We start from the raw sequence: 48,932 nt of genomic DNA on the forward strand, positions 1-48,932 counted from the left end.
GGATCGCCATGCCGAGCCGGTGCCGAGGCCGACCGTTCTCGTCGACCGGTCGGTGCCGCCCGAAGCGGGGCACGGCGACGTCGGGCGACAGCGCTCTTCGGCAGGGGACGGCCCGGTGCGGCGTGGCGTGCGCCGGCCGGCTTGTCCATGCGGGACGGTCAGGCCCTTCGTTCTGCGACGCTGCTCGTGACGGCCACGTAGATGGTGTTGGTCGAGGTGCCGCCTCGCAGCGGGTTGGGGAACTCCACCACGTGGGCGGCGGCGTGCTGGAAGCCGTTGGCGAGGAGGGAGACGAAGCCGTCGTCCGGCGGGTCGTTGGACCACAGGGCGAAGACGCCTCCGGGGTGGAGGAGGCGCGAGAGGGCGCTCAGGCCCGCCGACCGGTAGAGAGCGGCGTGGCTCGGGTGCAGCACGTGGCGGGGGGAGTGGTCGACGTCCAGCAGGATGGCGTGGAAGAGGCGGCCCTCGGTCTGCGGGTCCAGCCCGTGGCCCGCCGCCACCATGGCGAAGAAGTCGCCGTGCACCAGCCGGCAGCGGTCGTCCGAGTCGAGTGTGGTGCCGAGCGGGACCAGGCCGCGTTGGTGCCAGTCGATGACCTCGCCGAGGGTGTCGACGACGATCAGGGAGCGAACGTTCCGCTCCTCCAGGGCGGCGTGTGCCGTGTACCCGAGGCCGAGGCCGCCGACGGCGACATCGAGGCCGGGGTGGTGCGCGACCGGGGCGAGGCCCAGTCGGGCGAGGGCGATCTCGCCCTCGGTGAAGAGGCTGGACATCAGGAACTCGTCCCCGAGCTTCACCTCGTACACGTCGTCTCCCGACAACGGGTCGCGCCGGCGCCGCAGGCTGATGTCGCCGATCGGTGTCGGCTTCCAGTCGAGTTCCTCGAAGCGGGTGGTCATGGTGGGGGTGCCTCCGGTCGGTGACGCTGTGTCAGGCGTCGATGACGACAGGGATGATCAGGGGCTTGCGCCGGTGGCTGCGGAAGGCCCAGGAGGCGACGGCACGGGCGATGCGCTGTTCGAGCTGGTGGTGGTCTCCGATGCCCTCTTGCGCCGCTGCGGCCAGGGTCTTCTCGATGAGCGGGACGACGGGCTCGAAGGTGGTGTCGTCGTGCTCGAATCCGCGGGCGAGGAAGTCGGGCGCCTCCGCGAGTGCTCCGGTGTCGGCGTCGACGATCGCCACGATGGTGACCACGCCCTCCTCCGCCAGGACGCGGCGGTCCTTCAGGGATGCCTCCGTCGCGCCTCCGACCGTCATGCCGTCGACGTACACGTAGCCGGCCGGGACCTTTCCGGTGATCGAGGCGCGCCCGTCGACGAGGTCGACGACGACGCCGTCCTCGGCGATGATCACACGGTCCGGTGCGACGCCGGTGCGGATGGCGAGGTCGGCGTTGGCCCGCATGTGCTTCCACTCGCCGTGGACGGGCATGACGTGGCGGGGCTTGACGATGTTGTAGCAGTAGACCAGTTCACCCGCGCTGGCGTGGCCGGAGACGTGGACCTTGGCGTTGCCCTTGTGGACGACGTTGGCGCCCCAGCGGGTCAGCCCGTTGATCACCCGGTAGATCGCGTTCTCGTTGCCCGGGATGAGGGAGCTGGCGAGCAGGACGGTGTCGCCCTGCCCGATGCGGATCGAATGATCGCGGTTGGCCATGCGGGAGAGGGCGGCCATCGGCTCGCCCTGGGAGCCCGTGCAGACCAGGGTGATCTTGTGGTCGGGCAGCTTCTCCAACTCCCTGGCGTCGACCACGAGGCCCGGCGGCGTCCTCAGATAGCCCAGTTCGCGGGCGATGCCCATGTTGCGGACCATGGACCGGCCCACGAAGGCGACCTTCCGCCCGTGCTGATGCGCGGCGTCGAGGACTTGCTGGATACGGTGGACGTGGCTGGCGAAGCTGGAGACGATGACCCGGCGCGGGGCGGTCCGCATGACGTGCTCGATGGCGGGGTTCAGCTCTCGCTCGGATGTGGTGAAACCCGGCACCTCGGCGTTGGTGGAGTCGGTGAGGAACAGGTCGACCCCTTCCTCGCCGAGCCGGGCGAAGGCCCGCAGGTCGGTGATGCGGTCGTCCAGCGGGAACTGGTCCATCTTGAAGTCACCGGTGTGCAGGACCATGCCCGCGCCGGTCCGGATCGCGACCGCGAGACCATCCGGGATGGAGTGGTTGACCGCCACGAACTCGCAGCCGAAAGGCCCGAAGTCGCGCTGTTCCCCTTCCTTCACCCGCACCGTCGTGGGCTTGATGTGGTGCTCCTTGAGCTTGGCCTCAAGGAAGGCGAGCGTCAGCTTCGAGCCGATGACCGGGATGTCCCGGCGTTCACGCAGCAGGTAGGGCACGCCGCCGATGTGATCCTCGTGCCCGTGGGTGAGGACCACACCGACGACGTCGTGCAGACGGTCCCGGATCGAGGTGAAGTCGGGCAGGATCACGTCGACGCCGGGCTGGGTCTCCTCGGGGAACAGCACACCGCAGTCGACGATCAGCAGCTTGCCGGCGTACTCGAAGACGGTCATGTTCCGGCCGATCTCTCCGAGACCGCCCAGGGCGACGACCCTCAGCCCTTCTGCGACGAGAGGAGGGGCGGGCTTCAGATCAGGATGTGGATGGCTCATACGCTGACGCTACCGGAGAGTTACGGGGTGATCCATTATCACGGGACTCCGGCACCCTCACGGCCCATGTGAACGGGGGCTCGGTGCCGTCCACGACTCCGTGCGACCGATGTCAGTCACTCGGAACCGGGAATCGAAGCAGAGAGACACGTAAAGCTGCCCTTACGAGAGGGTAGTGTGAGGTGCGGTGCAGACCTCCGCACTCCGCGGGCAGGGGTGCCGCGCGGTCGGCCCGATGGGGGCGGACTCCTATGTCGGCGATGTGGCCGCTGCACTCAAGGCGTGCGCGCGAGACCGCCCGGGCAGGCCGTGCGGAAAGCCGGTGCACCGGCCTCGGCGGATGGCCGGCCATGACCTTCCTCATCGTCATGGATGCCGGTCACCTGCTCGTAGCGGGGCGCCCCGGACAGAGGCTCCGGTCGGGAGGTGGGTCCTGCCCCGAGGGCCGCGCCGTCAGGACTTCTGGGCGTGGAGCCTGCGACGCAGGGTGGCGGCGAAGTCCTCTGCGGCCATGAGCTGAGCGCGTAGCGTCTCGCAGCGCGCGTCGGCCACCTTCCGGTACGAGTCCAGCCGCTCGTGCAGGCGTTCCCGCTCCCCGGCAGTGGACGCGTCGTCGGCTGCGATGCGGTCGACGATCTCCAAGAGGTCCCGCATCTCCTCCAGTGAGAAGTCCAGCGGTTTCATGCGGCGGATCACCATCAGGCGGCCGACGTCCGTCTCGGTGTACAGACGGAAGCCGCCCTTGCTGCGGGCGGAGGGGATGACCAGGCCGACTTCCTCGTAGTGCCGGATCGTGCGGAGCGACAGGCCGGTCCGCTCGGCCACCTCACCGATCTGCATCTGCCGCTCTGTCATCTCCGCGCCTGCCTCCTCGATAAACCGGCTTCTCTTCGAACGTTCGAAGAGAACCAGCATACGTGTCCAGGATCACATGATCCTCAGACGTATTTACCTGCATTTCACAAGCCGCAACTCGCACTCTGCCCTCACGTCAGGGTACGATTTTGCAGTGGGCCGAACCCGCTGGGCAGACCTCGCTGACGTTTGACTCCCGGCCGGGGCCTCACAGGCTTATCGGGCAATGATGCCCGACTGTCAGCCGCGAAGGCTGCCACTCGATCCGGCAGGGCCCCATCGGCACCGGGTCGGCGGGATTCCACCCGCGTGGGGAGTCGAGAACGATGCGTGCGTGTCCGCACAGGTGGATGTGTGCGCCCGAACAGAGACGGTTGCATGTCTACACCGCTGTCCGCGGCTCCCAGGCTGCGTATGTCCAAGCCGGACTGGCTCGCCTCCCCGAAGGTCTTCCGTACCGAGGTGCTGGCCGGCCTTGTGGTGGCTCTGGCGCTGATTCCCGAGGCGATCTCCTTCTCGATCATCGCGGGTGTCGACCCGGCGATCGGCCTGTTCGCCTCGTTCACGATGGCCGTGGTGATCTCCATCGTGGGCGGCCGCAAGGCCATGATCTCCGCCGCCACCGGCGCCATAGCCCTGGTGATCGCGCCGCTCAACCATGAGTACGGCCTCGGCTACCTGATCGCCGCCGTGATCCTCGGCGGTCTGATGCAGATGGTGCTGGGCGCGCTCGGGGTGGCGAAGCTGATGCGGTTCGTGCCGCGCTCGGTGATGGTCGGCTTCGTCAACGCCCTGGCGATCCTGATCTTCATGGCGCAGGTCCCGGAGATGCGGGACGTGCCGTGGGCCGTTTACCCGCTGATCGTCGGCGGCCTGGCGCTGATGGTGTTCTTCCCGAAGATCACCACGGTGATCCCCGCGCCGCTGGTGGCCATCGTCACGCTGACGGTGATCACCGTTGCTGCGGGCATCGCGGTGCCGAATGTCGGTGACAAGGGCGATCTGCCTTCGTCGCTGCCGGCGCCCGGTCTGCCCGATGTGCCGTTCACGATGGACACGCTGACGATCATCGCCCCCTATGCCTTCGCGTTCGCGCTGGTGGGGCTGATGGAGTCGCTGATGACCGCGAAGCTGGTCGACGACATCACCGACACCCACTCGAACAAGACCCGCGAGTCCATCGGCCAGGGCGTCGCCAACATCGTGACCGGGTTCTTCGGAGGTATGGGCGGCTGCGCCATGATCGGTCAGACCATGATCAACGTGAAGACGTCCGGAGCCCGCACCCGCCTGTCCACGTTCCTCGCCGGCGCCTTCCTGATGGTCCTGTGTATCGCGTTCGGCCCGGTTGTCTCGGACATTCCGATGGCCGCTCTGGTCGCGGTGATGATCCTGGTTTCCTTCGCCACCTTCGACTGGCACTCCATCCAGCCCAAGACGCTCAAGCGCATGCCGGTCGGCGAGACCACCGTCATGGTCGTGACCGTCGCCGCAGTGGTCGCCACGCACAACCTGGCCATTGGTGTCGTCCTCGGCTGCATCACCGCGATGGTGATCTTCGCGAAGCGGGTCGCCCACATCGCCGAGGTCTCCGGGGTCATCGATCCGGACGGCAACCAGGTCGTCTACGCGGTCACCGGCGAACTCTTCTTCGCCTCCTCCAACGACCTCGTCTACCAGTTCAACTACAAGGACGACCCCGACGACGTCGTCATCGATCTCACCGACGCCCACATCTGGGACGCCTCCTCCGTCGCCGCCCTGGACGCCATCGAGACCAAATACGCCCAGCACGGCAAGAAGGTCACCATCATCGGCCTGAACAAGGCCAGCGCCGAGATGCACGACAAGCTCGCCGGCCGGCTCACCGCCGGCCACTGAGAGACAGGCCGCCCGCTCGTCCACGTCCCGGCGGCGGGCTCGTGACCCCCACCGTGGCCGGCTCTCGGCGCGAGGCGCGAAACACGCGGTGTGCCGGTGCCTCGTGCGGCAGGTGCGGAGGCAGGGGCAGAGCATGGCGTGTCGGGCGAGGAGAACTCCAGGGCCGGCCTCGGGGAGCGTCGGGCGTCATAGCCGCGGCCTGCGGACGGATACGGGTGCGGGCGCAGGTCATCCGGCAACGCACTCGATCAGTGCCTTCTGATCAGGTGAAACGAGGTTCGGCGGCAGTTCGGGCACGGTGTGTCAGGGTCCGCTCGCGCACTCGGCAGACGAGGCTCTACGGGACCGTACACGGCCCTGTCCTCGCAGAACGTGCCCCGGCGGGCCCGGCAGCGTGAGCGCCGGGCCCGCGGACAGGCGGTCAGCCGTACGGGTAGAAGCCCGACCCCGTCTTGCGGCCGAGGCGGCCCGCGTCGACCATCCGCTGGAGCAGCGGGGGAGCGGCGTACAGGGGCTCCTTGTACTCCGCGTACATCGAGTCCGCGACCGAGGCCACGGTGTCCAGGCCGATCAGATCGGCCAGCTTGAGCGGGCCCATCGGGTGGGCGCAGCCCATCTCCATGCCGTTGTCGATGTCCTCGCGGCTGGCGATGCCCGACTCGAACATCCGGATCGCGGAGAGGAGGTACGGGATCAGCAGCGCGTTCACGACGAAGCCGGACCGGTCCTGGGCGCGGATCGGGTGCTTGCCGAGAACGTCCTGTACGACGGCCTCGGCGCGGGCGATCGTCTCGTCCGAGGTGGTCAGCGCCGGGATCAGCTCGACGAGCTTCTGCACCGGGGCCGGGTTGAAGAAGTGGATGCCGATGACCCGGTCCGGCCGCGAGGTGGCGACGGCCAGCTTCACCAGCGGGATCGAGGAGGTGTTGGAGGCCAGAATCGCGTCCTGCCGGGTCACCACCTGGTCGAGCACCTGGAAGATCTCGGTCTTGACCTGCTCGTTCTCCACGACGGCCTCGATGACGAGATCGCGGTCGGCGAACTCCCCGAGGTCGGTGGTGAAGCTCAGTCGGCCGAGGGTCTCGTCCCGCTCCTCCGCGCTGATCTTGCCGCGCTCGGCGGCCTTCGAGAGGGAGTTGTACAGCCGGGTGCGGCCGATCTCCAGCGCTTCGCCGGTGGTCTCGGCGACCTTCACTTCGAGGCCGCTGCGCGCGCACACCTCCGCGATACCTGCGCCCATCTGGCCACAGCCCACCACTCCGACGCGTGCAATGTCGGCCATAGAGTCCGTCACCTCGTGCCTTTCGCTGTTCCCGTATCGCAGGGCCCCGTGTGATTCCGGTGCCCGCCTCGACCCCACGACGTTACTCCGAATGCCGATGCGGACGCCCCGCGGGTCATGGCGGCCACGGATGGGAAGGATGCGGTTACGTAGAGCTATCGGAGTTCGGGTGGGACATGGTGGAGAGAGGTGGGCCAGGATGCGGCGAACCGGAGTGGCGAGAAGGGCGTTCGTGCTGGGTGCGGCCGGACTGCTGGCGGCGATGACGTCGGCCGGTGACGCGGTCGCCTTTCCGGCGGGGAGGGCAAGGGGCGGCGGACGGTTCGCGGCGCCGGGCCAGGTGCGCGGTATGTGGATCGCGACGGTCGCGAACATCGACTGGCCGTCCAAGCCGGGGCTCACAGCGGCGCGACAGGAGACCGAGCTGTTCGCGTATCTGGACCGGGCGGTCGAGCTGCGGCTCAACGCGGTGGTGCTCCAGGTCCGGCCGACCGCCGACGCCCTGTGGCCCTCGCCGCACGAGCCGTGGGCCGCCTGCCTCACCGGGACCCAGGGGAAGGACCCGGGCTGGGACCCGCTCGGCACGGCGGTGCGCGCGGCGCACGACCGAAGCCTGGAGTTGCACGCCTGGTTCAACCCCTACCGGGTGGCGAACCACACCGACCCCACCCGCCTCGTCGCCTCCCACCCGGCCCGGCGGAACCCGAGCTGGGTCGTGCCGTACGGCGGGAAGCTCTACTACAACCCCGGGCTGCCGGAGGTCCGCCGCTTCGTCCAGGACGCGATGCTGGACGCCGTGCGGCGCTACGACATCGACGCGGTGCACTGGGACGACTACTTCTACCCGTATCCGGTGGCCGGTCAGACCTTCGACGACGACGCGGAGTTCGAGCGGTACGGCGGCGGCTTCGCCGACCGGGCGGCCTGGCGGCGCGACAACATCGACCGGCTCGTGCGCGAGACGGGGGAGCGGATCCGGCAGATCAAGCCCCACGTCCGCTTCGGCATCAGTCCGTTCGCGGTCTGGCGCAACGCGGCGACCGACCCGCTGGGTTCGGACACCCGGGCAGGCGTGCAGACCTACGACGACCTCTACGCCGACACCCGCAAGTGGGTCAAGGAAGGGTGGATCGACTACATCTGCCCGCAGATCTACTGGCACGTCGGCCAGGCCGCCGCCGACTACGCCAAGGTCCTCGCCTGGTGGAGCCGGACCGTCCGGGGCACGGGCGTCGATCTGTACGTGGGCGAGGCGCTGTACAAGGCGGGGGATCCCGCCCAGGCGGACGCCTGGCAGGACCCGGCGGAACTCTCCCGCCACCTCACCCTCGCCCGGGACCACGCGGAGGTGGGCGGCCATGTCTTCTTCTCGGGGAAGAGTGTGATGGCGGACCGGATCGGTGCCATGCGGCGCGTCGTGGCCGACCACTACACGGACCGGGTCCGGCTCTATCCGGACCGGGGCCGCACGTATCCGCACCGCGGCCGCCCTTCGTCGAGGTGATCCCGGGTCCCAGCGTCCCGGGGTCCCAGTGTCCCGGGGTCCCAGCGTCCCGGGTCCGGTCTCCAGACCCGGGTCCCCGGTCCGGTCTACGGTGCGCGCGGTGGCCGGGCCGGCCGGGGCAGCGCACGGCTGAGGGCAGGGCATGGGCGCATGGGCGCATGGCCGGCGAGCGTGCGGTGGCCGGGGCCCGGGGTGCGAGCCCCGGCCACGCGCCTCCTGCCGCTACTGCCCGTCCTCCGGCGCCTCCCTGTGCTGGACGACGCTGTCGGGGCCCGGTGACATCAGGTGTTCGTGGCCGTCGTCGAAGCGGAGCCGGTACGGGGGAGCGCCCCCGTCGCCGAGCACCTCGATGATCTCGGCGACCCGGTCGCGCTGTCCCACGGTCCTGCCGTGCATCAGCAGCCGGTCGCCCGTGTGTGCCTCCATCGGGAGCGACCTCCTCACAGGGGGAGACGGTGTTCGTGTCGACAAGTCTATGACCGTACGCGCCGGGATTCCCCCGCTGCGCCGCGGCCGGCCCGCTGGGTGGCGGCGATGCAGACGAGCACGGCCACCGCCGCGACCGGAGCCGCGGCGGACATCTCCTCGCCGAGCAGGAGGAAGGACCATACGAGCGTCAGCAGCGGCTGGGCGAGCTGGAGCTGACTGGCCCGGGCGACACCGATCGCCGCCATGCCCCGGTACCAGACGTACAGTCCGAGGAAGGTCGACCCGGCGGCGACCCACACCAGTCCGAGGACGCCGTGGGCGTTCAGGTGCACGGGTTCGAGGGGCAGGGCCACCAGGGAGCCCGCCACCGCGAGCGGCAGGCACAGGACCAGGGCCCAGCCGATCACGTGCCATCCCGGCATCAGCCGGGCCAGCCGGCCGCCCTCGGTGTACCCGGCCGCGCACACGAGCAGCGCGCCGAACAGGTACAGGTCGCCCGCGGCGAGAGCCCCTCCGCTCTGCTGCACGGTGAAGGCGATCACCACGGCGGCCCCGGCGAGAGCCGCGGTCCAGAACGTGCGCGAAGGGCGCTCACCGGTGCGCAGGGAGCCCAGCACCGCCGTGGTCAGGGGGAGCAGGCCCACGACCACGGCCGCGTGCGAGGTGGTGGAGGTTTGCAGCGCCAGCGTCGTTAGCAGCGGGAAGCCCACCACCACCCCGCCCCCGACGACCGCGAGGCCTGCCCAGTGCCGGCGTTCGGGCGGCGGGACGCGCGCGGCCAGCAGCACACTGCCCGCGATCAGGGCGGCGAGCACGCTGCGCAGAGCGACCAGGGACCAGGGGCCGAAACTCTCCAGACCCCAGGCCGTCGCCGGGAAGGTGAGTGAGAACGCCACCACGCCGAGCCCGGCGAGCACGGTGCCGCTCCGGCCGCCCGAGGACCCCGGCGCGGGCCTGCTTCCCGACCTGTCCGCCGCCGAAGTCGAAGACGTGGCCGCTGCCGGCGGGATCGCCCGAGCGGTCCGAGGGGTGCCTACCGGCTCGGCAACCGCTATCGATGAAGGATGGATAGCGCTATTATCTGCTCTCATGCAAGAGCGTAGCAGCGTCACCGAACTGGTCACTTCCCTGCGGGCCGACCTCAACCGCTACTCTCCCGGTGGAAAGCTGCCGTCCAGTCGTGCACTCGTCGAGCGGTTCCGGGTCAGCCCCGTCACTGTCTCCCGCGCCATCGCCCAGCTCGCCGCCGAAGGGCTCGTCGTCACCCGCCCCGGCTCCGGCGCCTTCCGGGCGCATCCCCGCGTGGCCCCGCCCGCGCCGGGCGACACGTCCTGGCAGGAGGTGTCGCTGAGCGGCGACGGCGGGCCCGAGGTGGTGCCGCGCACCGTGGACGCCTCCGGCGTGCTGATCACCCTCGCCGCACCGCCACCCGGCGTCATCGAGTTCAACGGCGGCTACCTCCACGCCTCCCTCCAGCCCGAGCGGGCGCTCTCCGCGGCCCTCGCCCGCGCGGGCCGCAGGCCCGGCGCCTGGGGCCGCCCCCCGACGGACGGACTGCCCGAACTGCGTTCCTGGTTCGCGCGCGAGATCGGCCCCGCCGTCTCCGGCGCCGACGTCCTGATCACCGCGGGTGGCCAGAGCGCCCTGGCCACCGCGCTGCGCGCGCTCGCCCCGCCCGGTGCCCCGGTCCTCGTGGAGTCGCCCACCTACCCCGGGATGCTCGCCGCCGCCCGCGCCACCGGGCTGCGCCCCGTCCCCGTGCCGATGGACGCCGACGGGGTACGCCCCGAACTGCTCGCCGACGCCTTCCGGGCCACCGGCGCCCGGGTCTTCGTCACCCAGCCGCTCTTCCAGAACCCCACCGGGGCCACCCTCGCGCCCGCCCGCCGCCCCGAGATCCTGGCCATCGCCCGCGCGGCCGGGGCGTTCGTGGTCGAGGACGACTTCGCCCGCCGGCTCGTCCACGACGACGCCGGACCTCTCCCGGCGCCGCTGGCCGCCGACGATCCCGACGGCGTCGTCGTCCACGTCTGCTCGCTCACCAAGGTCACCTCGCCCAGTCTGCGGGTCGGGGCCCTGGCCGCCCGCGGGCCGGTGCTGGAGCGCCTGCGGGCCATCCAGGTCGTCGACAGCTTCTTCGTACCCCGGCCGCTCCAGGAAGCCGCGCTGGAACTCGTCGGCTCCCCGTCCTGGGGCCGCCACCTCGCCGCCGTCGCCACCGAGCTGAGGCACCGCCGTACGACCATGGCGGCGGCTCTCGGCGGCGAGCTGCCGGAACTCGCGCTGCCGCATCTCCCGGCGGGCGGCGGCAGCCTCTGGCTCCGGCTCCCCGGCGGCGGCGCGGGGACGGCCACCGACGAGCCGGCCGTCGTCTCGGCCGGCCTGCGCGCCTCCGTCGCCATCGCCCCGGGGCGGCCCTACTTCTGCGCCGAACCCCCGGCCGGCCACGTCCGTCTGAGCTTCGCCGCGGTCTCCGGGGCGGCCGAGATCGTGGAGGGCGTCCGCCGCCTCCGTACCGCCTTCGACGGGCTCCTGGGCGGCTGAACGCGGCGCCCCGACGCGCGCCCTCTTGACCAAACGGGCGTTCGGCTCCACCATCCCGCCATGACGCTTCGGGTCTCTCTGGTCGCAGCGGCGCGCAGCTCCTCCCGGCTGGCCGAACGCTTCGACGACGACCGGCCGCTCGATCAGGCCGGCTGGCACGAGGTGCAGCTCGTCGCCCACACGCTCGTGCCGCTCGGCGCCGCCGAGCTGCGCTACTGCTCGCCCACTCCGCGCAGCCGTGCCACCGGGGACGCCCTCGGCTTCGCGCCCATGGCTCAGCCGGCCCTGCGCGACTGGGACATGGGCCGCTGGCGTGGGCTGACGCTGGGCGAGGTCACGGCCCGGGAACCGGCCGCCGTGGACCACTGGCTGGCGGACCCGCGCAGCGCGCCGCACGGCGGCGAGTCGATGCTCGGCTTCATCGGGCGGGTCGGCGGCTGGCTGGACACCCGCCCCGCCGCCGACGGCCTCGTCGTCGCGGTCGCCGAACCCGCCGTGATCCGGGCCGCCCTCGTCTACGCCCTGAACGCCCCGCCCTCCGCGTACTGGAACGTCGACGTCCGTCCGTTGTCCACCATCACGCTGACCGGCCTGCCGGGCCGCTGGAGCCTGAGCCTGGAGGCGGGCATCCGCTGACCGCGGCGGGACGGGGGGAGGCCCCGGGTCGCGGTTCCACGGGAGAGCGGGGCACCTGGTCAACGCCCTCGGCCTCTGACCGAGCGGTGCGAACCGCTCCTACGGCCCCGGCCCCGGGTGCTCGGCCGCGACGGCGCGGGCGGCTGCTGCTGCCGCCCGCGCCGGCCCGGATGCCTCGATCGCCGTCGGGACGTCATGAAGCGGATGGGCTCCCGGCTCGCCGGCGGCCCGCGCGGAACGGCCCTGGTGGACGCCGTCCACGCGGTCCACGAGGAGGCCGCCGGGAGGTGAGCGGAACAGGGCGTCCGACGTGCCGACCCAACCCGGGTTTCACCTGCGGTTGCCAGGAATGTGAGGATGTCACCATGACAACCAAGGTCTACTTCGACATCACCATCGACGACGCGCCCGCAGGGCGGATCACGTTCAACCTGTTCGACGACGTCGTCCCCAAGACGGCGGAGAACTTCCGCGCGCTCGCCACCGGCGAGAAGGGCTTCGGCTACGCCGGCTCGTCCTTCCACCGTGTCATCACGGACTTCATGCTCCAGGGCGGCGACTTCACCCGCGGTGACGGCACCGGCGGCAAGAGCATCTACGGCGAGAAGTTCGCCGACGAGAACTTCACGCTCAAGCACGACCGTGTGGGCCTGCTCTCGATGGCCAACGCCGGGAAGAACACCAACGGTTCGCAGTTCTTCATCACCACGGTGCTCACCCCGTGGCTGGACGGCAAGCACGTGGTCTTCGGTGAGGTCGCCGACGACGACAGCATGGCCCTGGTCCGCAAGATCGAGGCGCTCGGCTCGTCCAGTGGCAAGACCCGCGCCAAGGTCACCATCGACAAGTCCGGCGTTCTCTGACCGGTCCGACAACCTGACGGGCCCGTGGCTGGGCCGTTCCGCCGACGTACGCGTCGGCGGGGCGGAACCCGGCCGCGGGCCCGTGGCGTGCGGCCGCCGGTTTCCCTGCCACGCGCCCCCGGACCCGGGCGGAATCGGCGGACATCGAGCGGATCGGCTCAGCCTCGGCCGAGGACGGACGCCTGCCGGCCGAGGCCCGGGGGACGGGCTTCGGCTGCTTCATCGAACTGCGCGACGCGCGGAAGATACGGGTGGACACGTTCACCGAGGACGCGCGGGAGCCGGCCGAGACGATCCACCGTGCGGTGAGCCCGGGCCAGCTCCCTCAGGGGTGGGGCTGTCGGCCCTGACATCAGGTGCGCTCGTCCGCCGGTCTGCTGACGGCCGGATTACTGATGACGGGGCTACTGCCGGCCGGACTGCGCGGCCCGCTCGGCGTTGCGCTCCTTGATCCGGGCGGACTCCTTGCGCACCTCGGCCTGCGTGGCGCGTTCCTTCTCGAGCCACTCGGGCATCTCGTCCTTCAGCGCGTCGATCTGCTCGGTGGTGAGCGCCTCGGTGACCCCGCCGCGGGCGAGCCCCGCGATGGAGATGCCGAGCTTCGCGGCGACGACCGGGCGGGGGTGCGGGCCGGTGCGGCGCAGCTCCACCAGCCAGGCGGGCGGGTCGGTCTGGAGGGCGTTGAGCTCGGTGCGGGAGACGGCACCCTCCTGGAACTCGGCGGGGGTGGCCTGGAGGTACACACCCAGCTTCTTCGCCGCCGTGGCGGGCTTCATGGTCTGGGCGGTCTTGTGCGACGTCATGGGTCCAGGGTATCGACCATGGGACATACCTCCGACCACCTGCCGGTAGCCTGGTTCCGTGACAGGCTCGGACATCCCCTCATCCTTCAGGCTCGCGTACGTTCCCGGCGTGACGCCCACCAAGTGGGTGAGGGTCTGGCACGAGCGGCTTCCCCACACCTCTCTGGAGCTCGTCCAGGCCACCGCGGCCGAGGCGCCGGAGCTGCTGGCGGACGGCGGCGCAGACGCCGGTCTCGTACGGCTCCCGGTCGACCGGGACGTCCTGAGTGCGATCCCCCTCTACACCGAGACGACCGTCGTCGTGATCCCCAAGGACCACGTCGCGACCGCCGCGGAGGAGGTGTCGCTCGCCGAGCTGTCCGACGAGATCGTGCTGCACCCGCTGGACGACCTCCTCGCCTGGGAGACCCTGCCCGGCCGCCCCGCCGTCGAGCGCCCGGCGACCACGGCGGACGCGATCGAGCTGGTGGCGGCGGGCGTGGGCGTCCTCCTCGTACCGCAGTCCCTGGCCCGCCTCCACCACCGCAAGGACCTCACCTACCGTCCGGTCCCGGAAGCTCCCGAGTCACGCGTCGCCCTGTCCTGGCCCGAGGCGGAGGCCACCCCCGACCTGGTGGAGGAATTCATCGGGATCGTCCGGGGGCGCACCGTCAACAGCACCCGTGGCCGCGCGGCCACCCCGCCGCGTCCGGCGAAGGACAAAGCGAAGGACAAGGCCAAGGACAAAGCGAAGGCCAAGGACAAGGCCAAGCGGGCCGGGGCGGGCGGCGGCGCGGCCGGCGCCCGGAACAGGTCCGCGGCGGGCAGGAAGCCCCAGCCGGGCGGCCGGACCGGCGGCCAGGGCGGCAAGCGCGGAAAGCCACGGGGCCGGTAGCGCACCGAGCTCCGCCCGCGCCCGTCGCCTCCGCGATTCGGCCCGCGAACGCCACCACACGCCGGTTGTCTCGTTGATGGAGCAACCGCCGTATGCAGGGGAGCGTCCGTCCGATGCCGAACATCCGCAGGCCGATGCCGAACATCCGCGGACCGATGCCGTACACCCGCAGGTGGTCGCCGACCGCGCGCGGGCCGTTGCCGACCACCCGCAGAACCCAGCGCCTCGGCCTCGTCGGGATGCTGCTCATCGCCGTGGCCTTCGCCGGGTTCCAGCTGACAGCGGTCACCGGTCGGGCCTCGCCCGACACGAAGAACTACCTCTCCTACGCCCTGAGCCTCAGCGGCGCGGACCGCCAGGAGGCGGGCCGGCTGACCATCGGCTACTCCTGCGCCAGCGGGCAGCACGCACTGGACTTCATCCCCTGGACCAGCAGGAAGGCCGCGGGAGAGTCGGAGGAGAGTTGCGTGCGCCGGTTGAACGACTCGGTCGCGTACTGGTCGGACCACGGCAACACGTCGGGGATGACCGCACCGTTCGCCAACCAGCGCTTCATGGCCATCTTCGAGGCCAGGCCCGGCTATCCGCTGTTCCTGGTCCCCTTCGTGGCCGCCTTCGGAGCCACCTGGGGTCTCTGGCTCGCCGGGCTCGTCGTCGCGCTGGCCGGAAGCGTCTGCGTCCTGCTCACCCTCCGGGCCGCGGGGGCTTCCCGGCGCGCCGGGCTGGCCGGGCAGGCCCTGTACCTCGCCCTGCCCACCGGCACCGTCGCCATGAACCCCCTGAGCGACGGGCTCTCCCTGGCGCTCGGCACGGCGGTCGCCCTCGGCTGCGTCCTGCTGCTGCGGGACCGGCCCCGTACGGGCACGGTGCTCGTCGCGGGCGGCCTCGCCCTGATGTTCCTCGTCCGCTACTCGCAGGCCCTGCTGCTGGCGGCCGCTCTCGCGGGCGTCTTCCTGGCCTGGGCCGGGTGGCTACGGCTGAAGCGGCGGGCGCCCGCCCCCGTACTCCGAGCGGCCGGACTGTGCGGTGTGCTGGCGGCCATGGTCTACGCCGGGGCGCATCTCCTGTCCTGGCCCATGGGCGAGGACAGCGCCCAGGACCTGCTGACCCACCACTACCAGCGCCCCGACCTGCCCGACCCCTGGCCGGAGTTCTTCGTCCAGGAGCGGATCTTCTGGTCGGCGTGGCTCCGGCGCCAGGCCACCTACCCGGTCCTCCCCGTCCTGCTCGCGCTCTCGGCCTGGGCGCTGCTCAGACGGCGCTCCGTGGTGCTGCCGGTCGCCGTGGCGGCAGGGGCGGCGGGCCTCCTCAACCAGGCGGGCCACCCGAACCTCGACCAACTGCTCGGACACCGCCTCATCGTGTTCGTCTGGCTGCTGCCCGTCCTGGCGATTCCGCTGCTCCTGGACCGGCCGCCGACCGACTCCCCGCCCCACGACGACACCACGCCTCACGCCGCACCGGTTCCCGTGGGCGACGTCCCGGGCGAGGTCCCTCACCCCACGTCGCGCAGCTGAAGAAGGTACGCCGCGGTCAGCGCGACGGCGCGCTCCTCGTCGTGCAGCAGCTCCCGGAGGGCACGTGAGGAAGCCGTCCCCGGGACGCCCGCCAGCGCCTGGGTCAGCCGCCCGCGCGCCGACGCACCGGTGGTGTCGCGGGAGAGGCGGTCGACGAGCACGGCCGCGATCCGGTCCGCCGCCGCCGTGCCGTCGCCGGCCAGCAGGCTCAGCGCGTCGGCCGCATCGGTGTCGTTCGTCCCCGCCACGATCAGGTCGACGAGCGCCGGGACCGCGTCGGGCTCGCCGCGCGTCCCGAGGGCCAGCGCGGCGTAGCCGCGGACCACGGCATCGGGGCCGGCCAGGGCGTCCCGCAGCAGCGCGGTGGCCTCACCGCCGGGCATCTCGGCGAGGGACCGTACGGCGCGTTCCCGCACCGCGGCCTCCGGTGAGCCGAGCCCCTCCGCCAGCAGCGCCGGACCGCGGCCGCCCGATCGCGCCAGGGCCCAGCGAAGGGCCCCGGCCACATGCGGGTCGCCCTCGCCGAGCGCCGCCTCGACCAGGGCCTCCACCGGTACCTCGTCGACCGAGGCGAGGGCGGCGCGCTGGCGGGCGTCGGCGCTCCTGGACCCCAACGCCCCCAGGAGCGTGACGACCTGGAGGACGTCCTCCCAGCCGGCCGGATCCGTGGCGTGGACGCGGTGCAGCCGGGTGAGCAACTCGGTCTCCACCGCGATGCGTTCGCGCGTCCGGCGGATCAGGTCTTCGACGAGCGCCGAGGGGGTGAAGCCGGGGTCGTCGAGGGCGTGCCCGATCTCGCGCAGCGACAGCCCCACCGCCCGCAGGCTCTCGACATGGAAGATCCGCTGGACGTCCTTCCCGGAGTACTCCCGGTAACCGGACCCGGTGCGGCCCGACGGCCGCACCAGGCCGAGCGACTCGTAGTGGCGGAGCATGCGGGCACTGACGCCGGACCGCCGTGCGACCTCACCGATCAACACGCTTTACGGTCCCTCCCCGCCGGAGCCGAGGGCGACGACGCGTTTCGCCTCCTCCAGCGCGAACGTGAATGCGGCGTCCGGGTCGCGCAGAAGGCGATCCGTGGCGAGCGCGTGCGCGCGTACGCACGGGTCGGAGGCCCTCGTCGCGGCGCCCAGGGCCGGCGCCATCGCATCCCCCAGCGCGACCAGCGCCCGGCTGAGACTGAGCTGCGTCTCCCGCCCCCCACGCCCGAGCTGCGTCGCCAGCACCGTGGCCAACGCGGCCTCCTCCCCATCCGGTACGAGCACGGCCGCCGCCCGCCACGCGCTCCGCGCCACCTCGTCGTCGGCGTCGGTCAGCAGCGCCCGGGTGATCGCCGGCCACGCCCGCCGGTCCCCGAGCTTGGACAGCGTGTGCAGCGCCTGGCTCCGAGCCCGCGGGCGCTCCGAGCGGACTTCGCGGAGCAGCCGGGGAAGCGTGACGGACGCCGGGTGGCGGGTGAGCGCCCAGGTCAGCATGTCGCGCACGAAGAAATCGGGCTCGACCGCGCACCGCTCGACGAGCGCGTCCACGAAGCGCGGGTCCGGCATCGAGCCGATGGCCAGCGCGGCTCGCAGCCGTACGGCCGAACGATCGCCCTCCAAACCCCGAAGCGCTCGTACCGCGTCCGCGTCCGTGCCCGTGTCGTGTCCCGTGACCGTCATCGAGACCACCTCCTCGGCAAGCAGTGAAGGGCTTGTCACCGTGTCAAGGTCAACCCTGCCGTGTGCCTCGGCGGGGGGCCCGGCTCACGGACCGCGCCAGACGTTGGCGAAGGCCGTGTTCTCGATGGTCCGCCGCTGGCGTACGGCCTCCAGCTCCATCACCGCTTCGTTGACGGTGGCGACCACGGTCGTCACCGTCTCGTCGTCGAGGCCGGGCTCGTCGTCGCCGGACCGTCCGCCGTCGATGCCCACGGCCGACGCGAGGGCGGCCAGGACGGGTTCCCCCTCCTCCCGGCGGCCGATGGCCCGGCGGCGGCCGGGGGTGTCGACCAGCTCCACGCGCCTGGGGCCGAAGGGCAGCCGGCCGCTCCTCTTCTGTGTGAGCTCGCCGTCCTTCTCCAGAGCGTCCTGGTAGGTGGCCGCGAGGTCCCGGCCGCGGCGCCACAGCCAGTCCTCGATCCGCTCGTGGGGCGGTTGCCGGGTGACCTGTCCGGCGGCCTCGCCGAGAAGCCGGTCGTCAGGCGTCGACGGCCCGCCCGGCACGATGAGGTCGCCGTCCACGGTGACGGTTCCCGCACCGATGAGATCGAGCAGTTCGGCTCCCGCGAGGGCGAGCGACAGGTCGCCCTGCCCCACGGTGTGCTCCGGTACTGGATCCATGGCGATGATGAACAGGTCTTTCGCCGTGGTCATGAACGGCTCCCCTCAGAGGCATCGGCAAGGCGGGCCCCGCCGGCCGCCCCGGCCAGGAGCCGGTTCGGCGGCGGGGCGACTGCTGCGACCAGTATCGCCCCACCCGGGTCGTCCGGACCTGGGCCGGGTGCGGGTCCGGCGTCAGGTGCGAAGAAGTCGATGGCCGTCTCCCGGTGTGATTCCTGGGCTGAGCCGGTGAGCCATGGGAAAACCTCGCACGTCTGCCTGCCCTGCCGGGTCTCCTTCAAGCAGCCCCACGACCGGGCAAGGCAGCGGAACTGTCCGCGCTGTGCGGAGCCGATGATCCACGCGGGATCGGCGCCCTGGTCGCTTTGTGTGGCACCATATATACGCAGTGTCACGATGCTGTCGCCTCGGTGACCCGTGCGTCGGCGCGCCTGCGGAAACACGTTCCCCTGCCCGGCCCCACCCGCGACCGGCCCTGCCCGCCGGGAAGAGGGCCACGGCAACACCCCCGTCACCAGAAGGATTTCACCCATGCGCTTCCGCTCCACTTCTGCCGCCGTTCTCGGCGCCGCTCTGCTGCTCGCCGCCGTTCCCTCCTCCGCCTCGGCCGCCGAGGGGCAGTTCCGCTACGACTACGTGACCGTCGAGGGGTATGAGGCGACCGGCTTCCTGAACAGCCCGCCCAGCGGTGAGTGCGTCAACCTCCCGGGCGTCGGCCTGGCGAACCCCGAGCCCGGACACTCCCCGAAGAACCGCACGGACGCCTGGGCGGAGGTCTTCACGGACGTCGACTGCGAGGGTGCTTCCTTCCCCCTCCGTCCGCACACCGGCGGGGCCTCGGAGCGACTGAAGGTGCGTTCGGTCGTCTTCCACTGACGCGCTGCCGTACACCGAGCCGTCCTGCACGCCTGAATCACCGCTGCACACGCCGCCGCCCGTGACCCCCTGAGGAGTTATGGGCGGCCGGACGTGCTGGGGGCATCATCCTGCGTCAGGTCCCCCAACTGCGCCGGGGGCAGGCCCGGGGCGGCAGCCCGGCGCCTCCGCCCGAACGGCTTCCCGGCCCCGCTCAGCTCTTCCGCTCACCCAGGACACAGAATTCGTTGCCTTCCGGGTCGAGGAGGGTCACCCAGTGCTCCCCGCCCTGCGCGGTGTCGGCGCGCCGGGCACCGAGGGAGAGCAGCCGGTCGACCTCGGCCTCCTGGTCGTCGGGGCGGAAGTCGGGATGGAGCCGGTTCTTCGACGTCTTGCCCTCGGGGACGGGAACGAAGAGCAGCCCCGGCATCCGGTCCGGCTCGGGCCGGATCTCGATGACCTCCTCCGATGCGTCGACCACGACCCAGCCGAGAGCCTCGGCCCACCAGCGCCCGAGAGCGACGGGGTCGGCGGAGTCGACGATGATCTGTTCCCATGCGAGTGCCATGGGTGCGAGCATAAACAGGGTCGGCCGGCTGCCAGGGCCGGGGCCTGGGTGACTGCCGTCGATCGCCGCGCCCCACCCAGGAGGAGCAGCCGCTGTCCCGGGCCAACTCCAGCGCGTGTGGACGGCTACCACGCTCACCGTGACGACGGCGCGGTGTCGTGCGTCCCGGGTACTCGGTGTCAGGCGTTCGTAGGTGGCCGGTGTGCGGTGAGCTCCGCCTTCTGCAGCCAGTCGATGTACCAGCGGGCGAAGGTGACCGGCTTCCCCGCCTGGTCGAGGAGCGGGGCGAGATCGGTGTCATCTGCCCGGCAGTCGGACTAGACGGTGCCGCGGTGGGTGCCACTGGTGATCAACCACTCTCTTTGGGCGCAGCCGAGGTGAGAGAGCACGATGGCGCCGACGGTGCGCTCGGGGGCGAACATCAGGAGTTCCCAGCGTTCGTCCCAGGCCTCGATGGCGTCGTCGAAGTCCTCGATCTCCTCGAACTCCTCTTCCTCCGGGCGCACTGCGAGAAGTGCTTCGAGGTCTTCGGGATCCGGGCCGTGGTCGGGAAACGGCCGGGCGAGCATGGTCGGATCGGCGAGGCCGGCGCCATCTCCTTCCCAGCGCCAGCGGCCCTGTACGCGGCGGACGGGAAAGAGGCCGTATGCGGGGCCCGCGCCGCCCGCTCCCACGGAGGTGAGGAAATTCCGGTAGTCATCCGGCAACCGCACACCTATCTGCTCCTCGAGTGCGGCAAGCCCGTCCTCCGCCAGCGGGTCATCCAGAGCCCACCGGTGCCCGAGCGAGCCGAACACCTTGCTGCTCGCCGCTTGGGTGCCCAACGCCACCACGCGCTGACGTACACCGTTCCACTGCTGATCAACCATGCGGAGACGGTACGGGGAACCAGTGACAGCGGAAGTTGTCGGTGACCACCGCTGTGCCGTCGATCTGGAGGCCCCGGGTCTGTCCGTCCGGGTCGGCGAGGTCGTCGCCCGGATCCGGGGCAGAATGCTCGCCCCGTTCCTGGAGGGGCTCGCCGGCCGACTACCGGTGACCACCTGGTGGGCCCTGGGGGCGCACGGTAACGGGCCCGCTGCCCGCAGCCGATAACCCTTTGCATAAAAGTGCGTCAATGCGTATAGTCATGCCATCGATCAGGAGGGTCACCGATGGTGGTACGAGCAGCAGTGGCAGGGGCGAGCGGCTACGCCGGCGGGGAGTTGCTCCGTCTTCTGCTGGCGCACCCGGACGTCGAGATCGGCGCCCTCACCGGGCACTCCAACGCCGGGCAGACGCTCGGGTCGCTCCAGCCGCATCTTCGGCCGCTGGCCGGCCGGGTGCTGGAGCCCACCACCGCCGAGGTGCTCGCCGGCCACGACGTCGTCTTCCTGGCGCTTCCGCACGGGCAGTCCGCCGCCGTCGCCGAACAGTTGGGGCCGGAGGTCCTCGTCGTGGACATGGGGGCCGACTTCCGGCTGAAGGACGCCGGTGACTGGGAGACGTTCTACGGGTCCCCGCACGCCGGGACCTGGCCCTACGGGCTGCCCGAGCTGCCGGGCGGGCGGTCCGCGCTCGCCGGGACCCGGCGCATCGCCGTGCCCGGGTGCTACCCGACCGCCGTGTCCCTCGCGCTCTTCCCGGCGTACGAGGCCGGCCTCGCCGAGCCGGAGGCCGTGATCGTCGCCGCGTCCGGCACCTCGGGTGCGGGCAAGGCGGCCAAGCCGCATCTGCTCGGATCCGAGGTGATGGGCAACATGACCCCGTACGGTGTCGGCGGCGGGCACCGCCACACGCCCGAGATGATCCAGAACCTCAGCGCCGCCGCCGGCGAGCCGGTCACCGTCTCGTTCACGCCCACCCTCGCGCCCATGCCCCGCGGCATCCTCGCCACGTGCAGCGCGAAGGCGAGGCCCGGCGTGAGTGCCCAGAGCCTGCGCGGGGTGTACGAGAAGGCGTTCGCGGACGAGCCGTTCGTCGACCTGCTGCCCGAGGGGCAGTGGCCCGCCACCGCCGCGGTGCACGGCTCCAACGCCGTACAGGTCCAGGTCGCGTACGACGCGGCGGCCGGGCGGATCATCGTGATCAGCGCCATCGACAACCTCGCCAAGGGCACCGCGGGCGGCGCCCTCCAGAGCATGAACATCGCCCTCGGACTCCCCGAGGACACAGGTCTTTCGACGATCGGAGTGGCACCGTGAGCGTCACGGCAGCACAGGGGTTCGTCGCGGCGGGCATCGCCGCGGGAATCAAGGAGAGCGGCAACCCGGACCTGGCCCTCGTGGTCAACAACGGGCCGCGTCGCGCCGCCGCGGGCGTCTTCACCTCCAACCGCGTCAAGGCCGCCCCGGTGCTCTGGTCGGAGCAGGTGCTCAAGGGCGGCGCGGTTACCGCCGTCGTCCTCAACTCCGGTGGCGCCAACGCCTGCACGGGGCCCCAGGGCTTCCAGGACACCCACGCCACCGCCGAGAAGACCGCGGAAGCGCTGAAGGGCCACAGCGCGGGCGAGATCGCCGTCGCGTCCACCGGGCTCATCGGTCTGCTGCTCCCCATGGACAGGCTGCTCCCCGGCATCGAGCAGGCAGCCGCCGCGCTCAGCGAACACGGCGGTGAGAAGGCCGCCATCGCCATCAAGACCACCGACACCGTGCACAAGACGGCCGTCGCCGGCGGCGAGGGCTGGACCGTCGGCGGCATGGCCAAGGGCGCGGGCATGCTCGCCCCCGGCCTGGCCACCATGCTCGTCGTCCTCACCACCGACGCGGACGTCGAGAGCCCCGCACTGGACGCCGCCCTGCGCGAGGCCACCCGGACCACCTTCGACCGGGTCGACTCCGACGGCTGCATGTCCACCAACGACACCGTGCTGCTGCTGGCCTCCGGCGCCAGCGGCATCACCCCGGAACAGGGCGAGTTCGCCGAAGCCGTACGGGCCGTCTGCGCGGACCTCGCCCGGCAGCTCATCGGCGACGCCGAGGGCGCGTCCAAGGACATCCGGATCGAGGTGATCAACGCGGCCACCGAGGACGACGCCGTCGAGGTCGGCCGGTCCATCGCCCGCAACAACCTCCTCAAGTGCGCCATCCACGGCGAGGACCCCAACTGGGGCCGGGTCCTCTCCGCGATCGGCACCACGCAGGCCGCCTTCGAGCCGGACCGGCTCAACGTCGCCATCAACGACGTCTGGGTCTGCAAGAGCGGCAGCGTGGGCGAGGACCGCGAACTCGTCGACATGCGCTACCGGGAGGTCAGGATCACCGCCGACCTCGCCGCCGGCACCGAGTCGGCCGTCATCTGGGCCAACGACCTCACCGCGGACTACGTCCACGAGAACAGCGCGTACAGCTCATGACCACCGCGCGGAAGCACACCGCACTCCCGAAGGCGCAGATCCTCATCGAGGCGCTGCCCTGGCTGACCCGGCACCACGGCAAGACCGTCGTCATCAAGTTCGGCGGCAACGCCATGATCGACGAGGAGCTGAAGGCCGCGTTCGCCCAGGACGTCGTCTTCCTGCGGCACGCCGGCCTCAAGCCCGTCGTCGTGCACGGCGGCGGCCCGCAGATCAGCGCCCAGCTCGACAAGCAGGGCCTGGTCAGCGAGTTCAAGGCCGGGCTGCGGGTCACCACCCCCGAGGCGATGGACGTCGTCCGGATGGTGCTCGCCGGACAGGTCCAGCGTGAGCTGGTCGGCCTCCTCAACCAGCACGGACCCCTCGCCGTCGGCATGACCGGTGAGGACGCCCACACCATCACCGCCACCCAGCACCGGCCCACCATCGACGGCGAGCTCGTCGACATCGGCCGGGTCGGTGAGATCACCGCCATCGACACCGGGGCCATCCAGGCGCTGCTGGACGACGGCCGCATCCCGGTCATCTCGTCCATCGCCCGCTCCGCCGACGACCACCACGTCTACAACGTCAACGCCGACACCGCGGCCGCCGCACTCGCCGCCGCGCTGAACGCCGAGACGCTGATGGTCCTCACCGACGTCGAGGGGCTCTACGAGGACTGGCCCAACAGCGACGACGTCATCAGCCGGCTCACCGCGAGCCAGCTGGAGAAGCTGCTTCCCGAGCTCTCCAGCGGCATGGTCCCCAAGATGCGGGGCTGTCTGCACGCCGTGCGCAACGGCGTCGAGACCGCCCGCGTCATCGACGGCCGCGTCCAGCACTCGATCCTGCTGGAGATCTTCACCGACGAGGGCATCGGCACGATGGTCGTGCCGGACGCCCCCATCGACGTACACACAGGGCCCGAACAGGGGGAATCATGACCGGCACAGAGGCTGCGGGGCTCACCCGGCGGTGGCAGGGCGCACTGATGGACAACTACGGCACGCCCCGGCTGCCGCTCGTCCGCGGCGAGGGCGCCCACGTGTGGGACGAGGAAGGCACCCGCTATCTGGACTTCGTCGGCGGTATCGCGGTCAACGCCCTCGGCCACGCCCACCCCGCCGTCGTCGAGGCCGTCTCCACTCAGATCGCCTCCCTCGGACACGTGTCGAACCTGTTCATCGCCGAGCCGCCCGTCGCGCTCGCCGAGCGGCTGCTCCAGCTGTTCGGCCGTCAGGGGCGCGTCTTCTTCGCCAACTCCGGCGCGGAGGCCAACGAGGCCGTCTTCAAGATCGGCCGGCTCACCGGGCGGACCCACATGGTCGCCACCGACGGCGGCTTCCACGGCCGGACGATGGGCGCGCTCGCCCTCACCGGCCAGCCCGGGAAGCAGGAGCCCTTCCGCCCGCTGCCCGGTGACGTCACCCACGTTCCGTACGGGGACGCCGCCGCGCTGAAGGCCGCGGTGACCACCGACACCGCACTGGTCATCATCGAGCCGATGCAGGGCGAGAACGGCGTCGTCGTCCCGCCCAAGGGCTATCTGGAGGCCGCCCGGGAGATCACCCGGGCGACCGGCGCCCTGCTCGTCCTGGACGAGGTCCAGACCGGCATCGGCCGCTGCGGCCAGTGGTTCGAGCACCAGGCCCACCAAGGTGTCGAGCCGGACATCGTCACCCTCGCCAAGGGCCTCGGCGGCGGACTGCCGATCGGCGCGACGGTCGCCTTCGGACCGGCGGCCGACCTGCTCAGGCCCGGGCACCACGGCACGACGTTCGGAGGCAACCCGGTCGCCTGCGCCGCCGGACTCGCCGTCATCGACACCCTCGCGGCCGACGGCGTGCTCGCCGACGTCAAGCGGCTCGGGGAGAGGATCCGCGACGGCGTCGAGGCGCTGGGACACCCGCTGGTCTCCCACGTCCGCGGCGCGGGCCTGCTGCTGGGTATCGTGCTCACCGGACCCCTCGCACCGCAGGTGCAGCAGGCGGCCCAGGGAGCCGGCCTCCTGGTGAACGCGCCCGCCCCCGATGTCGTACGGCTCATGCCGCCGCTGATCATCGGTGACGCGGAGGTGGACGCGTTCCTGGAGATCCTGCCGAGCGCTCTCGACGCGGCATACGGGGACGGACGATCCGGAGCATGACCCTCCGGAGAATGAGGCGACGACGATGACCGAGGCGCAGGAATCCGAGCACGGCGGGCCGTCCGTGCCGCAGACCCGCACCGCCCGCCACCGCCGGATCGTGGACATCCTGAACCGGCAGCCGGTCCGCTCGCAGAGCCAGCTGGCCAAGCTCCTCTCCGACGACGGGCTGAGCGTCACCCAGGCGACGCTCTCCCGGGACCTCGACGAGCTGGGCGCGGTGAAGATCCGCAACACCGGCGGCGAGCTGATCTACGCGGTGCCGAGCGAGGGCGGATTCCGCACCCCGCAGGCCCCGCTGGGCGGTTCGGCCAAGGAGGAGCGGATGCGCCGGCTCTCGGCCGAGCTGCTCATCTCGGCGGAGGCCTCGGCCAACCTCGTGGTGCTGCGCACCCCGCCGGGGGCCGCCCAGTTCCTCGCCTCGGCCATCGACCAGGCCGAACTGCACGACATCCTCGGCACGATCGCGGGCGACGACACGCTGATGCTCATCAGCCGCGACCCGAACGGCGGCCAGGCGCTCGCGGACCACCTGCTGAGGCTCGCTCAGAACGACCGCTGAACAGTCCCGTTCAGTAGCGCGTGATCGCGGTCGGACCCGAGGACGTGCCGACCACGATGTGCGGTTCGCGCTCCGGGTCCGCCCAGGCGAGGATCTCGGCCATGGCGTCGGCCGGGACCGAGACGCACCCGGCCGTCGCCCCGCGCCCGTTCACATGCAGGAAGATTCCCGCGCCCCTGCCCCGTACCGGGCGGTCGTAGTTGAAACCGATCACCAGTGCGCGGGCGTACTGCGTGCCGTAGGAGACCAGGTGCTCGGCCTCCGCCGCCCGGCAGTCCGCCGGACGTGGCTCCACCCAGCGGTTGTACGCGCGCGAGTCATTGTCCTGGCACCACCAGGAGTCCTCGGTGACCTCGCGGTAGGGGTACGTCGTGCCGGCCGGGGCGTCCTCGGTGCCGAAGGCGTACGGCAGGTCGTACAGGCCGGTGGGCGTGGTGCTGGTGCCCTGCTCCCGGGTCGCCCCCTCGGCCAGCCCGCCTCCCCCGAACCGGGCGGGCGCCGACCCGGCCTCCGTCCACCGGCCCCCGCGCCTTTCCCACCAGGTCACGGTCCCCGTCGTGGAGCCGGTGTCCGGGGCCTCGGCGATGATCAGCTGGGAGCCGCCGCCCGTGTCCGCGAGCCGGTCCGGCAGGGGCGGGGCATCGGTTCGGCCGGGCCCGGCCCCGAGGGAGCCGGCCAGGGCGAGGAGTACGGCGGCGGTCACCAGTGAGCTGCGCATGCTCCGGACCGTACGGCGGCCGGCGGGCGCGCCCCACCGGGCCTGCTCCGTACGGCCCAGCGGCTCACTCCGGACGGCACGCCCCTCTCCGGAAGGCCCGCTCTCCCGGAGGTGGGCGACGGTCTCGGCGTTGCGCCGCTTGCCGCCTCCGCGCGCCCGTGCGGCCGAACGCACTGCGCTGACCTGCGCTTTTGACAAACCATACGGTGGACTGCATAGTTATGCCCATCAGTGATTGCACCGTAAGGAGAAACCCGTGACCGAGCGCGTCGTTCTCGCCTACTCGGGCGGCCTGGACACCTCCGTCGCCATCGGCTGGATCGCCGAGGAGACGGGCGCCGAGGTCATCGCCGTCGCCGTGGACGTCGGCCAGGGCGGCGAGGACCTGGACGTCATCCGCAAGCGGGCGCTCGCCTGCGGTGCTGTCGAAGCCGAGGTCGCGGACGCGAAGGACGAGTTCGCCGAGGAGTACTGTCTCCCGGCGATCAAGGCCAACGCCCTCTACATGGACCGCTACCCGCTGGTCTCGGCCCTCTCCCGGCCGGCCATCGTCAAGCACCTCGTCGCCGCCGCCCGCAAGCACGACGCCGGGATCGTCGCCCACGGCTGCACCGGCAAGGGCAACGACCAGGTCCGCTTCGAGGCCGGCATCTCCGCACTCGGCCCCGACCTGAAGTGCATCGCCCCGGTCCGTGACTACGCGATGACCCGGGACAAGGCGATCGCCTTCTGCGAGGAGAAGAACCTCCCGATCGCGACCACCAAGAAGTCCCCCTACTCCATCGACCAGAACGTCTTCGGGCGCGCCGTCGAGACGGGCTTCCTGGAGGACATCTGGAACGCGCCGATCGAGGACATCTATGAGTACACCGACAACCCCGCCGTCCAGCGCGAGGCCGACGAGGTCGTCATCTCCTTCAAGGAAGGCGTGCCCGTAGCCATCGACGGCCGGCCCGTCACCGTCCTCCAGGCGATCCAGCAGCTCAACGAGCGGGCCGGCGCGCAGGGCATCGGCCGGATCGACATGGTCGAGGACCGGCTCGTGGGCATCAAGTCCCGCGAGGTGTACGAGGCGCCCGGCGCCATCGCGCTGATCACCGCCCACCAGGAGCTGGAGAACGTCACCGTCGAGCGCGAGCTGGCCCGCTACAAGCGGCAGGTCGAGCAGCGCTGGGGCGAGATGGTCTACGACGGCCTGTGGTTCTCCCCGCTGAAGCGCGCCCTGGACGGCTTCATCAACGAGGCCAACCAGCACGTCACCGGCGACATCCGGATGACCCTGCACGCCGGCCGCGCCGTCGTCACCGGCCGGAAGTCCGAGGAGTCGCTGTACGACTTCAACCTCGCCACCTACGACTCGGGCGACACCTTCGACCAGTCCAAGGCGCAGGGCTTCATCGAGATCTTCGGTCTCTCCTCCAAGATCGCGGCCAAGCGCGATCTGCAGGCATAGCCTGACGCTCACCTCGCCCGACCCTCCCTCGTCGTACAGCCGCCTCCCCGTCGTCACGCGGCAGGGGGGCGGCCACATATCCGCACCCCGGCCTACATTCCGGCCTTTGCCTTCGCCTTTTTGAGGAGCACGCAGTGAGCAGCAACAACGGTGACGTCCGGCTCTGGGGCGCGCGTTTCGCCGACGGACCGGCCGAGGCGCTGGCCAAGCTGTCGGCGTCCGTCCACTTCGACTGGCGGCTCGCGCCGTACGACATCGCCGGCTCCCGAGCCCACGCACGCGTGCTCAACAAGGCGGGCCTGCTCAGCGAGGACGAGCTGACCCGGATGCTCGCCGGGCTCGACCAGCTCGAAGCGGACGTCGCGGACGGCTCCTTCACCGGGACCGTCGCCGACGAGGACGTCCACACCGCGCTGGAGCGCGGACTCCTCGAGCGCCTCGGCGCCGACCTCGGCGGCAAGCTGCGGGCCGGGCGGTCGCGGAACGACCAGATCGCCACGCTCTTCCGGATGTACCTGCGCGACCACGCCCGGACCATCGGCGGCCTGATCGCCGATCTCCAGAGCGCCCTGGTCGGCCTCGCCGAGGCCCACGCGGACGTCGCGATGCCGGGCCGCACCCACCTCCAGCACGCCCAGCCCGTGCTCTTCGCCCACCACGTGCTCGCCCACGTCCAGTCCCTGTCCCGGGACGCCGAGCGGCTGCGCCAGTGGGACGAGCGCACCGCCGTCTCCCCGTACGGCTCCGGGGCGCTCGCCGGATCCTCGCTCGGCCTCGACCCGGAGGCGGTCGCCGCCGACCTCGGGTTCGAGCACGGCTCGGTCGCCAACTCCATCGACGGCACCGCCTCACGGGACTTCGTCGCGGAGTTCGCCTTCATCACCGCGATGATCGGCGTCAACCTCTCCCGGATCGCGGAGGAGGTCATCATCTGGAACACGAAGGAGTTCTCCTTCGTCACCCTCCACGACGCCTTCTCCACCGGCTCCTCGATCATGCCGCAGAAGAAGAACCCGGACATCGCGGAGCTGGCCCGGGGCAAGTCCGGCCGCCTCATCGGCAACCTGACCGGCCTGCTCGCCACGCTCAAGGCGCTCCCGCTCGCGTACAACCGGGACCTCCAGGAGGACAAGGAGCCCGTCTTCGACTCCTGCGACCAGCTGGAGGTCCTGCTCCCCGCCTTCACCGGAATGATGGCCACCCTCACCGTCAACCGCGAGCGCATGGAGGAGCTGGCCCCGGCGGGCTTCTCGCTCGCGACCGACATCGCGGAATGGCTGGTCAAGCAGGGCGTTCCGTTCCGGGTGGCGCACGAGGTGGCCGGCGCCTGCGTCAAGGAGTGCGAGCAGCAGGGCATCGAGCTCGACCAGCTCACCGACGAGCAGTTCGCCAAGATCTCCGAGCACCTGACCCCCGAGGTCCGCACGGTGCTCCAGGTGCGGGGCGCCCTCGCCTCCCGCGACGGCCGGGGCGGAACGGCCCCCTCCGCCGTCGCCGTACAGCTCGCCGAGGTGAAGGAAGACCTGGCCGCCCAGCACGCCTGGGCGACCGCCCGTCAGCGATAACGCCGGTCAGGGGCGCGCGGGAGCCGTGCCGCACCAGATGGGCGAAGGGTGTCGCGGGCCGCGCTCACCGGGGTAGGAGTAACCGAAACCCGACCCCGAGGAGCCCGCGATGCCCTTCGCCGCCCTGGCCGCCGCGACGACCCCGACCGCCCACATCGGGCTGGGCCTTGCCGCCGTCGGGAGGCCCGGCTACATCAATCTCCACCGAGACCGGGACCTGCCCGCCGACCGCGACCCCGACGCGCTGCGCGCCCGCACCCACGAGCTGCTGGACGCCGCCTACGCCCAGGGCGTCCGGTACGTCGACACCGCCCGCTCCTACGGCCGCGCCGAGGAGTTCCTGGGGGAGTGGCTGGACGCCCGGCCCTCCTTCACCGACCTCGTCGTCGGCAGCAAGTGGGGGTACACCTACACCGCCGACTGGGGCGTCGAGGCCGAGGAGCACGAGGTCAAGGACCACAGCCTCGCCACCTTCGAGCGCCAGTACGCCGAGACCCGGGCCCTCCTCGGCGACCGGCTCAGCCTCTACCAGGTCCACTCGGTCACCCCGGACAGCCCGGCGCTCACCGACAAGGAACTGCTCGGCCGGCTCGCCGCCCTGGCCGCGGACGGCGTCACCGTCGGCCTCTCCACCAGCGGGCCCGCCCAGGCCGACGCGATCCGGGCCGCCCTCGCCGTCACGGTCGACGGCGAGCCCCTCTTCCGTACGGTCCAGGCCACCTACAACGCCCTGGAGACCTCGGCCGCCCCCGCGCTCGCCGAGGCCCACGACGCCGGGCTCACCGTGATCGTCAAGGAGGGCATGGCCAACGGGCGCCTCGCCGGGGACGAGGCCCCCGCCGTCTTCCAGGAGATCGCCGCCGCCGCGGGCGTGGGCGGCGACGCGGTCGCCCTCGCGCTGGTCCTGCACCAGCCCTGGGCGGACGTCGTGCTCTCCGGCGCCGCCACGGTGGGCCAGCTCTCGGGCAATCTGCACGCCGCCGTCGTCGACCTGGACGACGAGCAGCGGGCCGGTCTCGACGCCCTGGTCGAGGAGCCGGAGGCCTACTGGCGGCACCGGTCAGGACTGCCCTGGCACTGAGCCCCCCACAGGCCCGGCCGGCCTCAGGCGCTCGTCAGGACGACGAGTTCCCGGGTCGCCCGGGTCATCGCGACATAGCGGTCCACCGCCCCCTCGACGCCCGCGCCGAACCTCTCCGGATCGACGAGGACCACCAGGTCGAACTCCAGGCCCTTCGACAGCTCCGGGGTCAGCGACCGCACGCGGGGCGTCGCCCGGAACGCCGGGTCGCCGATGACACAGGCGATCCCCTCGTCGTGCGCGGCGAGCCACTCGGCGAGCACGGTGCGCAGCTCCCCGACGGGCCCGTACGTGACGGGGATGCCGCTGCCGCGGACGGAGACCGGCACGTTGGCGTCGGGGAGCACGGCCCGGACCACCGGCTCCGCCTCCGCCATGATCTCCTGCGGCGTCCGGTAGTTGATGGTCAGGGAGGCCAGGGTGATCCGGTCGAGTCCGACCCGCTCCAGCCGCTCCTGCCACGACTCGGTGAACCCGTGCCGGGCCTGCGCACGGTCTCCGACGACGGTGAAGCTCCGCGACGGGCACCGCTGGATCAGCATCTGCCACTGGGCGTCGGTCAGTTCCTGCGCCTCGTCCACGACGATGTGCGCGAACGGCCCGGCCAGCAGGTCGGGTTCGGTGCCGCTCGGCCGGTCGGCGGTGGCCAGGGACTCCCGGAGATCCGCCCCGCGCAGCATCACCAGCGCACCCTCGCCGTCCGCGTCCGCGTCGGCCAGGGTCTCGTCGGCGAGCAGACTCTCGACGACCCGGTCCATCTGCTCCCGCTCGGCGGCGGCCGCGGCCTCGTGACGGCGCCTGCGCCGGGACGCCTCCGGGTCGCCGAGCCGCTGCCGTGCCGCGTCCAGGAGAGGCAGGTCGGACACCGTCCAGGCCCCGGCGTCCGGGCGCTGCAACCGCCCGACCTGCTCCGCGGTCAGCCAGGGGGCGCACCTGCGCAGATAGGCGGGTACGGACCAGAGGTCGCCGATCAGGTCGGCCGCCTCGACCAGCGGCCAGGCGCGGTCGAAAAGGGCGAACAGCTCCCGGTTCCGCCGCAGCGAGGCGCGCAGCTGTTCCTCCGGGGCGTCGCCGTCGTGCTTGTCCACGAGGATCGTGACCAGCTCCTCCCAGATCTGGTCCCGCGCCTCGTTGTGGGGTGTGCCCGGGTCCGCCGCCCCGAACGCCGAGGCCCAGTCGGCGGCGCTCAGCCAGATGTCGGACCAGTGCGTCTGGACCCGTACGCCCGTGGCGGGCGGCTCCTCGTAGAACCGGACGGCCGGTTCGATCGCCTTCACCAGCTCCGCCGACGCCTTCAGCCGCGCCACCTCCGGGTCGGTCTCGGCACCCGCCTCCGCTCCCTCGGCGACCAGGTCCCGCAGGGTGCACGTCTGCACGCCCTCCTCCCCGAGGCTGGGCAGGACATCGGCGACGTACCCCAGATAGGGCTCGTGCGGCCCGACGAACAGCACACCACCGCGCCGGTGCCCGAGGCGCGGGTCGGAGTGGAGGAGGTAGGCGGAGCGGTGCAGGGCGACAACGGTCTTCCCGGTGCCGGGCCCGCCGTCGACGACGAGCGCGCCCCGGGAGCCCGCCCGGATGATGGCGTCCTGGTCGGCCTGGATGGTGCCCAGGACATCGCGCATCCGGGCCGACCGGTTGCCGCCCAGACTGGCGATGAACGCCGACTGGTCATCCAGCGCGGCGTGACCGGCGAAGCCCTCCGGTGCGAACACCTCGTCCCAGTAGTCGCTGATCCGGCCGCCGGTCCAGCGGTAGCGGCGGCGGCTCGCCAGGCCCATCGGATCGGCGTGGGTGGCCCCGAAGAACGGCTCGGCGGCGGGGGAGCGCCAGTCGAGCAGCAGTCGGCGGCCCGTGCTGTCGGTCAGCCCGAGCCGTCCCACGTACAGCGGTCCGGAGCCGTCCGCGGCGACCATGTGCCCGAGGCACAGGTCGAGGCCGAACCGACGCAGGGCGCGCAGCCGGCCGGTCAGCCGGTGGATCTCCACGTCCCGGTCCATCGCCTGCCGGCTCGCTCCGCCGGGCGCCCTGCGTTCGGCCGCGAGCCGGTCGGTGAGCTCGGCGATCGACTGTTCCAGGCAGTGGGCGACGGCCGCGAAGTGCTGCTCGTCATCGGCGATCAGCGCAGGGTCGGCCTTGGCGGAGAGGCGGTCGGGGAGGTCGAACGCGCTGGCGGTCAGGGGTGTCACGGCATCGGTTCCGATCTGCGGGGCGCTCGGGGGGCGGTGTACCGTCCCGGCTACGGCCGACGATTCTGCGGCAGATGGGGGGTCTTGCCGCAAGGCCCCCCGTGCGCTATAAGTTAAGAGTGGCAAGGAGTGGTTTCACCTCCGGCCACTTTTTTGTTTCCCGCCTTGCCCCGGCCCGGCCGCCTTGGCTGTCCCCCCTTGCCCTGCCGGCCGCCCTGGCTGGCCCCCTGCCCCGGCCCGGCTCTCCCTCTTGCCTTCCCCCCCTCCCCCCTCTCCTGCTGCCCGCCCGGGCCCCACGATGAGACGATGACGTCTCATGTGGGTTATGGTTGTCTCATGACTCTCGACCGTGAGCAGGTGCTGCGCAGCGCCGCCGCCCTGCTGACCCGCAAATCGACCGCCACGATGGACGAGGTCGCCAGGGCGGCGGGCATCGGCCGGGCCACTCTCCACCGTCACTTCGCCGGGCGCGACGCCCTGGTGAGGGCGCTGGAGAATCTCGGCATTCAGGAGTTCGAGGCGGCCCTGGACGCCGCCCGGCTCGACGAGGACACCTCCGAGGAGGGGCTGCGCCGCCTCATCGCGGCCGTCGAGCCCAGCGCCGGACTGCTGTCCTTCCTCGTCAACGAGAACCAGCTCTTCGAGGGCGACCAGGTCAACGAGGGCTGGAACAGGGCCGACGCCCGCGTCTCCGCCTTCTTCCGCCGCGGCCAGGAGCGCGGCGAGTTCCGTATCGACCTCACCCCCGCCTGGCTGACGGAGGCCCTCTACGGGCTCGTCGGCACCGGCGCCTGGGCCGTCCAGGCGGGGCGGGTCGCCGCACAGGATTTCCAACACATGGTCGTCGAGTTGCTGCTCGGCGGAGCACGCCGGAGCGTAGAGCAATGACCAGCATCGACCAGAACCCGGACACCCCGGACGCCGTACGCCGCCCGGGGCGGTGGATCGCGCTCGCCGTCCTCGTCCTCGCCGTGCTGCTGGTGGCCGTGGACGCGACCGTCCTCGGCCTCGCCACCCCGTTCCTCAGCGAGGACCTCGAACCGACCGGCACCCAGCTGCTCTGGATCGGTGACGTCTACTCCTTCGTCATCGCCGGCCTGCTCGTCTCGATGGGCAGCCTCGGCGACCGCATCGGCCGCAAGAAGCTGCTGCTGGTCGGCGCCGTCGCGTTCGGCGCGGTCTCCGTGCTCAACGCGTACGCGACCACGCCCGAGATGATGATCGTGGCCCGGGCGTTGCTCGGTGTCGCGGGCGCCACCCTGATGCCGTCGACCCTGGCCCTGATCCGCAACCTCTTCCACGACCCGCGCGAGCGCAGCCTCGCCATCGGGATCTGGGGCGCGATGGCCTCGGCGGGCGCGGCCGTCGGTCCGGTCGTCGGCGGGTTCCTGCTCGAACACTTCTGGTGGGGTTCGGTCTTCCTCATCAACCTGCCCGTGATGGCCGTCCTCGTCGTCGTCGGCGTCAAGCTGATCCCGGAGTCCAAGAACCCGGCCCCGGGCCCGTGGGACATGCTCAGCGTCGGGCTCTCCCTGGCCGGCATGATCGGTGTCGTGTACGCCATCAAGGAGGCGGCCGCGCACGGGGTGAGCTGGGAGGCCGGGGCGGCTGCCGTCGTCGGCGTCGGCGCGCTCACCTGGTTCGTCCGCAGGCAACTGCGGCTGCCCGCGCCCCTGCTGGACATGCGCCTCTTCCACCACCGGGGCTTCTCCGGCGCGGTCCTCGCCGACCTGCTGACCATCCTCGGCCTGTCGGGTCTGGTCTTCTTCCTCTCCCAGTTCCTGCAACTGGTGCAGGGCCGTGGACCGCTGGAGGCCGGGCTCGCCGAACTGCCCGCCGCCATCGGCGCGGTGACCGCGGGTCTGCTGGCCGGGTTCGCCGCCCGCCGCTTCTCGGTCCGTTCCGTCGTCTCGGGCGGCCTGGCCGCGGTCGGTATCGCCCTGGGCAGTGTGACGCTGCTCGACCAGAACACCGGGTATCCGCTGCTCGGCTCCATGCTGCTGGTCGTCGGCGTCGGCGCGGGCTTCGCCTTCACCGTCACCGCCGACGTGATCCTCTCCAGCGTCCCGAAGGAGCAGGCGGGCTCCGCGTCCGCCGTCTCCGAGACCGCGTACGAACTGGGCGCGGCCCTCGGTATCGCCCTGCTCGGCTCCATCGTCACCGGCGTCTACCGGGGCTTCCCCACCCCGTCCGGCATCCCCGCCGACGTCGAGTCGGCCGCCCACGAGTCACTGGGCGGCGCGGTCGAGGCCGCCGGGGCCCTGCCCGCCGCCCAGGCCGGGCCGCTGGTCTCGGCGGCCCAGGAGGCGTTCGTCGACGGACTGCGGTCGGCCGCGGGCGTCGGTGCGGCGGTACTGCTGGCGGCCGCGGTCGCGGCCTGGTTCCTGCTGCGGGGCCAGAAGCTGGAGGACGGCGTCGAGCACCCGTAGGGCGCTCGACCGTACGACGGAGGGCCCGCACCCCCACCAAGGGGGCGCGGGCCCTCCGCCGTAGCCGCTCCGCGGGACGGGCTGCCTCCGCCGAAACCGTCGTACGAGGTCAGGCCGCCTTCGCCTTCGTCGCGTACATGTCCACGTACTCCTGGCCGGACAGCCGCATCACCTCGGCCATCACCGAGTCGGTCACCGCCCGCAGCACATAGCGGTCGCGGTCCATGCCCTCGTAGCGCGAGAACTCCATCGGCTCACCGAAGCGCACCGTGACCTTGCCCGGCCGGGGCAGACCCGCGCCGCCCGGCTGGAGCTTGTCGGTCCCGATCATCGCGAACGGGATCACCGGCGCGCCCGTCATCAGTGTCAGCCGCGCGATGCCCGTACGGCCCCGGTAGAGCCGGCCGTCGGGGGAACGGGTGCCCTCGGGGTAGATCGCGAAGGCCTGCCCCTCCTCCAGCACCCGGCGCCCGGTCATCAGCGCCGCGACCCCGCCCCGGCCGCCGTCCCGGTCCACCGGGATCATGCCGCAGCCGGTGAAGAACCAGGCCATCAGCTTGCCCTTGAGGCCCTTGCCCGTGACGTACTCGTCCTTGCCGATGTAGAACACCGGCCGGTCGCAGCAGATCGGCATGATCATCGAGTCGATGAACGTGAGGTGATTGCCCGCGAGGATCACCGGCCCGGTCCCGGGAATGTTCTCGACGCCTTCCACCTGTGGGCGGAACATCAGGCGCAGAATCGGTCCGAGCACTGCCTTGATGACCGTGAGACGGGACAACGGTTCCTCCGGTGTCGTGGCCTGGCCGGCCGCGATGGAATGGGTCGTACGGGCGGTGGCCGGTGCCGACGGGTGATGGTCGGTGCAGGTGAGGACGATACTCGCGGGTATGCGCTGATCGCACATCGGGTTCACGAAGCGGATACGCGGTGTTGACGTGTGTTTCCGCCATGTTGGCCGACGGTCTGCCCTTTCGTACACCTCCCAGCCTACGATCAGGCCTCGCTCGACCGGTCCCGGACATCATCAAGCGAGGAGCATTCATGACGGAGCGTGCGCGGAAGACCCCTGGCCGGCGGAGCCTCCTGGGCGCCGCGGTCCTCGGTACCGCGGCCCTGGGCCTGCCCGCCACCGCCCAGGCGGCCGAGCGGGGCCGCGGCCACGGCGGCGGCCACGGATCGCTGCGCGATCTGCCCGTGCCGACGGTCATCGGCCACCGCGGGGCCAGCGGCTACCGCCCCGAGCACACCCTCGGCTCCTACCAGCTGGCCCTCGACATGGGTGCGCACATCATCGAGCAGGACCTCGTGCCGACCAAGGACGGCCACCTCGTCTGCCGCCACGAGAACGACATCACCGCCACCACCGACGTCGCCGACCACCCCGAGTTCGCCGGCCGCAGGACGACCAAGAGCATCGACGGCGTCTCCCTGACCGGCTGGTTCACCGAGGACTTCACCCTCGCCGAGCTGAAGACCCTGCGGGCCAAGGAGCGCATCCCGCGCAATCGACCGGACAACACCCTCTACGACGGCCGCTGGACGGTCCCCACCTTCGAGGAGGTGCTGCGCTGGGCGGAGCAGGAGGGCCGCAAGCGCTCCCAGCCGGTCTGGCTGTACGTGGAGACCAAGCACCCCACCTACTTCCGCAAGCTGGGCCTCGGCCTGGAGGAGCCGCTCGCCCGGCTGCTGCGCCGCTACGGCCGGGACCGCAGGAACTCCGCGCTCATCCTCCAGTCCTTCGAGCCCGGCTCGGTCCAGCGCCTCGCGCGCCTCGTCGACACCCCGCGCATCGTCCTGCTCTCCGGCCCGAAGGAGCGCCCCTGGGACTTCGTCGAGTCGGGCGACCCGCGCACCGTCGCCGACCTGGTGACCCCCGCCGGGCTGAAGTGGATGGCCTCCTTCGCCCAGGGCATCGGCCCCACCCTCGACCTCGTCATCCCCAAGGACGCCTCGGGACGGCTCACCACCCCGACCACGCTGGTACGGGACGCGCACGCCAAGGGCCTGCGGCTGCACCCGTACACGCTGCGCAACGAGAACAGCTTCCTGCCCGCCGACTTCCGGCGCGGCACCGACCCCAACGCCTACGGTGACGTGTTCGGCGCCTGCGCCGCCTACCTCGCCACCGGCATCGACGGCATCTTCGCCGACCATCCGGACACGGCGCTGCTCGCGGCGGCGGACCACGCCGGGCGCTGACCCGGTACGGAGGCGGGCGCGGCGCACCACTCGTACACGGGGTGCGCCGTCAGCCCGCCCGCCCCGGCGTCCCCCGGTCGAGTGGTGGAACGCTGCCCGGGCAACCGGCGGCCCTCACGGCACGTCCGCCGGGGCATGACGCTTCCCGATCACGACCCCGGCCCGGCCGCTGCCACCGCCCTCGTCGTCCGTGCCTTACAGCCCCTGGTGCGCGCGGAGGCGAGGGCCGAGGCCCCGGCCGCCGGGCTCGACCCCGCCGACCTCGAACAGAGCGTCTGGGTGCGGCTGCTGGAGCGCCCGGCCGCCGCTGGACCACCCGCCGACGCGGCCCGCTGGGTGCGCGACACCGTACGAGGCGAGGCCCGCCGGGGACGCCGCGCGGCCCGGCGGGAACGCCCGTACGCCGGAACGGAGCCCGCCGCCGGGCCGGCCGACTGTCCGGAACGCGTCGCCCTCGGGGCCGCCGAACGCCGGGCGTTGCGCTCCGCGATGGCCCGGCTGCCCGGGCACTGCCCCCGGCTGCTGGAGGCGATGCTCGCGCCCAGCGACCCGACCTACCGGGAAATCGCAGGGGAGTTGGGTATGTCACAGGGGAGCTTGGGCCCGATCCGTTCCCGTTGCCTTGGATGTCTGCGCAGAATGCTGGCTGCGGAGGTTGTAGCTCCTTCCGTGCGGGAAGGGAGCGGTAGGCAACCGGCGAACAGGTGAGCGGGAGGCGTGCACACATGGGCATGAGCGTGACCATCTCGGCGGCGACGGCACAGGACGTCGAGCAGATCTTCAGACTTCAGTACCTCTGCTTCCAGCGCGAGGCGGAGCTGTACGACAACTACCGGATCGACCCGCTCGTCCAGACCCTCGAATCCCTGCGCTCCGAAGTCGCCGACGACCTGGTGTTCGTGGCCCGGCTCGGGGACGAGGTCGTCGGCTCGGTCCGAGGGGGCACCGACCCGGACGGCACGGGCCTCATCGGCAAGCTCTGCGTCCACCCCCGGCTCCAGGGCCACGGCCTCGGGGCCAGGCTGCTGCTCGCCGCCGAGTCGGCGCTCTCCGCCGAGCGGGCGGCGACCCGCTTCCGGCTGCACAGCGGACACCGCAGCGAGGGCAATCTGCGGCTCTACCGGCGGGCCGGATACGCCCAGGTCGGGGCCGTCACCGGAGCCGACGGCGTCCGGATGGTCCTGCTGGAGAAGAACGCGGCCGACCGGGACTACGTGGCCAGCGCCTGACCGTGCGCCGCGCGCGGCGGGGCCGGAGGGGCGTCGCTACACCGCGACCGTCTTCGCGCGGCGCAGCCAGATCATCCCGGTGACCGGCAGGATCACCGGGATGAAGAGGTAACCCATCCCGAAGTCCGACCACACCGTCGAGTCCGGGAAGGCGGCCGGCTCGACCAGCGTCCACGCGCCGACGACCAGCACACCGAGCAGCTCCGCGGCACAGCACACCAGCGCCGCCCGGCGGGCCTTCTCGCCGCCGCGCACCAGCGAGTACGTGATGAAGCCGTACACCAGGGCCGCGACGGCCGAGAGCGCGTACGCCAACGGCGCCCGGTCGAAGCCCCGGGCCATCTCGACGATCGTCCGCGAGGCCGCCGCCACCGTGAACACCCCGTAGAACCAGACCAGGACCCGGCCGGGACCGGTGCCCAGTTCGAAGGACGGCTTCGGGGCCCTGGCCACCTCGGGGCGGTCGGTGTCGCTCACGTCAGTTTCCCCAGATGTCATAGAGCCGGACCTCCAGAACCGCCAGCACGACCGCGCCCGCCGCGACCGTGACCGAACCCCAGCGGGTCCGCTCGGTCAACGACAGGAATCCGGCCGCGGGCACGGCGGCGAACGAACCGATCAGATAGGCGATGAACACCGCCATTCCCTGCTCCGGCCGCTCCCCGCGCGCCAGCTGCACGACGCCCACGACCAACTGGGCCAACGCCAGCACGGAGACGACCGCCATCCCGATGAAATGCCAGTCCTTCGTCGGCTGGTCCCGGTAGGCGGCATGTCCGCACCAGGCGGCGAGGGCGAGCGCGGTCACGGCGACCGCGACCGTCAGGGCGTCAAGCATGGGTCGAGGGTATTACGGACGGAACGCCCGCCCGCGTGCGCCCCCGGCCACCACCCGGGCGGCCACCGCACCGGGGCCCGCATCGTGGCCTTGGCCACAACCGGTGGCCAAGGTTCCGCTCCCCGGCCGCCCGGTCACCCCTGGACCCGCCCCTGCGATCACCCTGTCGTCGCAGGTCACAGCCGTGCGCCGCGCGCCTTCCGGCGTAACCGGAAGGTCGGCATCCGGCCATCCAGCACCGTCCGCTATGCGGACAGCCGGGATCGCGGAGACCTCACGTCTGTTTTACTTGGCCCATGACCACGACGAGCAGCCGCACCCTTGCGACCGAGGCGATCAGCACGCCCGGTGCTCGTTGTATGTGTCGAATGCGCGCCTTCTGAGGGCCCCCGCCTGAGCCTCGCGCCCCGAAGCGAGACCGAGCCTGCGCCGTCCGCACCCTGCGGAACGAGCGCGCCCGCGCATGAGCTGCCCCCCGGCCGACCGCCGCGTACAGCCATGCCGAGACACCCGGCCGACCAGCCCGAAGAGTCTCTTCAGACGAATGCCCCGTGCCCGGCGGACACCGCGCCGCGCACTCGACAGTGACGGAAACCCCTGTGATCACCACGACGGGCCTCACGAAGGTCTACCAGTCGCGCGACCGTGAGGTCACCGCACTCGACGGCGTCGACCTGCACGTCCGCGAAGGCGAGGTGTACGGCGTCATCGGCCAGAGCGGCGCCGGCAAATCCTCCCTCATCCGCTGCGTCAACCTCCTGGAACGCCCCACCTCCGGCACCGTGACGGTGGCCGGCCAGGACCTCACCGCTCTCGCCGGCCGCGGCCGGCGGGCGAGCGCCGAGCTGCGCCGGGCCCGCACCCGCATCGGCATGGTCTTCCAGCACTTCAACCTGCTGGACTCCCGCACCGTCCTGGACAACGTGGAGCTGCCGCTGGAGATCCTCGGCGTCTCCGGCCAGGCACGCACCCGCAAGGCCAGGGACCTCCTCGACCTGGTCGGCCTCGCCGACAAGGCGAAGGCCTACCCCGGTCAGCTCTCCGGCGGTCAGAAGCAGCGCGTGGGCATCGCCCGCGCCCTGGCGGGCGACCCCCAGGTGCTGCTCTCGGACGAGGCGACCTCCGCACTCGACCCCGAGACCACCCGCTCCATCCTCCAGCTGCTGCGCGACCTCAACCAGCAGCTCGGCCTGACCGTCCTGCTCATCACCCACGAGATGGACGTCGTCAAGACCGTCTGCGACTCCGCGGCGCTCATGCGGCGCGGCCGGATAGTTGAGTCCGGGACCGTCGCGGAACTCCTCGCCACCCCCGGCTCCGAACTGGCCCACGAGCTGTTCCCGGTCGGCGGGACCGCCTCCGGCCCCGACCGCACGGTCGTCGACGTCACCTTCCAGGGGGAATCGGCCTCCCAGCCGGTCATCTCCCAGCTCTCCCGTACGTACAACATCGACATCTCGATCCTCGGCGCCGCGATGGACACCGTCGGCGGCAAGCAGATCGGCCGGATGCGCATCGAGCTGCCCGGCCGCTTCGAGGAGAACGTCGTTCCCATCGGCTTCCTGCGGGAGCAGGGCCTCCAGGCCGAGGTCGTCGAGGACGCGACCGGCCCGGAGGCCGGCACCGGGACCGACCTGACCGACGCGCCCGCCACCGTCGTACCGGAGCAGACGCCCGCCGCGCCCACCAAGGAGTCCGCCGCGCTCACCAAGGAGGTCGTCAAGTGACCTGGTCCGAAATGCAGCCCCTGCTGACCCAGGGCACCGTCGACACCCTCTACATGGTGCTGTGGTCCGCCCTGGTCACCGTCGCCGGCGGACTGCCGCTCGGCATCCTCCTGGTCCTCACCGACAAGGGCGGACTGCTCCAGAACACCCTGGTGAACAAGGTCATCGGCGTGATCGTGAACATCGGCCGCTCCCTGCCGTTCATCATCCTGCTGATCGCCCTGATCCCCTTCACCACCTGGGTCGTCGGCACCTTCATCGGTCCCACCGCGATGATCGTGCCGCTCGCCGTCGGAGCCATCCCGTTCTTCGCCCGGCTCGTCGAGACGGCGATCCGCGAGGTCGACCACGGACTCGTCGAGGCGGTGCAGTCGATGGGCGGCTCCATCCCCACGATCGTCCGCAAGGTGCTCCTCCCGCAGGCCCTGCCCTCGCTCGTCTCGGGCGTCACCACCACCCTCATCGTGCTCATCGGCTACTCCGCGATGGCCGGCGCGGTCGGCGGCGAAGGGCTCGGCTCCCAGGCCATCACCAACGGATTCCAGCGCTTCGACAACCGGTTCATGCTGGTCACCGTCGCGCTGCTGGTCGTCATCGTCACGGTGATCCAGCTGATCGGCGACATCGCCGTCCGGCTGCTGGCCCGCCGCGGCCGCACCGCCTCCTGAGGCCCGCCCCCCTGAACTTTCTGTCACCACCGAGCCCGAACTCCTTGTCCGGGCGCACCACCACAAGAAAGAGGCACTTTTCGTGCGCAAGAACATCAAGATCACCGCAACCGCCGCTTCCGCCGCCGCCCTCGCCCTGGGCCTGAGCGCCTGCGGTACGGCCTCCGACCCGGCAGCCAAGAGCGAGACCGGCTCGAACGCCGACACCTCCAAGGCCCTGGTCGTCGCCGCGTCCCCGACGCCGCACGCCGACATCCTGAACTTCGTCAAGAAGAACCTGGCGAAGAAGGAGGGCCTCAACCTGGAGGTCAAGGAGTTCACGGACTACGTCCTGCCGAACACCGCCACCCAGAGCGGTCAGGTCGACGCCAACTTCTTCCAGCACAAGCCCTACCTGGACGACTTCAACGCGAAGCAGAAGACCACCATCGTGCCGGTGGTCAACGTCCACCTGGAGCCGCTGGGCCTCTACTCCAAGACGGTCAAGGACCTCAAGGACATCAAGGCCGGCCAGACCGTCGCCGTTCCCAACGACACCACCAACGGCGGCCGCGCCCTCCAGCTGCTCGCCGAGAACGGCCTCATCACCCTCAAGGACGGTGTCGGCACCAGCGCCAGGCTGAGCGACATCACCGACAAGAAGGGCCTGGAGTTCAAGGAGTTGGAGGCCGCCACCGTGCCCCGCGCCCTGGGCGACGTGGACGCCGCCGTCATCAACGGCAACTACGCCATCGAGGCCGACCTGAAGCCCGGCAAGGACTCCCTCGCCCTGGAGAAGGCCGAGGGCAACCCGTACGCCAACTTCCTGGCGGTCAAGGACGGCAACGAGAAGGACCCGCGCGTCGAGAAGCTCGCGAAGCTCCTCAACTCCGACGAGGTCAAGAAGTTCATCGAGGACACCTACCAGGGCTCGATCGTCCCGGCCTTCGGCGCCCCCGCCAAGTCCTGACGCCCACCCGGCACTTGCCGGCGGAGCCCCGCACTTCCCTCCCGGAGGCGCGGGGCTCCGTCGTGCCGACCCGCCCATGCACAAGGCGGACCCGATGCTGCATGCTGTGCTTTTACCCGGTCTTCGGCATGGAGCTGCGCATGACTACCACCTTTCCGTCCATCTCCATCAGCACGGACAGGTTGGTGATGCGCCCCTTCGAGATGGCCGACATCCCCGCGTACATCGAGATGATGAACGACGAGACGGTCGTCGCGTGGATGGACGGGCCCAACCCGTACACCCAGGTCGACGCCGAACGCTGGGTACGCAGGATCGCTCCTGCTGAGCGCACCGGGGGCCACGGCATCGCCCTCGCCGTCACCGAGTTCCTCACCCAGCGGCTCGTCGGCAGCGTCCGCCTCCTCGACACGGACTGGCGTACCCGCTCCACCGAGGTCCGCTACATCACCGCCCCCTGGGCGCGCGGCGAGGGGTACGCCACCGAATCCGTGCTCGCGATAGCCCAGTGGCTCTTCCGCGACCAGGGCTTCGAACGCATCGAGCTGCGCACCCCCGCCGACAACACCGCCTCCCAGCAGGTCGCCCAGAAGCTCGGCTGCATCAGCGAGGGCGTCCTGCGCAACGCCCGCATCGCCCGCACCCGGACCGAGAACGGCGCCGACGGCGGCTGGACCGACATCCGCACCGACCTGATCGTCTGGGGACTCCTCCCCGAAGATCTCGAAGGGGTCGCGGAACAGCTCGCCGACGCCGGCGAATACGGCACGTACAACAACTGGAAGTAGAGCCCGAGGCCCCCCGGAAGCCCAAGGTCCGGACCAGGTACTCTCACCCCTGCCCCGCACCGCGCGGGCAACGCCCCGCTCCCTCCGACACCCCAGGAGACAGACGACGATGGCCGACCGGGTCACGGTGATCGGCTGGGACGGCTCGCCACTGACCAGAGCGGCCACGGCCGCGCTCTCGGCCGCCACGCTCGTCGCCGGCGCCGCCCACCACCTCACCCTGCCGGAAGTGCCCCCGCACGCCGAACGCATCCGCCTCGGCAGCGTCGACCTCGCCGCCCGCAGGATCGCCGGACACCGCGGCAGCGCCGTGGTCCTCGCCGACGGCGACCCCGGCTTCTTCGGCGTCGTCCGCACCCTGCGCGCCCGCGAACACGGCCTGGAAGTCGAATCTCTCCCCGCCGTCTCCTCCGTGGCCACCGCCTTCGCCCGGGCCGGCATGCCCTGGGACGACGCCCAGATCGTCGTCGCCCACCCCCGCACCCTGCGCCGCGCGGTCAACGTCTGCCGGGCCCACCACAAGGTCGCCGTCCTCACCTCACCGGGCGCCGGACCGGCCGAACTGGCCCTGCTCCTCGACGGAGTCCACCGCACCTTCGTGATCTGCGAGGAACTCGGCACCGCCCGCGAGCGCGTCACCGTCCTCACCTCCGACAAGGCGGCCGACCACGCCTGGCGCGACCCCAACGTCGTCATCGTCATCGGCGGCGGCCCCGAGACCACCGCCACCGGCGCCTGGATCGCCGGCCGCCAGCCCGCCTACCCCCAGGGGATACGGGGCTGGGCCCTGCCCGCCGAGGCCTACCGGGCCGCCGGGGCCGAGCGGATGCAGGAGTCCGGCGAGGGCGAGTTCCCCGGCCTGCGCGCCGCCCAGCTCGCCCGCCTCGGCCCCCGCACCGGCGACCTGGTCTGGGACATCGGCTCCGGCAGCGGCGCCCTCGCCGTCGAGGCGGCCCGCTTCGGCGCGGCGGTCCTGGCCGTGGACGACGACCCGGCCGCCTGCGCCCGCACCGAGGCCGCGGCCCGCGCCTTCGGCGTCCCCGTCCAGGTCGTCCACGGCCGCGCCCCGCACGTTTTGGAACGGCTGCCCGAACCGGACGTCGTACGGATCGGCGGCGGGGGAGTCGCCGTGGCCACGGCGGTCGCCGACCGCCGCCCCGAACGCATCGTGACCCACGCCTCGACCCGCGACGAGGCCGAGGCCCTCGGCGGGGCGCTCACCGGCAACGGCTACACGGTCGAATGCGCGCTGCTCCAGTCCGTCGACCTGGATACCACGGCCTGGACCGAGCGCGAGAGGTCGGTCGTGTTCCTGCTGTCCGGACGCCGTTCGGACCTCGCCCCCTGACCCCGCTCGGCCCGGTGCGGAAGGTAGGCTGGCGGATTGTTGTACCGCACCCGGCCGTTCGTCGCTTCGTTCGTCAATGTCCGGAAAAGTGGACTGTTTTGGTCCGCACTGTGGTACGGCACAACCCGGGGGACGCGCAACGTGGCGCAGTCCACAGCGAGCCGTGGCAGGACAGCCTGCCGCGGCGGCGAACGGCCGCGAGAATAGGAAGCCCCGCGGGCGTTTCGTGCCGCGCGGCGAGCCCGCTCGTTCTTGATGACGAGCACCGGCGTGCCGTGGTTCGGCGTCCCGGGCGAAGGGCCGAAGGAGCACTGACGATGGGCGAGGGGTACGCATGACTGACACCGGCCAGATCCCGGGCGAGGGACTGCCGGAGAACGCAGGCATGGTGGAGCAGCCGGGCATCCCCGCCCCGGACGCGTACACCTTCCTCGACCCCTCCGAGCACACTCCCGAGGACGACGACCTTCTGCTGATGCCGACCTCCCAGGGCGCCTGGAGCGACCCGCAGGCCGCCCCGGCCCCCGCGCAGGGCCAGCCCGCCGCGCAGACCGCGGTGGCGCAGCCCACCGCTCCCGACCACGGTGCGCCCCGGACCCAGGCCCAGCAGCTCCCCGCGCAGCAGGGCCAGGTCGCCCCCGCCGCCGCTCCCGCCGAGCCGCACAGCACCCATGAGTCCGGTGGCCGCGACTCCGGCTCCGTGGACCTCGACGGCGTACGCAACCCGGCACCCGCACCGGTCGGTGCGCACACCGCCGCCCCCGCCCGCCGCCCGCTGCACCGGGGCCCCGTCGCCGCCGAGGCCCCGACGTACGGCGGTACGCAGGGCGGTGTCGTGCGCTCGCTGGCCGACCGGGGCCCCGCCGGGGCCGCCCGGACCGCCGCCCCGGCACGCCACGCGGGCCCGCCGGCAGCCGTCCCCGAGTACGTCGACGTCCCGGCCGAGGACCCCTCGGCCCTGCCCGGCCCGCAGCTGGGCGAGATCCCGCCGCAGGCCGGCGCCCCGTGGGGGGCTCAGCCGCCGCAGCCGGAGCCGGAGCAGGTCATCGCGGAGCCGGCGCAGGCCGATACGGCCCGCCGGCCCGAGCCGGTACAGGTCGTCGAGGCCGAGCAGCCGGCGGTCGAGCCCGTCGTGGTCGAGCCCGTCGTGGTCGAGCAGGCCCCGGCGGTTGAACAGACCGAGACCGTGGTCGAGGCCGAGGAGCCGGTCGGGGAAGCCCCGCCGGTCGAGGCGGCTGAGGCGGTACAGCCGGCCGAGCCGGTGGCCGTGGCCGCCCCGGCGGCGGTTTCGGCGGCCCCGGTCGAGCAGCCGGTGCAGCCCGCCGCCGCGCAGCCCGAACAGGCCCCGCAGGCCGCCCCGGCAGAAACGGCCGTTCCCGAGCCGGCCGCCGTGGAGACGCCCCCCGCCGGTCCCGTAGTCGTCCCGGAGCCCGGGGCGGCCCGGCCGGAGGCTCCGGCAGAGGCACCCGCTCAGGCTCCGGCCGACGAGGTGGCCGCATCCGCGCCGCCGGAGCCGGTGGCGGCGCAGGACGGTGCCGCCACGGCCCCGGAGCCCGAGGCCCAGGCCGTCCCGGTGGAGACCGCAGCCCCCGAACCCCAGGCCCCGGTACAGGAAACGCCTGTCGCCGCGCCGGTGGTACAGCCCGGGGCGGTGGCGCCCGAGCAGGAGCGGCCCGTCGAACCGGCTCCTGAGCCGGCCCCGGCGGCAGCAGTTGCCGAGAGCCCGGAAGCCCTCGCTGCCCCGGAAGCTGCTGTGGCCCCGGAAGTGGTCGCGCCGGAGCCGGCGGCCGAGCCGCTCGCTCCCGAGCCCGTGCAGCCCATCGCTGTTAAGCCGGTGGAGCCCGTGGGACCGGTGGAGTCGGCCGAGCCCGCGACGGAGGAGGCGGGGAAAGCGGAGGGAGCCGAGGGGTCGGAGGCGCAGGAGCCGACGGCCCAGCAACTCCCCGTAGCGGAACGGGAAGCCACTCCCGCCCCCGAGCCCGGCGGCGCAACGGCGGCAGCAGCGGGCGACGTGGCCGCGCCCGAAGCCGAGGACGGTACCGGCCCCGAGGTCATCGAGACACCGGAGCTCCCGGAGCCGCCGGCGCCGGCCCCCCAGGCACCCGCCGAACAGCAGGCACCCGCCCCTCAGGTACCCACCGCCGACCACCAGGCACAGGCTGAAGCACCGCAGCGCATCGAAGCACCGCAGCACACCGAGACACCGCGGCAGCCGGAGGCGGCACAGCAGCTCGAAGGGCCCGCCGAAGCCGCGGAACCCACCGAAGCCGCGGAACCCACCGAAGCCGCGGAACCCGCCGGACAGGCCGAGCCGTTCACCCCGCCCGCCCCCGGTTACGACGACGCCGAACGGGAAGCGGTCCTGCGGGTCATGCGCGAGCGCCGGGACATCCGCAACGGCTTCCGCAGCGACCCGATTCCGCACGAGGTCCTGCTCCGGGTGCTGGAGGCGGCGCACACCGCGCCGAGCGTCGGCCACTCGCAGCCGTGGGACTTCGTCGTCATCCGCTCCGCGGAGACCCGCCGCTCCATGCACGAACTGGCCCAGAGCCAGCGCGACGCCTATGCCAAGTCGCTGCCCAAGGGCCGGGCGAAGCAGTTCAAGGAACTGAAGATCGAGGCGATCCTCGACACCCCGGTCAACATCGTCGTGACCGCCGACCCCACCCGCGGCGGCCGCCACACCCTCGGCCGGCACACCCAGCCCCAGATGGCCCCGTACTCCTCGGCCCTCGCCGTCGAGAACCTGTGGCTCGCCGCACGCGCCGAAGGCCTCGGCGTCGGCTGGGTCAGTTTCTTCGACGAGCGGGAGATGGTCCGCGCGCTCGGCCTCCCCGAGCACCTGGAGGTCGTGGCCTACCTGTGCGTCGGCTACGTCGACGAGTTCCCCGAGGAGCCCGAGCTGATGCAGGCGGGCTGGTCCAAGCGCCGCCCGCTGTCCTGGGTCGTCCACGAGGAGACGTACGGCCGTCGCGCGCTGCCCGGTGCCGAGCCGCACGACCTGCTCCAGGAGACGATCTCCGCCATCCGCCCGCTGGACGCGAAGGCGCTCGGCGAGGCGTGGGAGCGCCAGAAGCGGATGACGAAGCCCGCCGGCGCGCTCGGCATGCTGGAGATCATCTCCGCACAGCTGTCCGGGCTCTCCCGGATGTGCCCGCCGCCGATCCCGGAGCCCGCGGCCGTCGCGATCTTCGCCGGCGACCACGGGGTGCACGCCCAGGGCGTCACCGCCTGGCCGCAGGAGGTCACCGCCCAGATGGTGGCGAACTTCCTGGGCGGCGGAGCCGTGTGCAACGCCTTCGCGGCCCAGGTCGGCGCCGAGGTCTGTGTCGTGGACGTAGGCGTGGCCACGGACCTGCCGGCGACCCCGGGGCTGCTGCCCCGCAAGGTACGCGCGGGAACAGCGGACTTCACGACGGGCCCCGCACTCTCCCGGGAAGAGGTCCTCGCGGCGATCGAGGTGGGCATCGAGACCGCCCGGGACCTGGTGGCGGCAGGCAACAAGGCCCTGCTCACCGGCGAGATGGGCATTGCCAACACCACCGCCTCGGCGGCCCTGATCTGCGTGTACACGGGGATCGACGCCTCCGAGGTGACCGGCCGGGGGACCGGCATCAACGACGAGATGCACGCCCGCAAGGTCGACGTCGTCCGCCGCGCCCTCGACCTGCACCAGCCGGACCCGGCCGACCCGATCGGTGTACTCGCGGCGGTCGGCGGCCTGGAGCACGCGGCGATGGCCGGCTTCCTCCTGGGCGGGGCCTCCCTGCGTACGCCGGTGATCCTGGACGGCGTGAGCGCGGGCGCGGCGGCCCTGGTGGCCCGCGCCATCGCCCCCGAGGCACTGGCGGCCTGCATCGCCGGCCACCGCAGCGCGGAGCCCGGCCACGTAGCCGCGCTCAACAAGCTGGGCCTGCGCCCGCTGGTCGACCTCGACCTGCGCCTGGGCGAGGGAACCGGCGCGCTGCTGGCGCTCCCGATCGTGCAGAGCGCGGCGCGCGCGATGCACGAAGTGGCGACGTTCGACTCGGCGGGCGTGACGGAGAAGTAGCAGGGGGGCAGGGCGGGGCCGGGGCCCCCCCGGCCCCCCCCCCCCCCCCCCCCCCCCCCAAAAAAACCCCCCCCCCCCCCCCCCCCCCCCCCCCCCCCCCCCCCCCCCCCCCCGCCCCCCCA

The 48,932-nt window shown here is 72.0% G+C and carries 45 protein-coding genes and 1 pseudogene; 29 read left to right on the forward strand and 17 right to left on the reverse strand.

The window, feature by feature from the left end; genetic code table 11:
* Nucleotides 1–158 precede the first annotated feature (158 nt).
* From ACH4KB_RS21060 to ACH4KB_RS21070, 3 genes are all read right to left on the reverse strand, one after another.
* Nucleotides 159–899, reverse strand: coding sequence for a spermidine synthase (locus ACH4KB_RS21060; RefSeq protein WP_398067404.1), 741 nt, complete (start codon nt 897–899; stop codon nt 159–161).
* 31 nt (nt 900–930) lie between these two features.
* Entirely contained in the window at nt 931–2,616 is a 1,686-nt protein-coding gene (locus tag ACH4KB_RS21065) for a ribonuclease J (protein ID WP_398067406.1), read from the reverse strand.
* Nucleotides 2,617–3,069: 453 nt separating this feature from the next.
* Nucleotides 3,070–3,471 (reverse strand): MerR family transcriptional regulator, encoded by a 402-nt coding sequence (locus ACH4KB_RS21070; RefSeq protein WP_398067407.1) that lies wholly within the window; start codon nt 3,469–3,471, stop codon nt 3,070–3,072.
* Between the two features lie 378 nt (nt 3,472–3,849).
* Here ACH4KB_RS21070 and ACH4KB_RS21075 point away from each other — a divergent pair, with 378 nt between their 5' ends.
* Entirely contained in the window at nt 3,850–5,352 is a 1,503-nt protein-coding gene (locus ACH4KB_RS21075; protein ID WP_398067408.1) for a SulP family inorganic anion transporter, read from the forward strand.
* A 421-nt stretch (nt 5,353–5,773) separates the two neighbouring features.
* Here ACH4KB_RS21075 and ACH4KB_RS21080 read toward each other — a convergent pair whose 3' ends face one another.
* On the reverse strand, nt 5,774–6,634 hold the full coding sequence (locus tag ACH4KB_RS21080; protein WP_026290794.1) for a 3-hydroxybutyryl-CoA dehydrogenase: 861 nt from the start codon (nt 6,632–6,634) through the stop codon (nt 5,774–5,776).
* A gap of 199 nt (nt 6,635–6,833) precedes the next feature.
* Here ACH4KB_RS21080 and ACH4KB_RS21085 point away from each other — a divergent pair, with 199 nt between their 5' ends.
* A complete protein-coding gene (locus ACH4KB_RS21085) occupies nt 6,834–8,138 on the forward strand; it encodes a glycoside hydrolase family 10 protein (protein WP_398067409.1) in 1,305 nt (434 codons plus the stop codon).
* A gap of 222 nt (nt 8,139–8,360) precedes the next feature.
* Here ACH4KB_RS21085 and ACH4KB_RS21090 read toward each other — a convergent pair whose 3' ends face one another.
* Nucleotides 8,361–8,564, reverse strand: a complete 204-nt coding sequence (locus ACH4KB_RS21090) for a DUF1918 domain-containing protein (RefSeq protein ID WP_398067410.1) — start codon at nt 8,562–8,564, stop codon at nt 8,361–8,363.
* Nucleotides 8,565–8,611: 47 nt separating this feature from the next.
* A complete protein-coding gene (locus tag ACH4KB_RS21095; RefSeq protein WP_398067411.1) occupies nt 8,612–9,484 on the reverse strand; it encodes a DMT family transporter in 873 nt (290 codons plus the stop codon).
* Between the two features lies 1 nt (nt 9,485).
* On the opposite strand from ACH4KB_RS21095, the gene ACH4KB_RS21100 reads away from it, so the two are divergent.
* The 3 genes from ACH4KB_RS21100 to ACH4KB_RS21110 all read left to right on the forward strand — a co-directional run bounded on the left by ACH4KB_RS21100 (nt 9,486) and on the right by ACH4KB_RS21110 (nt 12,610).
* A complete protein-coding gene (locus ACH4KB_RS21100) occupies nt 9,486–11,111 on the forward strand; it encodes a PLP-dependent aminotransferase family protein (protein WP_398067580.1) in 1,626 nt (541 codons plus the stop codon).
* A 60-nt stretch (nt 11,112–11,171) separates the two neighbouring features.
* The gene (locus ACH4KB_RS21105) at nt 11,172–11,747 is read left to right on the forward strand and encodes a histidine phosphatase family protein (RefSeq protein WP_007457533.1); all 576 of its coding nucleotides are present in this window, start codon (nt 11,172–11,174) and stop codon (nt 11,745–11,747) included.
* A gap of 365 nt (nt 11,748–12,112) precedes the next feature.
* The gene (locus ACH4KB_RS21110; protein ID WP_215109274.1) at nt 12,113–12,610 is read left to right on the forward strand and encodes a peptidylprolyl isomerase; all 498 of its coding nucleotides are present in this window, start codon (nt 12,113–12,115) and stop codon (nt 12,608–12,610) included.
* Between the two features lie 404 nt (nt 12,611–13,014).
* On the opposite strand, the gene ACH4KB_RS21115 is transcribed toward ACH4KB_RS21110, so the two are convergent.
* Nucleotides 13,015–13,413, reverse strand: coding sequence for a DUF5997 family protein (locus tag ACH4KB_RS21115; protein ID WP_018959460.1), 399 nt, complete (start codon nt 13,411–13,413; stop codon nt 13,015–13,017).
* Between the two features lie 58 nt (nt 13,414–13,471).
* Here ACH4KB_RS21115 and ACH4KB_RS21120 point away from each other — a divergent pair, with 58 nt between their 5' ends.
* Both ACH4KB_RS21120 and ACH4KB_RS21125 read left to right on the forward strand, forming a co-directional pair.
* Nucleotides 13,472–14,287 carry a LysR family transcriptional regulator substrate-binding protein gene (locus ACH4KB_RS21120; protein ID WP_398067412.1) on the forward strand — a complete coding sequence of 272 codons (816 nt, stop codon included), beginning with the start codon at nt 13,472–13,474 and terminating at the stop codon, nt 14,285–14,287.
* Between the two features lie 197 nt (nt 14,288–14,484).
* Nucleotides 14,485–15,804, forward strand: a complete 1,320-nt coding sequence (locus ACH4KB_RS21125) for a hypothetical protein (protein WP_398067581.1) — start codon at nt 14,485–14,487, stop codon at nt 15,802–15,804.
* Here ACH4KB_RS21125 and ACH4KB_RS21130 read toward each other — a convergent pair.
* From ACH4KB_RS21130 to ACH4KB_RS21140, 3 genes are all read right to left on the reverse strand, one after another.
* Nucleotides 15,783–16,784, reverse strand: a complete 1,002-nt coding sequence (locus ACH4KB_RS21130; RefSeq protein WP_398067413.1) for a MerR family transcriptional regulator — start codon at nt 16,782–16,784, stop codon at nt 15,783–15,785. The genes ACH4KB_RS21125 and ACH4KB_RS21130 overlap by 22 nt on opposite strands.
* A gap of 3 nt (nt 16,785–16,787) precedes the next feature.
* Nucleotides 16,788–17,468, reverse strand: a complete 681-nt coding sequence (locus ACH4KB_RS21135) for a HEAT repeat domain-containing protein (protein WP_398067582.1) — start codon at nt 17,466–17,468, stop codon at nt 16,788–16,790.
* Nucleotides 17,469–17,552: 84 nt separating this feature from the next.
* The gene (locus tag ACH4KB_RS21140; RefSeq protein WP_398067414.1) at nt 17,553–18,161 is read right to left on the reverse strand and encodes a GPP34 family phosphoprotein; all 609 of its coding nucleotides are present in this window, start codon (nt 18,159–18,161) and stop codon (nt 17,553–17,555) included.
* Between the two features lie 195 nt (nt 18,162–18,356).
* Here ACH4KB_RS21140 and ACH4KB_RS21145 point away from each other — a divergent pair.
* Nucleotides 18,357–18,482: pseudogene (locus ACH4KB_RS21145) on the forward strand (deoxyxylulose-5-phosphate synthase); the annotation flags it as partial.
* Between the two features lie 177 nt (nt 18,483–18,659).
* Entirely contained in the window at nt 18,660–19,004 is a 345-nt protein-coding gene (locus ACH4KB_RS21150) for a hypothetical protein (protein WP_398067416.1), read from the forward strand.
* Nucleotides 19,005–19,197: 193 nt separating this feature from the next.
* On the opposite strand, the gene ACH4KB_RS21155 is transcribed toward ACH4KB_RS21150, so the two are convergent.
* Both ACH4KB_RS21155 and ACH4KB_RS21160 read right to left on the reverse strand, forming a co-directional pair.
* Nucleotides 19,198–19,551 (reverse strand): VOC family protein, encoded by a 354-nt coding sequence (locus ACH4KB_RS21155; RefSeq protein ID WP_398067417.1) that lies wholly within the window; start codon nt 19,549–19,551, stop codon nt 19,198–19,200.
* 317 nt (nt 19,552–19,868) lie between these two features.
* Complete coding sequence (locus tag ACH4KB_RS21160) at nt 19,869–20,420, reverse strand: SMI1/KNR4 family protein (protein ID WP_398067418.1); 552 nt, start codon at nt 20,418–20,420, stop codon at nt 19,869–19,871.
* 22 nt (nt 20,421–20,442) lie between these two features.
* Here ACH4KB_RS21160 and ACH4KB_RS21165 point away from each other — a divergent pair, with 22 nt between their 5' ends.
* Genes ACH4KB_RS21165 through ACH4KB_RS21190 form a run of 6 tightly spaced genes read left to right on the forward strand, consistent with a single transcriptional unit; the run spans nt 20,443 to nt 25,575 of the window.
* Nucleotides 20,443–20,646 carry a hypothetical protein gene (locus ACH4KB_RS21165; RefSeq protein ID WP_398067419.1) on the forward strand — a complete coding sequence of 68 codons (204 nt, stop codon included), beginning with the start codon at nt 20,443–20,445 and terminating at the stop codon, nt 20,644–20,646.
* Between the two features lie 59 nt (nt 20,647–20,705).
* Nucleotides 20,706–21,734 carry an N-acetyl-gamma-glutamyl-phosphate reductase gene (gene argC / locus ACH4KB_RS21170; protein WP_398067420.1) on the forward strand — a complete coding sequence of 343 codons (1,029 nt, stop codon included), beginning with the start codon at nt 20,706–20,708 and terminating at the stop codon, nt 21,732–21,734.
* On the forward strand, nt 21,731–22,885 hold the full coding sequence (argJ, locus tag ACH4KB_RS21175) for a bifunctional glutamate N-acetyltransferase/amino-acid acetyltransferase ArgJ (protein ID WP_398067421.1): 1,155 nt from the start codon (nt 21,731–21,733) through the stop codon (nt 22,883–22,885). The genes argC and argJ overlap by 4 nt, the downstream gene beginning before the upstream one ends.
* Nucleotides 22,882–23,811: an acetylglutamate kinase gene (gene argB / locus ACH4KB_RS21180; RefSeq protein ID WP_398067423.1), complete on the forward strand. Its 930-nt coding sequence runs from the start codon at nt 22,882–22,884 to the stop codon at nt 23,809–23,811. Before argJ ends, argB begins: the two co-directional genes overlap by 4 nt.
* Complete coding sequence (locus ACH4KB_RS21185) at nt 23,808–25,013, forward strand: acetylornithine transaminase (RefSeq protein ID WP_398067424.1); 1,206 nt, start codon at nt 23,808–23,810, stop codon at nt 25,011–25,013. Before argB ends, ACH4KB_RS21185 begins: the two co-directional genes overlap by 4 nt.
* 25 nt (nt 25,014–25,038) lie before the next feature.
* Nucleotides 25,039–25,575 carry an arginine repressor gene (locus ACH4KB_RS21190; RefSeq protein WP_398067425.1) on the forward strand — a complete coding sequence of 179 codons (537 nt, stop codon included), beginning with the start codon at nt 25,039–25,041 and terminating at the stop codon, nt 25,573–25,575.
* Nucleotides 25,576–25,585: 10 nt separating this feature from the next.
* On the opposite strand, the gene ACH4KB_RS21195 is transcribed toward ACH4KB_RS21190, so the two are convergent.
* Entirely contained in the window at nt 25,586–26,293 is a 708-nt protein-coding gene (locus ACH4KB_RS21195; protein WP_398067426.1) for a L,D-transpeptidase, read from the reverse strand.
* A 256-nt stretch (nt 26,294–26,549) separates the two neighbouring features.
* On the opposite strand from ACH4KB_RS21195, the gene ACH4KB_RS21200 reads away from it, so the two are divergent.
* The 3 genes from ACH4KB_RS21200 to ACH4KB_RS21210 all read left to right on the forward strand — a co-directional run bounded on the left by ACH4KB_RS21200 (nt 26,550) and on the right by ACH4KB_RS21210 (nt 30,392).
* Nucleotides 26,550–27,746 (forward strand): argininosuccinate synthase, encoded by a 1,197-nt coding sequence (locus ACH4KB_RS21200; RefSeq protein WP_398067427.1) that lies wholly within the window; start codon nt 26,550–26,552, stop codon nt 27,744–27,746.
* A 134-nt stretch (nt 27,747–27,880) separates the two neighbouring features.
* Nucleotides 27,881–29,311, forward strand: a complete 1,431-nt coding sequence (gene argH, locus ACH4KB_RS21205; protein ID WP_398067428.1) for an argininosuccinate lyase — start codon at nt 27,881–27,883, stop codon at nt 29,309–29,311.
* 109 nt (nt 29,312–29,420) lie between these two features.
* On the forward strand, nt 29,421–30,392 hold the full coding sequence (locus tag ACH4KB_RS21210) for an aldo/keto reductase (protein ID WP_398067429.1): 972 nt from the start codon (nt 29,421–29,423) through the stop codon (nt 30,390–30,392).
* A 23-nt stretch (nt 30,393–30,415) separates the two neighbouring features.
* On the opposite strand, the gene helR is transcribed toward ACH4KB_RS21210, so the two are convergent.
* Entirely contained in the window at nt 30,416–32,581 is a 2,166-nt protein-coding gene (gene helR, locus ACH4KB_RS21215) for an RNA polymerase recycling motor ATPase HelR (protein ID WP_398067430.1), read from the reverse strand.
* A 336-nt stretch (nt 32,582–32,917) separates the two neighbouring features.
* Between helR and ACH4KB_RS21220 the strand changes: the two genes are divergently transcribed.
* Together ACH4KB_RS21220 and ACH4KB_RS21225 are read left to right on the forward strand one after the other, a co-directional pair.
* Nucleotides 32,918–33,469 (forward strand): TetR/AcrR family transcriptional regulator, encoded by a 552-nt coding sequence (locus tag ACH4KB_RS21220; RefSeq protein ID WP_398067432.1) that lies wholly within the window; start codon nt 32,918–32,920, stop codon nt 33,467–33,469.
* Nucleotides 33,466–35,010 (forward strand): MFS transporter, encoded by a 1,545-nt coding sequence (locus ACH4KB_RS21225; RefSeq protein WP_398067433.1) that lies wholly within the window; start codon nt 33,466–33,468, stop codon nt 35,008–35,010. Before ACH4KB_RS21220 ends, ACH4KB_RS21225 begins: the two co-directional genes overlap by 4 nt.
* Nucleotides 35,011–35,119: 109 nt before the next feature.
* On the opposite strand, the gene ACH4KB_RS21230 is transcribed toward ACH4KB_RS21225, so the two are convergent.
* On the reverse strand, nt 35,120–35,791 hold the full coding sequence (locus ACH4KB_RS21230) for a 1-acyl-sn-glycerol-3-phosphate acyltransferase (RefSeq protein ID WP_050359578.1): 672 nt from the start codon (nt 35,789–35,791) through the stop codon (nt 35,120–35,122).
* Between the two features lie 263 nt (nt 35,792–36,054).
* Between ACH4KB_RS21230 and ACH4KB_RS21235 the strand changes: the two genes are divergently transcribed.
* The 3 genes from ACH4KB_RS21235 (at nt 36,055) to ACH4KB_RS21245 (ending at nt 38,441) form a co-directional block, all read left to right on the forward strand.
* Nucleotides 36,055–37,212, forward strand: coding sequence for a glycerophosphodiester phosphodiesterase (locus tag ACH4KB_RS21235; RefSeq protein WP_398067435.1), 1,158 nt, complete (start codon nt 36,055–36,057; stop codon nt 37,210–37,212).
* Nucleotides 37,213–37,347: 135 nt separating this feature from the next.
* Nucleotides 37,348–37,920: a sigma-70 family RNA polymerase sigma factor gene (locus ACH4KB_RS21240; protein WP_398067436.1), complete on the forward strand. Its 573-nt coding sequence runs from the start codon at nt 37,348–37,350 to the stop codon at nt 37,918–37,920.
* Nucleotides 37,921–37,937: 17 nt separating this feature from the next.
* Nucleotides 37,938–38,441, forward strand: a complete 504-nt coding sequence (locus ACH4KB_RS21245) for a GNAT family N-acetyltransferase (RefSeq protein ID WP_398067437.1) — start codon at nt 37,938–37,940, stop codon at nt 38,439–38,441.
* 36 nt (nt 38,442–38,477) lie between these two features.
* Here the strand turns inward: ACH4KB_RS21245 and ACH4KB_RS21250 are convergent, their stop codons facing one another.
* Together ACH4KB_RS21250 and ACH4KB_RS21255 are read right to left on the reverse strand one after the other, a co-directional pair.
* Nucleotides 38,478–38,918, reverse strand: a complete 441-nt coding sequence (locus ACH4KB_RS21250) for a hypothetical protein (RefSeq protein ID WP_398067438.1) — start codon at nt 38,916–38,918, stop codon at nt 38,478–38,480.
* Nucleotide 38,919: 1 nt separating this feature from the next.
* On the reverse strand, nt 38,920–39,279 hold the full coding sequence (locus ACH4KB_RS21255) for a hypothetical protein (protein WP_003970287.1): 360 nt from the start codon (nt 39,277–39,279) through the stop codon (nt 38,920–38,922).
* A gap of 599 nt (nt 39,280–39,878) precedes the next feature.
* On the opposite strand from ACH4KB_RS21255, the gene ACH4KB_RS21260 reads away from it, so the two are divergent.
* The 6 genes from ACH4KB_RS21260 to cobT all read left to right on the forward strand — a co-directional run bounded on the left by ACH4KB_RS21260 (nt 39,879) and on the right by cobT (nt 48,810).
* Nucleotides 39,879–41,006 (forward strand): methionine ABC transporter ATP-binding protein, encoded by a 1,128-nt coding sequence (locus ACH4KB_RS21260; protein ID WP_398067440.1) that lies wholly within the window; start codon nt 39,879–39,881, stop codon nt 41,004–41,006.
* The gene (locus ACH4KB_RS21265) at nt 41,003–41,674 is read left to right on the forward strand and encodes a methionine ABC transporter permease (protein WP_398067442.1); all 672 of its coding nucleotides are present in this window, start codon (nt 41,003–41,005) and stop codon (nt 41,672–41,674) included. The genes ACH4KB_RS21260 and ACH4KB_RS21265 overlap by 4 nt, the downstream gene beginning before the upstream one ends.
* Before the next feature lie 82 nt (nt 41,675–41,756).
* The gene (locus ACH4KB_RS21270) at nt 41,757–42,623 is read left to right on the forward strand and encodes a MetQ/NlpA family ABC transporter substrate-binding protein (RefSeq protein ID WP_398067443.1); all 867 of its coding nucleotides are present in this window, start codon (nt 41,757–41,759) and stop codon (nt 42,621–42,623) included.
* 101 nt (nt 42,624–42,724) lie between these two features.
* Complete coding sequence (locus tag ACH4KB_RS21275) at nt 42,725–43,411, forward strand: GNAT family N-acetyltransferase (protein ID WP_398067444.1); 687 nt, start codon at nt 42,725–42,727, stop codon at nt 43,409–43,411.
* 109 nt (nt 43,412–43,520) lie between these two features.
* Nucleotides 43,521–44,759: a precorrin-6y C5,15-methyltransferase (decarboxylating) subunit CbiE gene (cbiE, locus tag ACH4KB_RS21280; RefSeq protein WP_398067445.1), complete on the forward strand. Its 1,239-nt coding sequence runs from the start codon at nt 43,521–43,523 to the stop codon at nt 44,757–44,759.
* Nucleotides 44,760–45,093: 334 nt separating this feature from the next.
* Complete coding sequence (gene cobT, locus ACH4KB_RS21285; protein WP_398067446.1) at nt 45,094–48,810, forward strand: nicotinate-nucleotide--dimethylbenzimidazole phosphoribosyltransferase; 3,717 nt, start codon at nt 45,094–45,096, stop codon at nt 48,808–48,810.
* Nucleotides 48,811–48,932 lie beyond the last annotated feature (122 nt).

The organism is Streptomyces sp. NPDC017520 (assembly GCF_044329855.1).
Lineage (GTDB): Bacteria > Actinomycetota > Actinomycetes > Streptomycetales > Streptomycetaceae > Streptomyces.

Excerpts from the sequence above, each read along its gene's own strand:
- ACH4KB_RS21060 (WP_398067404.1), bottom strand. The coding sequence starts at position 899 with ATGACCACCCGCTTCGAGGAACTCGACTGGAAGCCGACACCGATCGGC.
- ACH4KB_RS21065 (WP_398067406.1), bottom strand. The coding sequence starts at position 2,616 with ATGAGCCATCCACATCCTGATCTGAAGCCCGCCCCTCCTCTCGTCGCA.
- ACH4KB_RS21070 (WP_398067407.1), bottom strand. The coding sequence starts at position 3,471 with ATGACAGAGCGGCAGATGCAGATCGGTGAGGTGGCCGAGCGGACCGGC.
- ACH4KB_RS21075 (WP_398067408.1), top strand. The coding sequence starts at position 3,850 with ATGTCTACACCGCTGTCCGCGGCTCCCAGGCTGCGTATGTCCAAGCCG.
- ACH4KB_RS21080 (WP_026290794.1), bottom strand. The coding sequence starts at position 6,634 with ATGGCCGACATTGCACGCGTCGGAGTGGTGGGCTGTGGCCAGATGGGC.
- ACH4KB_RS21085 (WP_398067409.1), top strand. The coding sequence starts at position 6,834 with ATGCGGCGAACCGGAGTGGCGAGAAGGGCGTTCGTGCTGGGTGCGGCC.
- ACH4KB_RS21090 (WP_398067410.1), bottom strand. The coding sequence starts at position 8,564 with ATGGAGGCACACACGGGCGACCGGCTGCTGATGCACGGCAGGACCGTG.
- ACH4KB_RS21105 (WP_007457533.1), top strand. The coding sequence starts at position 11,172 with ATGACGCTTCGGGTCTCTCTGGTCGCAGCGGCGCGCAGCTCCTCCCGG.
- ACH4KB_RS21110 (WP_215109274.1), top strand. The coding sequence starts at position 12,113 with ATGACAACCAAGGTCTACTTCGACATCACCATCGACGACGCGCCCGCA.
- ACH4KB_RS21115 (WP_018959460.1), bottom strand. The coding sequence starts at position 13,413 with ATGACGTCGCACAAGACCGCCCAGACCATGAAGCCCGCCACGGCGGCG.
- ACH4KB_RS21135 (WP_398067582.1), bottom strand. The coding sequence starts at position 17,468 with ATGACGGTCACGGGACACGACACGGGCACGGACGCGGACGCGGTACGA.
- ACH4KB_RS21140 (WP_398067414.1), bottom strand. The coding sequence starts at position 18,161 with ATGACCACGGCGAAAGACCTGTTCATCATCGCCATGGATCCAGTACCG.
- ACH4KB_RS21150 (WP_398067416.1), top strand. The coding sequence starts at position 18,660 with ATGCGCTTCCGCTCCACTTCTGCCGCCGTTCTCGGCGCCGCTCTGCTG.
- ACH4KB_RS21155 (WP_398067417.1), bottom strand. The coding sequence starts at position 19,551 with ATGGCACTCGCATGGGAACAGATCATCGTCGACTCCGCCGACCCCGTC.
- ACH4KB_RS21160 (WP_398067418.1), bottom strand. The coding sequence starts at position 20,420 with ATGGTTGATCAGCAGTGGAACGGTGTACGTCAGCGCGTGGTGGCGTTG.
- argC (WP_398067420.1), top strand. The coding sequence starts at position 20,706 with ATGGTGGTACGAGCAGCAGTGGCAGGGGCGAGCGGCTACGCCGGCGGG.
- argB (WP_398067423.1), top strand. The coding sequence starts at position 22,882 with ATGACCACCGCGCGGAAGCACACCGCACTCCCGAAGGCGCAGATCCTC.
- ACH4KB_RS21185 (WP_398067424.1), top strand. The coding sequence starts at position 23,808 with ATGACCGGCACAGAGGCTGCGGGGCTCACCCGGCGGTGGCAGGGCGCA.
- ACH4KB_RS21190 (WP_398067425.1), top strand. The coding sequence starts at position 25,039 with ATGACCGAGGCGCAGGAATCCGAGCACGGCGGGCCGTCCGTGCCGCAG.
- ACH4KB_RS21195 (WP_398067426.1), bottom strand. The coding sequence starts at position 26,293 with ATGCGCAGCTCACTGGTGACCGCCGCCGTACTCCTCGCCCTGGCCGGC.
- ACH4KB_RS21210 (WP_398067429.1), top strand. The coding sequence starts at position 29,421 with ATGCCCTTCGCCGCCCTGGCCGCCGCGACGACCCCGACCGCCCACATC.
- ACH4KB_RS21220 (WP_398067432.1), top strand. The coding sequence starts at position 32,918 with ATGACTCTCGACCGTGAGCAGGTGCTGCGCAGCGCCGCCGCCCTGCTG.
- ACH4KB_RS21225 (WP_398067433.1), top strand. The coding sequence starts at position 33,466 with ATGACCAGCATCGACCAGAACCCGGACACCCCGGACGCCGTACGCCGC.
- ACH4KB_RS21235 (WP_398067435.1), top strand. The coding sequence starts at position 36,055 with ATGACGGAGCGTGCGCGGAAGACCCCTGGCCGGCGGAGCCTCCTGGGC.
- ACH4KB_RS21240 (WP_398067436.1), top strand. The coding sequence starts at position 37,348 with ATGACGCTTCCCGATCACGACCCCGGCCCGGCCGCTGCCACCGCCCTC.
- ACH4KB_RS21245 (WP_398067437.1), top strand. The coding sequence starts at position 37,938 with ATGGGCATGAGCGTGACCATCTCGGCGGCGACGGCACAGGACGTCGAG.
- ACH4KB_RS21255 (WP_003970287.1), bottom strand. The coding sequence starts at position 39,279 with ATGCTTGACGCCCTGACGGTCGCGGTCGCCGTGACCGCGCTCGCCCTC.
- ACH4KB_RS21275 (WP_398067444.1), top strand. The coding sequence starts at position 42,725 with ATGCTGTGCTTTTACCCGGTCTTCGGCATGGAGCTGCGCATGACTACC.
- cbiE (WP_398067445.1), top strand. The coding sequence starts at position 43,521 with ATGGCCGACCGGGTCACGGTGATCGGCTGGGACGGCTCGCCACTGACC.
- cobT (WP_398067446.1), top strand. The coding sequence starts at position 45,094 with ATGACTGACACCGGCCAGATCCCGGGCGAGGGACTGCCGGAGAACGCA.